We start from the raw sequence: 55,489 nt of genomic DNA on the forward strand, positions 1-55,489 counted from the left end.
GCGCGTCGGCGAGCTTGTCGTTGAAGTCCTTGGAGCCGGCGGTGTTACCGGTCACCGGGGCGTCCACGCCGTCCAGCTTGCCCAGCGTGTTCGGGATGATCTTGTCGCGCAGCGTGGACAGGGCCTTGTCGCTGGTCGAGTCGTTGCCACTGCCGGCGAGCGGGACCGAGACCTTGAAGACGTTGGTGGTGCCCTGGCGCTCGACCTCGATCGGCTCGTGCATGCGACCACTGGCGACCGCCTCGCGGCGCAGGTCGTCGAACGCGGCGGCGAGCTTGGGGTCGTCCGGGTTCTGCGCCTTGACCACGATCTGGGCGGGCGCCGGACCACCGGGGAACGCCTTCTCGATGTGCTGGTAGGTCTGCACGATCGACAGCGAGGTCGGCAGTTCCTTGTCGATCGGCAGCTCGGAGGTCTTCATGGCGAACATCGGGATGGTCAGCGCGACGAGCAGGCCGCCGGCGAGCACCGTGGTGGCCCTGGGTCGGTTGAGCACGACGCCCAGGATCTTGCCCCAGATCTTGCTGCCCTCGGTGGGACGGCGCATCTTGGCCAGCCCGGGGATCTTGCCCAGGTCGACCCGGTCACCCAGCATCGACAGGATCGCGGGCAGCACGGTGAGCGAACCGAGCACCGCGGTGAGCACGACCAGGATGGTCGCGGAGGCCATCGACTTGAACTCGCTGATCCCGGACAGGAGCAGGCCGGCCATCGCGACCATGACGGTGATGCCGGAGATCAGCACGGACCGGCCGGAGGTGGCGGCGGCGATCCGCAGCGCGGTCTCCGGGTCGCGTCCCTTGGCCCGCTCCTCACGCTCACGGCGCAGGTAGAACATGCAGTAGTCGACGCCGACGGCCAGGCCGATCAGCAGCATCACCGACTGCGCGTTGTCGCCGACGGGCATCAGGTGGCTGCTCAGCGCGAGCAGGCCGCCGGCCGCGACGAACGCGGTCAGCGCGAGGGCCACCGGCAGGAGGGCGGCGACGACGGCGCCGAACGCGACGAGCAGGATGCCGAGCGCGAGCGGGACGGCGGTCCATTCGGCCCGGGTGAAGTCCTTGGCGATGGTGTCCTCGAACCACTTGTCGCCGCTGGCGTCACCGAACTGCTCGATCGCCACGTCGGGGTGCGCCTTGCGGGCCTCGGCCACCGCGTCCAGCACGGGCTGGATGTTGTCGACGGCCTTGTCCTCCTCACCCGCCATGTCGAACTGGATGAGCGCCGAGTGCTTGTCCGCGGACAGGCCCCCCTCGGTCTCGTACGGCGAGCGCATGTGCTCCGTCGCCGGACCCTTGTTGCCCTTGATCTGCACGGCGTTGACGCGGTTGATCACGTCGTCGACGGCGGCCCGGAACCTCGCGTCCAGGGCGGGCAGCGTGTCGCTGCGCACCAGCACCATCTCGCCGGCGGGTTCCTTGATCCCCGCCTCGTCGATGATCTGCGCGGCCCGCCTGGACTCCCCCACGCCCTGGTCGACCTTGGTGATCTCCTGCGACCCCGCCATGTTGCCGATGACGACGGCGAGGACCACGAACAGCAGCCACCCGAATACCGCCGTCTTGCGATGCTGTGCGCTCCAGCCACCGATCGAGGCGGCGAAATTACGCCTGGATGCCATGGGTCCCCGCTCCTGTGTTCTCCGTCGGCCGAGGGTTTCCTCGACACGGAAAAAGGTATTGGCGGGCAACCGGGGGTCACATCCTGCGGACAGGTGTCTTGATCGGGGGGCAGGCACCCCTGCGTAGTAGGGCTGGCCCTACCCCTGAGAACGAGCCTCGTGGTGACCAGTCGGGGCATATCGGGATGCGTGTAAGGGGAAGCTTCCGTGATCAAGTCGCTGACCTGCGCAAACGCCGATGTCGCCAGTCGGGGGATGGAGACATCGGACGAGGGCCGACACGTGTGCACAACGCCCGGGGAGAGGTGGGGAGTTCCCCACCGCCCGGACCGGCTCCACGCCGACGGGCGTTCACCCGCCGGGGCACGACCCCGCCCCGCCGGTCGGTCCGACGGGGCGGGTCTGCGAAACTCGATGCCATGGCTGCTACATCTGGCGAATCCTCCAAGGAGCGGTACGAGCGGGCCATGGCCGCTCGCAAGGCCCGCGAGGAGCGCACCCACGCGGAGGAAGTCGCGCGGTCGAACGCACGCAACGAGATCCTCGCCCGCAAGGCCGCCGAGGCCGCCGCGTCCGGCGCGGACGACGAGATCCGCCAGACGGTGCTGGCGCCGCCGGACCCGAACAAGTCCTCCGCCAAGCAGCTCGGCGGCATCCTGGGCATCATGCTGCTGATCACCGTGCTGATCGGCATCGCCGCGACGATCGCCGCCGCGACCGGCTGAGCGGTTCTCCGCCCGCCCACCCGGGCCGCTCCCGGACGGGGTCGCGGTCCCACGGGCGACGACGCGCCCGTCCCGATCCCGCGGCCCCTACGACACAGCCCGACCGCCGCGACCTGTCGGGTCGGGCGATCGGGCTGCGGAGTGGGTCCGACTACGCGCCGATGGCGTGCAGTCCGCCGTCGACGTGGATGACCTCGCCCGTGGTCTTGGGGAACCAGTCGGACAGCAGCGCGCACACGCCCCGGGCGGCCGGGTCCGCGTCGCGCAGGTCCCAACCCAGCGGGGCCTTCTCGTTCCAGACACCCTCGAACTTCTCGAAGCCGGGGATGCTGTTCGCGGCCATCGTCTTGACCGGGCCCGAGGAGATCAGGTTGACCCGGATGTTCTTCTCGCCCAGGTACTTGGCCAGGTAGCGCGAGGTCGACTCGAGCGCGCCCTTGGCGACACCCATCCAGTCGTAGCCCGGCCACGCCACCTGCGCGTCGAAGTCGAGGCCGACGACCGAGCCGCCGGTGCCCTTGTTCGCCTCGATCAGCGGCAGGCAGGCCATCGTCAGCGACTTCAGCGAGTACGCCGAGACCTGCACGGCCGTGGCCACGTCGGCCCACTCGGTGTTGAGGAAGTTGCCGCCGAGCGCGTCCTTGGGTCCGAACGCGATCGAGTGCACGACGCCGTCGAGCGAGGGCACGTGCGCGCGCACGTTGTCCGCGAGCGCCGCGAGGTGTTCGGGGTTCTGCACGTCGAGCTCGATCACCGGGGCCGGCTTGGGCAGCCGGTTCGCGATCCGGTTGACCAGCGAGAGCCGGCCGAATCCGGTCAGTACGACCTCGGCGCCCTCCTCCTGGGCCCGCTTGGCGACGTGGAAGCCGATCGAGGCGTCGGTGATGACGCCGGTGACGAGAATGCGCTTGCCCGCAAGCAGGTCGCCCATGAGTTCAGTGCCCCATTCCAAGTCCGCCGTCCACAGGGATGACGGCTCCGGTGATGTACGACGCGGCGTCCGAGGTCAGGAACTTGACCACGCCGGCGACCTCGTCCACGTCCGCGTACCGCGCGAGCGGGATCTCCTTGAGGATCTGCGCCTTGCGCTCCTCGCCGAGCACCTCGGTCATCGCGGTGTCGACGAAGCCGGGCGCCACCACGTTCGTGGTGATGTTGCGCGACCCCAGCTCGCGCGCGATCGAGCGGGCGAACCCGACCAGACCGGCCTTGGATGCCGCGTAGTTGGCCTGGCCCGCCGAACCGAGCAGCCCGACCACCGACGAGATCAGCACGATGCGACCCTTGCGGGCCCGCAGCATGCCCTTGCTCGCCCGCTTGACCACCCGGAACGTGCCGGTCAGGTTGGTGTCGACGACGCTGGTGAAGTCCTCTTCGCTCATCCGCAGCAGCAGCGTGTCGCGGGTGATGCCCGCGTTGGCGATCAACACCTCGACCGGGCCGTGCGCGGCCTCGATCTCCTTGAACGCCTGCTCGACCTGCTCGCCGTCGGTGATGTCGCACCGCACTCCGAGCAGGCCCTCCGGGGGCTCGCCGGAGCGATACGTGATCGCGACCTTGTCGCCGTCGGCGGCGAAGGCCCGGGCGATGGCCAGGCCGATGCCCCGGTTTCCTCCCGTGACCAGTACGGACCGGCTCAACGGATCACTCCTTTGTCCTCGGATGTCCTGTGGACGCGCGCGCGCAGGCCGTCGGCTTGCGTCACGATGACGCTATCGGGCTACCCCGGGGTAAGGGGAATCCGGTCCGGGACAGCGTCCGCGGACCGATCGTTGTGGGAACCCGACAAGAGCCGACGGGAACCGGAATCATCGGCTCCACCGACCGAATCCGGCCGGCCCGCGCGCGACAGGTTTCGTTCCGGTTGTCCGGGCGCAAGACCCGTCCGACCACCGGACCGGTCCGACCGGCAGACCGGAATGCCGGCGACATCGTGTCTGGTTGACTGAACGACGCGAGCCGACAGGCCGAACGTATGGAGGAATGGGTGCCCAACGAGATCGATCCGACGTTCCTCGCCTATCCCCTTCGGGAGCTGGCCGCCGCGGCCCTGTCCCGAGCCGGGGAACTGGGCGCCGAACACGCGGACTTCCGCTTCGAGCGAGTACGAGACGCGTCCTTCCGGTTGCGCGACGGGAAAACCGACTCGGCCGCGGACACCACCGACGTGGGCTTCGCGGTCCGGGTCGTGCACGACGGGGCGTGGGGCTTCGCCGCGGGTGTCGACCTGACCCCGGAAGCGGTGACGTACGTCGCCGAACAGGCCGTCGCGGTGGCCCGGGTGTCCCGCTCGGTGAGCGAGGCGGCCGGTGCGGGAGAGCGCGTCGCGCTGGCCGACGAGCCGGTGCACGCCGACGAGACCTGGATCTCGAAGTACAAGATCAACCCGTTCGACGTACCCGAGGCCGAGCGCATCGGACTGCTCGCGCGGTGGAGTCGGGAACTGCTCGCCGCCGACGGCGTGGACCACGTGGACGCCACGTGCATGGTGGTGCAGGAGAACAAGTTCTACGCCGACTCGGCCGGCACCACCACCACGCAGCAGCGGATCCGGATACACCCCCAGCTCACCGTGATCGCGGTGGACCGCGACTCCGGCGCGTACGAGACCATGCGCACCGTCGCGCCGCCGGTCGGCCGCGGCTGGGAGTACGTCAAGGGCGAGGGTTGGGACTGGGACGAGGAGCTGGCGTCGCTGCCGGGCCTGCTCGCCGAGCGGCTCAAGGCGCCGAGCGTCGAGGCCGGCGAATACGACCTGGTGATCGACCCGAGCAACCTGTGGCTGACCATCCACGAGTCGATCGGGCACGCCACCGAGCTGGACCGCGCGCTTGGCTACGAGGCCGCCTACGCGGGCACCTCGTTCGCCACGTTCGACCGACTCGGCAAGCTCGAGTACGGCTCGCCGGTCATGCACGTCACCGGCGACCGCACCGTGCCGCACGGCCTGGCCACCATCGGCTTCGACGACGAGGGCGTCGCGACGCAGAGCTGGGACCTGGTCACCGACGGCGTGCTCACCGGCTATCAGCTCGATCGGCGGATGGCGCTGATGCAGGGCCTGGGCCGGTCCAACGGGTGCGCGTTCGCGGACTCCCCCGGCCATGTCCCGGTGCAGCGGATGGCCAACGTCTCGCTCCAGCCGGGCGAGGACAACCTGTCCACCGCCGAACTGATCGGCCGGGTGCACCGGGGCCTGTACATCGTCGGCGACAAGTCGTGGTCGATCGACATGCAGCGCTACAACTTCCAGTTCACCGGCCAGCGCGCCTACCTGATCGAGGACGGCCGGATCGTCGGCCAGGTCAAGGACTTCGCCTACCAGGCGACCACGACCGACTTCTGGGGCTCGATGGAGGCCGTCGGCGGTCCGGGCACCTACGTCCTCGGCGGCGCCTTCAACTGCGGCAAGGCGCAGCCGGGGCAGGTCGCGGCGGTCAGCCACGGTTGCCCCTCCGCGCTGTTCCGCGGCGTGAAGGTCCTCAACACGGTTCAGGAGGCGGGTCGATGAGCAGCGGGCAGACCGTGGTGACGCGGCCGAACGAGACGGTCGAGCGCGCGCTGGCGCTGTCCAAGGCGGACGGCTGCGTGGTGATCGCCGAGGAGACCTCGGCGGCCAACCTGCGCTGGGCGGGCAACGCGCTGACCACCAACGGCGAGACGCGCGGCCGGCGGATCACCGTGGTGGCCACCGTCGCGGGGACCGAGGGCACCGCGTCCGGGATCGTCTCGCGCGGCGGCGTGACGATGGATCGGCTGGAGGGCCTGGTCCGGGCCGCGGAGGCGGCGGCGCGCGACGCCGGACCGGCCGAGGACGCGCGACCGCTGCTCGGGGCCGGCGGCGGCCCGGACGGCGGCTTCGACCAGGCGCCCGCGCAGACCTCGATCGGGGTGTTCGCGGACTTCGCGCCGGAGTTGGGCGCCGCGTTCGGGCGGGCCCGGGAGGGCGACCGGCTGCTGTACGGGTTCGCGTCGCATCAGTTGACCTCGACCTATGTGGGCACCTCGGCCGGACTGCGACTGCGGCACGACCAGCCCACCGGGCACGTCGAGTTGAACGCGAAGTCGGCCGACCTGAGCCGGTCGGCGTGGGCGGGCGTGCCCACCCGCGACTTCCGCGACGTGGACCTCGCCGCGATGGACGCGGACCTGGGCACACGACTGTCCTGGGCGACCCGCACGCTCGACCTCCCGGCGGGCCGCTACGAGACGCTGCTGCCGCCCACGGCGGTCGCGGACCTGATGGTCTACATGTACTGGCAGGGCGGCGCCCGGGACGCGCACGAGGGCCGTACGGTCTTCAGCAAGCCGGGCGGCGGCACCCGGATCGGCGATCGGCTCAGCGAGCTGCCGCTGACGCTGTACAGCGACCCGACCTACCCGGGCCTGGAGAGCGCGCCGTTCACCATCGCGCACGCCTCCGGCGACGCGTCGTCGGTGTTCGACAACGGGCTCGCGCTGGAGCGGACGAACTGGGTCACCGACGGCGTGCTCACGTCGTTGCTGACGAATCGGCACACCGCCGAGCTGACCGGGCTGCCGGTCGCGCCGGAGATCGACAACCTGATCCTGGACGGGCCGGCCGACGGCCCGAGCATCACGGACATGGTCGCCTCGACCGAGCGCGGGCTGCTGCTGACCTGCCTGTGGTACATCCGCGAGGTGGATCCGCAGACGCTGCTGCTGACCGGGCTGACCCGGGACGGGGTGTACCTGGTCGAGGGCGGCGAGGTGGTCGGCGCGGTGAACAACTACCGCTTCAACGAGTCGCCGGTGGACGTGCTCGGGCGTGCGGTCGAGGTGGGGCGCACGGAGCGCACCTACCCGCGCGAGTGGGGCGACTGGTTCACCCGCGCGGCGATGCCGCCCTTGCGGGTCCGCGATTTCAACATGTCGTCGCCGAGCCAGGCGCGATGACCCGAGGGTCGGAGCGGGCGGTCCGCGACCCGCGCGTCCTCGGGCGCCGGACCGGCTGAATCTCCGGCTGCCGCGGTATCGGCCGCGGTCCGCGGGACGCCGGGTGGGCTCGATCGAGCCCACCCGGCGTTCGGCGTCCCCGGAGAAAACCGCTGTCCCCGTGCGGGACTCCGTGCTTTCGTTGGGGTTCATCATGAACATCGTCAAGATTTCGAAGTATCTGTCCCGACACCTGCGGCATCAGCCGGAGCGGCTCGGGATCACCCTGGACGAGGCCGGCTGGGTCGACGTGGACGTGCTCCTGGCGGCGTGCGCCGCGCACGGGGTGGCGCTGTCCCGGGCGGGGCTGGAGCAGGTCGTCGCGGAGAACGACAAGCGGCGCTTCGCCTTCTCCGCGGACGGCACCCGGATCCGGGCCAGCCAGGGACACACCGTCGTGGTGGACCTGGGTCTGGTCGAGGCCGTGCCGCCCGCCGTGCTCTACCACGGCACGAGTCCCAAGAGCGTGGCCTCGATCCTGGTCGAGGGCCTGCGGCCGATGGATCGGCACGACGTGCACCTGTCCGCCGACACCGAGACGGCCCGCCGGGTGGGCGCGCGGCGCGGGCGGCCGGTGCTGTTCGTGGTGCGGGCCGAGCCCATGGTCGCCGCCGGGCATGTGTTCCGCCGCTCGGACAACGGCGTGTGGCTGGTCGCGGCGGTGCCGCCGGAGTTTCTGGAGCCGCTCGGCTGAGCCGGTTCCGGCCTCCGCCACTCGGGTCAGTTTGCGGCAAAGGTCCCGGCCCCGGTCTCGGTGTGACCGGCTCGCGGGCGTACCGTGAAGAGGCGGACGAGTGTGTGGACACGTGGTCGGAGACGGTGGGGTCGTGAAGAACGCCAAGGGCTCGGTGTACCGGATCAGTGGTGCGCGCAAGGGGCTGACCGAGGACGTGGCCGGGCGCCAACGCCGGTACGTCATCTCGATGTCGATCCGCACCGTGTGCTTCGTCGCGGCGGTGTTCACGCCGTCGCCGTGGCGGTGGATATTGGTCGCGGGCGCGCTGTTCCTGCCCTACATCGCGGTGGTGTTGGCCAACGCCGGGCGCGAGCCCACCTCGAACACACCCGTGCGGGCGCAGTTCGTGCCGCCGCTCCCGCCCAAGGCGCTGGAGCCGCCGCCGGGCGCGGTGCTCACCAGCGCCGAACGACAGACCGTGCACACCCACGCGGAAGACTCGTGGACGATGCCCGCCGGACCTGCTCCGACCAACGGCGCGGAGCCCACCGACCGTTCCTCGCACACGAATTCGGATACACACGGTGACACCGGGGGTGCCGACCGGGGCCGTGCGGGCGACCCGGCGGGCGCCCCCTCTCACAGCGTCAAAAATTAGCGGTAAGCGCTACGCGGGTTGGTGCTTCAACCGCATGCAGGACGTGCCATACTTCGAAACGTGCTCCGTATCCCCCGTCGGAGCGACCGACGCGATGCCGGGCGGCTCCCCCCGTGGCTGCCCGGCATCGCCCGTGTCCGGGTCGTTTGACTGTCAGGCAAGTCGACACTCGCGCGGTTACCGCACCAGCCCGTTGCTTACTGAGAGCAGCGCTCCGGTTGGTGTCTGACGCCAAGTCAGCTTCCCGTCCGACGCATCGCGTCCGGGCTGCCGACCTCGTCTGAGACACTGGTGGGCATGTTCCCCACCCCCGCCGATCCCGTCCGGCCGATCTGTTCGGCGAAGGGCTGTCGTGCCGACGCCCGGTGGGTCCTGGCCTGGAACAACCCCAAGCTGCACACCCCGGAACGGCGCAAGACGTGGCTCGCGTGCGACGAGCACCGCGAGCACCTGTCGCAGTTCCTGGCGATTCGCGGATTCCTCAAGGACACCGTGGCGTTCGCCGACTGGCACGACCCGGAGGCCGCCGCCGGTCCGGCCGCCGAGGGCTCCTGAGCGACCTGCCGGGCGATCCGCGCCGTACATACCTTCCTCGTGGCCAACTGCCTTGCCCACGAGGAAGGTTGATCGAGCCCGCGACTCCCGCACGCATGCCGGGTCGGCCGCGGACAACGACGCGTGGTCGCCGACGAGGGTCGGCAGCGGACGACGCTCGGTCGCCGACGAGGGGCCGGTCGCCGAGAGCGGATCAGCCGCCGATGGCCGACATCGGTCGGTCCGGCTGGAGGAACTCGGGGTCGTCGATGCCCGCGCCGGCCTTCTTGCCCCACATCGCGGCCCGCCAGCGGTCCGCGATCTCCGCGTCGTCCGCGCCGCCGCGCAGGGCGGCCCGCAGGTCGGACTCCTCGCGGGCGAACAGGCAGTTCCGGATCTGCCCGTCGGCGGTCAGCCGGGTCCGGTCGCACGCGCCGCAGAACGGGCGGGTGACCGAACCGATCACGCCGACCGTGCCCGGACCGCCGTCCACGAGCCAGCGCTCGGCCGGATTGCTGCCCCGGGCGTCCTCGGAGTCGAGTCGGAACGCGCCGCGCAGCGAGGTCAGGATCTCGCCCGCGGTGATCATCTCGGCGCGCTTCCAGTCGTGCTGCGCGTCCAGCGGCATCTGCTCGATGAAACGCAGCTCGTAGCCGCGTTCGAGGCACCACGCCAGCAGCGCGGCGGCCTCGTCGTCGTTCACCCCGCGCATCAGCACGGTGTTGACCTTGACCGGCCCCAGGCCCGTGTCGACCGCCGCGGCGAGTCCCGCGAGCACGTCGGCGTGCCGGTCGCGCCGGGTCATCGCCTTGAACCGGACCGGGTCGAGGGTGTCCAGCGAGACGTTGACCCGGTCCAGGCCGACCTCCTTCAGCGTCCCTGCCAATCGGGCCAGACCGATCCCGTTCGTGGTGACGGAGAGGGTGGGGCGCGGCTCCAGGGCCGCGGCGTCCCGGACGATCTCGACCAGTTCGCGGCGCAGCAGCGGCTCGCCTCCGGTGAATCGCACCTCGCGCACGCCGAGCACGGTCACCGCGATCCGGACCAGGCGGGAGATCTCCGCACCGGTCAGCAGTTCGGGCTTGGCCAGCCAGTCCAAGCCCTCCTCGGGCATGCAGTACGTGCAGCGCAGATTGCAGCGGTCGGTCAGCGACACCCGCAGGTCGGTCGCCACCCGGCCGAAACCGTCGACGAGTCCGCCGGTGCGGTGGTGCGTGCTCACCTTCGACCCCCTTTCCTGGTTCCGGCAAGTTTCCCAGGTTACGCGGGTCGCTCCGAACGCCGGGGTCCCCCGGGGTGCGAGAGGAGCCGCCGAACGGTTGCAGTGGCGTATCCCACACCGGCATCGACAACCGTGAGTCGAATACCGGACGTGATCCACGAGAGGATCCAGGCTCACTACGAGGAGGCTTCACCGGTGAGACACGCAGCGGGCAGCGGTGCACAGCCCGACGAAGGGGGTACACCCGACGGAGCGCACTTCCTGGACACCTCGTGGCAACAGCACACCGCGGGCGCGGCAGGTAGATCCGGCACATCCGGCGCATCGGGCCCACCGGGCCCACCGGGCGCGTTCGACGCGGCGACCACGCCGGTCCCGGCCGACTGGTACCAGCGTGATCAGCAGTCCGTGCCCACGTCCGCGCCGGAGGCCCCGGCCGCGCCGGCCCGGCCCACGCGCACGGACGAGCCCGAGCCGCCGCGGCGCGGCCGACGCAAGCTGGTCGTCTGGTCTCTCGCGGGCGCACTGGTGCTCGCCGGAGCCGGGGCCGGAGCAGTGCTGTTCCTCGGGAGTGGAGACGACAACGACAAGAAGGACCGGGCGGGTGCGGTGGGCGCGGAGCTGACGCCCGGCCCCACCACCGCTGCGTCCACACCACCGGGGGCCACGACCGCGCCGCCGACCGGCGCCCCGTCCTCGTCCCGGCCGCCGTCGTCGAGCAAGCCGCCCAGTTCGTCCTCGTCGGCGTCCTCGACCGCGAAGGCGCCGGCCAACGACGTGGACGCGCCCAAGGACCCGAGCGCGCTCAAGCCGGCCGCCTACGCCGCGTGGAAGAGGATCGACGCCGCGATGGCGGCCGAGGGCATCAAACTGAACCTGAACTCCGGCAAGCGCGGCTGGGCGCACCAGCAGCGGCTGCTCGACGACAAGATCGCCGAGGTCGGCTCGCGCCAGGAGGCGCTGCGCTGGGTGTTGCCGCCGGAGAAGTCGATGCACGTCCAGGGCGTCGCGGTGGACATCTATCCGGCCAACGCCCAGGCCTGGCTCCAGGCCAAGGGCGGCAAGTACGGCTGGTGCCGGATGTACGACAACGAGGAATGGCACTTCGAGTACAACGCCTCGTACACGTCCGGCTGCCCCAAGCGCCTCCCGAGCGCACTGGACTCCTAGCCGGGGAGGCTCGATCGGGGCCGGGTACGCGGGGCCATGGGAGTGACCCCGCGACACCCCGTCCCGGCCCGGTCGTTGTACGCCGTGTCCGCCGACGTCTCGGCGGGCGCGGCGTCGGGGCGTGGGATCTCGGGGCCGTCGTAGCGGAGAGGCTCTCCTGTGCGAGGTTCGGCCCTGATCGCCCCCAGCCCCGATCCCAACCACCGCCGCCCGTTCGGCATGGTGCCGCTGCCGTACCCGGTGCCGCGGGCGGCCCGCCCGGCACCCGCGATTCCGCCGCCGGCGCCATGGTCTTCGCCGGCCCCGCCACAGCCCTGGTACCGCGCCGACTGGCGCTAGGTGCCGCGCCCGGCCACGTTTGCCCTGTCGCGGCGCCCGGCACGGCACGGCATGCGTCCACCCCGGGTATCCACCCGTGCCGGCGCGGCCTACGGCCGACCGGTCACGGCTTGTACGGCAGCGATGGCACGTCGAAGCAGTTCGTGGTCATGTCCGGCACCTGGCCGACCCAGCCGCCCGGCGCGGCATCCTGCCAGCGGGCCACGTCGAAGCAGGTCCGGGTGGGCGCGGCGACGCGGTCGACCGGTTCGGCCTTGAAGTCGACCGGGATCAGCAGCCCGTGCGCGTCGTAGCCCTCGGGACGGTTGACGAAGGCCTCCACGCAGGCCCGGGTGACGTTCGCGCCGCACGAGGCGATCGCGTCGGTGAGCCACATCGCCGAGGCCCAGCCCTCCAGTTCCCACTGGGAGAGCTTGTCCTCACGGTCGGGGAAGTACTTCTTCATCGCGGCCCGGAATTCGGCCACCGCGGGCCGCGCGGTGTCCGTGTAGCCGCGGCTGTTGCTCGTCGCGTAGATGCTGTCGCGGCAGGTCGGGGACGCCTTGAAGTCCTCGCCGACGCGCGCGTTCCAGTTCTGCACGTTGGTCACCTTGGCGGTGACCCGCAGGCCGGCGCCGTCCATCGCCTTGCACAGTTCCGCGTTGCCGCGCGTGTCCACGGCGTCGAAGACGATGTCCACGCCCTTGCTGCGCATGTCCACCACGGCGGCGGCGAAGTTCGGCAGCGCGAAGTCGACCTGCTTGTCCAGCACGGTGTAGCCCTCGGCGCGCAGGCCGTCGGCGACGGTCTGCGCGTAACGCGCGGAGTCGGCCTGGTTGTACGACACCACGGCGGCGGTGCGCGCGCCGAGCTTCTCCTTGAAGTAGCGGTACACCTCGGTGCTCGCGTACAACTCGCCGTTCCAGCCCACCTTGCCCGCGCGCGGGGCCCGCGAGCCATAGATCGAGTACAGGTGCGGGTAGGTCTCGTACGCGGTCCCGATCGGCTGACCGCCGACGTCCGGGACGCCCTTGTCGCTGACGTACCCGGCGGCGGTGTAGCTGTAGATGCTGTTGCCCGCGAAGGCGAACACCTTGTCGTCCTCGACGAGTTTGCGGGCGCAGCGCTGGTTGGCCACGCCGTACCCGTTGTCGTCGCACGCGGACACCTCGATCCTGCGCCCGTTGACGCCACCGCGGTCGTTCAGCGCCCGGAACCAGGCCTGCGCGCCGTACATCGGCCCGGAGAAGGTCTCGTTGCCCAGGACGCCCTGGACGGTGTCGATCATGCCGACGGTGATCTCGGTGGGGGTCACGCCCACGTCGGACGCGGTGTTGGCGTTCGCCGCGAGCGCGCCGGTGCCCGCCGCGGCGGGCGTGCGGTCGTGGAAGTCGCGCTCGGGCAACCGGGAGCCGCACCCGGTCAGTACGCACAACAACCCGGCCAGCAACAGGGCCACCGAGGCGCACGGCACGCCCCGTCGGTGGGATCGACGATGCATGGGTGCTCCTCGGTGGCCCGGGTGCGGCGGACGTCCGCCCGTTCGGGGTGTGGATCAGGCCTTCGGGCAGCCCTCGACGACGGTGCCCGGCTTGAGCGCGCCGACCAGCGTGCAGACGGTGCTCAGGCTGACCTTCCAGGTGCCGTCCTGCTTGACCGCCTGGCCGTTCTGACCGGGCAGCGCCGGGGTGCCGGCGAGCAGGATGTCGAACGTCACGGCCGCCTTGTCACCGCTGATCTTCACCGCGGTGGTCTTGGACGTGACCTGCTTGGCCATCGGGTCGTTCGCGAGCGTCTCCACGAGCGTGCCCATCTTGTCCGCGTTCTCCAGGACCGCCTTGCGGTCGGCGAGCGGCGCGGTGTTGTCGAACAACTTGTCCCAGTTGTCGGCGACCTTCTTCTCCTCGCCGGTCAGCGTGGTGCCACCGGCGGCCGGCGGAGCGCTGGTGGCACCGCCGGGCGCGGACGCGCCCGTGCTCGGGGTGGTCGCGGCCGGCGTCGTCTGCTGGGCGGCCGGCGCCGTGGCCGACGGCGACGACTTCGACTCGTCGTCCTTGTCGTCGTCGCCGCCACATCCGGACAGCGCCAGCACCGCCGCCACCGGCAGGGCCAGCCATGCGCGGCGCGCCCCCTTGCGACGACCGACGCCGGTGCCCGTCTTCGCCCGCTCGTTGATCATGTCCACGCTCACGTGCATTCACCACCCGTTCCGCCGGTCGCCCGGCGTCCTGTTGCTGTTGATGTAGCCAGGTAGTACCTGGGTTACCGGCAAGTCATGTTGCCACGTGCGACTCGGTATCCAATCGTGTTCCGGCCCGTATGACCAGATCCCGGAGAACTACGCTGAGGCACGGATGCGCGATCGGGCGGACTCGACGGGTGGACCCTATGGCAGGTTCGACGGACTCGGCAGGTTCCACGGGAAAGGCGAACTCCCCTATCGAACGACAGCGCACGACCGACGCCGCGGCGACCCTGGCCGGATTGCGTCGGTTGTCGCGCACGCACGGCGGTTGGCTGGTCGGACTGTGCGGCGCGCTGTTGTGCGCGCTGGGGTGGTACGGCGTGTCGGGCGAACGGTATGAAGCGCGCCAATTGCCCTATCTGGCCTCGGCCACCATCCCGGGCGCGGCCCTGATCGTCGCCGGCGCGGTGCTCGTGGTGGGCACCCGGCGCGGCGCGGCGGGCGAGTCCGGCGACGTCGACGCGGAACTGCGGCTGATGGTGGGGCAGTTGTATCGCCTTCTGGTCGAGCCGGTGCCGGCCGACCCGGCGGCGGAGACACCCGTCGAGGGGCTGTGGGTCACGGTGCCCGGCGGGGCGCGCTACCACCGTCCCGGATGCTCGCTGGTGCGGGGCAAGGACGGCGTGCGTCCCGTGGACGAGACGACCGCGCGGGACAAGGACCTGCGGCCGTGCCGGTTGTGTGACCCGGGGCCCGGGTCGGGCGGGGCCGCCGGCGCCGGCCAGGCCGGATCCGGGCCCGCCGGCGCCGAGGCCGACCGGGGCTCGGGTGCGAGCGGTGCCCCGGCCGTCGGTGACCCGGGTCCGGCCGGGCCGCACGTGCCCCCGGCCGGCGGCTGAGCGTCGTGCTCACACTGGAACTGGCGCTGGCCGGACTGGGCGTGGGCGCGATCGCCGCGCTCGCGGCGGTCGGGATGATCACCTCGTACCGGGCGACCGGCGTGTTCAACCTGTCCTTCGGCGCGCTCGCGATGATCGTGGCCTACCTGGTCTGGCAGCAGGTCCGGGTGTGGGGCTGGCCGCTGTGGGCGGCGGTGCTGCTCGACGTGGGCGTGGTGGCGCCCGCGCTCGGCCTGGTCCTGGAGCGTTTCGTCTTTCGCGGGCTGCACCGCGAGGGAGCCGGCCCGGCCCGGATGCTGGTCGCCTCGCTGGGCGTGTTCGTCCTCCTGGTCGGCGTCGCGACGCTGACCTGGGGCACCCAGGCCCGCCTGGACCCGCCGTCGATCGTGCCGACCGGCTCGGTCGGGCTGCCCGGCGACACCTCCGTGCCCACCGGCACGCTGGTCGAACTGGGCGTGGTGATCGCCGTCGCCGCACTGGTCGCCGGCGTCACCCGGTACACCCGGTTCGGGGTGCGGCTGCGCGCGGTGGTGGATCGGCGCTCGCTGGCCGAACTGGCGGGCGTGCCGGCCGACGGGGTGGCCGCGGCCGGCTGGGCCTTCGGATCGATGCTGGCGGGCTTGACCGGCGTGCTGCTGGCGCCGCACCTGCGGCTGGATCCGTACGGACTGACCCTGCTCGTGCTGGAGACGATCGGCGTCGCGGTGGTGGCCCGGCTGGCCAGTCTGCCGGTGGCGATCCTGGCGGCACTGGCGATCGGGGTGGGGCAGAGCGAACTGTCCCGGCTGGAACTGGACTCGTGGGGCCTGGTCCAGGCGCTCCAGGCGAACCTGTTCGTGGTGGTCATGCTGGTCGCGCTCCTGGTGCTGCCCCGGATGGTCGAGGTGGGCGGCCCGGACACCGTGCGGGCGGCCGCGACCCGGATAGGGACCGGGCACGGGGAGAGCGCGCCGGCGGGCTGGTGGGTGCCGTTCGTCGCGGTCGCGGCGGCGCCGCTCGCGCTGGGCGCGGAACATCTGCGGATCGCCCAGCAGGTGCCGGCGATGGCGATCGTGTTCGTGTCGCTGGTGATGCTCACCGGGTACGCGGGCCAGATCTCGCTCGGCCAGGCCGGCTTCGCGGGTCTGGGCGCGCTCTTCGCCGGGCAACTGATGGGCCGGGAGGTCCCGGGCCTGGTCGCGCTGTTCCTGGCCGCGCTGCTGGTGGTGCCGGTCGGCCTGGTGACCGGGTGGCCGGCGATTCGACGGCGCGGGTTGACGCTCGCGCTGACCACGTTCGCGGTGGCCGCGGTGGTCAGCCGGTTCGTCTTCGCGCAGCCGCGCTTCACCACCGGCACCGCGCTCGACCACCCGTGGCCGTTCGAGGGCGAACGCGCTTTCTACGCACTGGAATTGGCCTGTCTCGGGCTGGTCCTGCTGGTGATCCGCCGGCTGCATGTGAGCCGGCTCGGGCGGATGCTGGTCGCCGTCCGCGACCACGAGGACGGCGCGGCGGCGTCCGGGGTGGACGTCTCCTCCGCGAAGGTCTTCGTCTTCGCGGTCGGCGCCGGCGTCGCGGCACTCGGCGGCGCGCTGCTCGGCATGGGCGGCCGGGCCTTCGACGCGGCGGCCTTCGACCCGGTCCTGGGCCTGGTCTGGTTCGCCGCGGTGGTGGTCTTCGGCGTGGACAGCGCGGCGGGCGCGGTTCTGGCCGCGGGCCTGGTGGTCGCCCTGGACGCGGCCACCACGGCGGGGATGTCCACGATCGTGATCGGCGCACTGGCCGTGCTGCTGTCCCGGATGCCCGGCGGCGTCTCGGCCACCCTCCTGCGCCTGGCGGCGGGCCGCCCACCCGCCCCCGTGACACCGACCCCGGTCCGCCTCACCCCACTGGGCCGGACGCTGCGCGCGCGGGTGCGCCCGTGAACGCGCGCGGGGAGTCGTCGACGACGGCGGACCCGGAGGGCGGGGAGCCGATGTGCGCGTTGCGGGCCGAAGGGGTGGTGCGCCGGTTCGGTGGGCTGCGGGCCGTGGACGGGGTGGATCTGCGGGTGCCGGCGGGGGTGGTGACGGCGGTGATCGGGCCCAACGGGGCCGGCAAGAGCACCCTGTTCGACTGCCTCGCCGGCGGCCGGGTCGATGCCGGGCGGGTGTACGTGGGCGGGCGCGACGTCACCCGGCTGCCGGCCCATCGCCGGGCCCGGCTCGGGGTGGCCCGTACCTTCCAGGTGGTGTCGGTGTTCCCGAGCCTGACGGTGCTGGACAACCTGCGGGTGGCGGCGGAGAACCGGTCCGGGGCCTCCGCCCTGGCGCGCCTGCTGGGCCTGCCCGACCCGGCCCGGGGGCGTACCGGGAGCGCCGTCGAGAGCGCGCTGCGCCGGCTCGCGCTGACCGAGCACGCGCACACCCCGGCGGGCGAACTCCCGGCCGGGATCCTGCGCATGGTCGAACTGGCCCGCGCGCTCGCGTCCTCGCCCTCGGTGCTGCTCCTGGACGAGCCGGCCAGCGGGCTGGACGACGCGCAGACCGACCGGCTGCGCCACGAACTGCGCGCGCTGGCCGCCGACGGCCTGGCGATCCTGCTGGTCGAACACGACATGGACCTGGTCTTCGGCGTGGCCGACACCGTGCATGTGATGGCGGCGGGTCGGATCGTGGCCTCGGGCACGCCCGCCGAGATCCGCCGCGACGAACACGCCCGGGAGGTGTACCTCTGATGTCGATCGCCCTGTCGGTCACCGGACTTCGCGTTCGGTACGGCCCGATCGAGGCGCTGCACGGCGTCGACCTGGACTTCCCCTCGGGCGCCGTGACGGCCCTGGTCGGCCGCAACGGCTCCGGCCGCAGCACGCTGCTGAACACGCTGGCCGGCCTGGTCCGCCCGAGCGCCGGTCGGGTGGTGTGGAACGGTGCGGACATCACCGCGTGGCCCGCCGACCGACGCGCCCGGGAGGGCCTGACCCTGATCCCCGAACGCGGCGGCGTGTTCGCGGGCCTGACCGTGGCCGACAACCTGAGGCTGTTCGCCGACGGCGCCGACGTCGAGCCCGCGCTGACCGCGTTCCCGATCCTCGCCGAGCGCATGTCCCAGCGGGCCGGCACGCTCTCCGGCGGCGAACAGCAGATGCTCGCGGTGAGCCGAGCCCTGCTCACGCCCGCCCGACTGCTCCTCCTCGACGAACTCAGCCAGGGCCTGGCCCCGCGGATCGCCGCCCGCCTCTACGAGGTCGTGACCACCCTGGCCACTGCCGACCGCACGGTGATCCTGGTCGAACAACACACCGGCGAGGCGCTGGAACGCGCCGAGGTCGTCTACGCCCTCAGCCGAGGCACCGTCACCTTCCGCGGCGACCCCACCGAATACCGCACCCACCCGGCCACGGCCCACCGCAGCTAGTGCCGCGCCCGGGTCGTACGGCGGTGAAAACCCGGGACGCGGCCACCGTCGTACGGCTGCCCATCACCGGCGGCACGGTTGCCGCGAACGACCGAACCGCCGTCACCGCGCCGAAGAGTCCCGAGACCGTGGCCCGCGACGCGCTCCGGCAGCGACCGGAACAGGCCACGCCGGGCGGTCGAGCCACGCCCACTGGCGTTCGCGGGTGACCGTCAGGCCGTACCGGTCGCGGCGGGGGCGGCCGTGCTCCCGATGGAACGCGTACGCCGCCTCGACGCCGTCCCACAGCGAACGTGGCCCGGCCTGGACCACCCGTCCCCGATCGACGCAGGCCCACGACCCGTCCCGCCCCCACATCCGGCGCTCCGTGACACTCCCGGTGGCGTCTCGTTCCACGCCGTACGCGGTGTCGGGCAGCGCGAGGGAGTACAGGAACGCGAACTCGGAATCGTCCGGAACATCCGGCGCGAGGAAGGCCGCCCTGGTGGTCGTCTCGGACGCGTCGGGCGTCCCCGGGTAGGTGACCTCCCCGTTGGTCCCCGCGTCGCGGGCCTTCATGAAGCACGATCCGCCGGGCAGGAACACACCCTCGGCGGTGCCGTCCTCGCCGACGACCAAGCGTACGTTCCCCGAGCCCACCGGACACACGATCACGCCGCCCGGCCGCACCTGCTCGACCCACGCGCAAGGGACGTCGTCGAACCCGCAGGTGGCGATCAGCCTGTCGTACGGGGCACCCTCCGGGTACCCGGCCCGGCCGTCCGCCGCGACGACCAAAGGAACGTACCCACAGGACGCGAGCCGGTCCCGGGCACGGTCGGCGAGTTCGGGTTCCACCTCCATGGTGATCACGTTCCCGGAACCGAGGCGTTCGGCGAGGAGCGCGGCCTTGTAGCCGGTACCGGTGGCGACCTCCAGGACGCGATGCCCGTCGGCGACGTCCAAGGCCTCCAACATGTCGAGCATCAGGCGCGGCTGACTGGACGACGACGTGGGGACGCCGCCGAGGAGCCGGGTGGTCAGAGCGCGGTCGATGTCGTAGACGTCCGCCGGGTAACGGGTGTCGGCAGCGGTGAACTCCCGCCACCCATCGGGTTCCTGGCAGTAGTAGCGAGGGACGAACATATGCCTTGGAACGGTCGCCACGGCCGCTCGCCAATGCGGCGAGCAGCCCGCGTCGGCGGCTTTCTCAGCCAGTGCGGCCCGCAAGGCACGGGTCTCGCCGGTGTCGGTCGCAACCACGGTCATACGTGAACTCCTCGCAGTAGTGTGGCGTGCGCCTCGGCGATGGGAAGTCCGGTCGCGGCACTGATGAACTGCCATTGACCGGAAGGGTTGCACTCGAAGAACACCCATTCGCCGTTGGGCGTCACCGCGAAGTCGAACGCACCGAAGTTCAGCCTGTATGCGCTCATGAAACGCCGGACGGCCCCGGCGACGGGATCGGGAATCGTGACGGGCTCGTACTCCAAGGCGTCGTAGTCACTGCGCCAGTCGATCAGGGCGGCGGTGGTCCGAGCGTGAATGGCGACGGGGAACATGCGTTCGCCGACGACGGTCAGCCGGACCTCGAACGCCTTGGGGATCCACTCCTGGAGCATGTGGGCGGTCAGTTCGAGTGACTCGTCCAACTCGGCCGCGTCCACGCGTCGCGTGGGCAGGATGGACGGCATGCCGTCGGACGGCGCCAATGGCCCGGCCGTGACGGGCTTGGTGATCAGCGGTCCGCCCACCGTGGCGGCCCAACAGCGGGCACGTGCGAGGTCGTTGGTGATGATCGTGCGGGGTACACGCAGGCCGGATACTGCCGCGATGTCGAGTTGTCCCGGCTTGTGCGCACAGGCGCGGTACACATCCGGATGGTGCATCCACACCACCGGCAGGGACGAGAGCACCTGGACCATGCCGACCAGGGCCTGTGCTCTCGCCCACTCGCGATGTTCCTCGGCGATTCGGTCGGACACGGCGGGCAGGCCAGGCCGCCTGTAGTAGACGGCCCGGATCTCCTCCAGTCGGGCCGTGCGGGCTCCCGAGACCAACTCTCCACGCCAACCGAGTCGCCGGCCGTCGTACTCTGCGGCCAACGTGACGTGTTGAGGGAAGCGGGCCAGGTCGAACCGCAGCACCGGGACCCGGCGATCGTTCAGCGCTTGCACCACCAGATCGGCGGTCGGGTCGAGTTCCTCTGCGACGACCAGGACGTACCCGCACGGCGTGTTGCAGAGCGAGGGCATCGCCGAGGCACGCAAGGGGGCCGGGGTGTTCGTGCGCGAATTCCGGCCGATCCGTCGGCGGAGCATCCAGCGGTTGTCACGAGAGCGCTGGGGATCCGGGCTGTCCATCTGGGCGGCGGAGATCGACAACCGCGAACTGGTGGTCGATCACATCGCTGTGGCCGAGGCGCCGGTTCCGGAGTCGGTCGCGCCGCTGCTGGGTCTGGAGCCCGACGCGCCCGTCTGTGTGCGTCGCCGCAGGTTCGTGCTCGACGGGAAACCAGTGTTGTCGTCCACGTCCTACCTGCCCGCCGAGCTGGTTACCGGATCGCGGATCACACAGCAGGACACCGGGCCCGGCGGCACCTACGCGCGGTTGGCCGAACTCGGTGCGGCGCCGGTGCACTTCCAGGAGCAGGTGCGCGCCAGGATGCCCACCAAGGACGAGGCGGAACATCTCGCACTCGCTGCCGGCGTGCCGGTGGTGCTGGTCTGCCGTACGGCCTTTGCCGCCGATCGGCGGGCCGTGGAGGTCAACAGCATGGTCTTGGACGCCGGCTCGTACATCCTGGAGTACGACTTCGACGCCTGACGCGCGGCGTTCGCGGACCTCGCCCCGACCGGCCCGCCCTCGGGGTGTGAACCTCTCCTTCTCGGATTTCGCCGAGGCGGCCGACACCGAGGGCGTCTTCCGGTCCTTCGGACCCTGATCCCCGTAGCCCTCGACCCGACTCGGCGGCGCCCGGCCGGTCAGCGGGGCATCAGCGCGCCGCGCAGCACCACCGCTCGGGGGTCGGCCAGGGTGGCGATGTCGGCGCGCGGGTCGGCCGCGTAGACGACCACGTCGGCGGAGGCGCCCTCGGTGATCGCGTCCCGGCCCAGCCACGTGCGCGCGGACCAGCACGCGGCGGAGAGCGCGTCGACGGCGGGGATGCCGGCCTCGACCAGCTCGGCCACCTCGTCGGCGACCAGGCCGTGCGGCAGCGAGCCGCCCGCGTCGGTGCCGACGAAGATCGGGATGCCCGCGTCGTACGCCGCCCGGACCGTGGCATAGCGATTCGCGTGCAGCGCCCGCATGTGCGCGGCGTAGGTCGGGAACTTGCCGGCCGCCTGGTCGGCGATGCCCGGGAAGGTGCCGATGTTGACCAGCGTCGGCACGATCGCCACGCCGCGCTCGGCGAACATCGGGATCAGTTCCTCGGTCAGGCCGGTGGCGTGCTCGACGCAGTCGATGCCCGCCTCGACCAGGTCCGGGAGCGAGTTCTCGGCGAAGCAGTGCGCGGTGACCCGGGCGCCCTCGGCGTGCGCGGCGGCGATCGCCTCCTTGAGCGCGTCCAGTGGCCACAGCGGGGCCAGGTCGCCGGTTTCCCGGTCGATCCAGTCGCCGACCAGCTTGACCCAGCCGTCGCCGCGCCGGGCCTCCCGGATGACGAACGCGGTCAGGTCGCCGGGCTCGATCTCGTGCGCGTAGTTGCGGATGTAGCGCCTGGGCCGGGCCAGGTGGCGGCCCGCGCGGATCAGTCGGGGCAGGTCCTCGCGGCCGTCGATCCAGCGCGTGTCGGCGGCCGAGCCGGCGTCGCGCAGCAGCAGCGCGCCCGCGTCCCGGTCGGTGCGCGCCTGGCGTTCGGAGGTGGCCGCGTCGACGGCGCCGTGCTCGTCGATCCCGACGTGGCAGTGCGCGTCGACCAGGCCGGGCAGTACCCAGCCCTCCAGCGTCGCGTCGACGGCAAGCGACGTCGGCCGGTCGAACGTGATCCGCCCGCCCACCACCCACATCTCGTCACGAACTTCGTCCGGGCCGACCAGAACGCGACCCTTCACGTGCAACACGGTCATGCCGAGACCCTACGACCGCCCCACCGAAAACCGCCCCACCCCGCCCCGAACCCGCCGCCCCACACTTCCGGTCCCCCGCGCACCACACAGCGCCACGGCCACACTCACAGCCGCCCCGGCACCCCATGTCGCGGCACCGCCGCGCGCGAACCGACGCCGAGCACCGCCCCACCCCACCCCACCCCGAACACCCAGCGCCCCGCCACCCACACACCCGTTCCCACCCGCGCACCGCCCGACCGCGCTCAGCGCCGGCCCGGCCCCACGTGATACCGCCATCACCTCCGCGACGCGCGAGTCGACGCCGAGCACCAACCCACCCGCTCCGGACCACCCCACATCAGGCCCACCCGCGCGCACCGTGCCGTCGCGCTCAGCGCCGGCCGAGCACCCCGCGTTGCATCGCCGCCGCCACCGCCGCGGTGCGGGAGTCGACGTCGAGCTTCGCGTAGATGTGCACCAGGTGCGATTTGACGGTGGCCTGGCTCAGGAACAGCGCCTTGCTGATCGCGAGGTTGGACAGGCCGTCCGCGACCAGCGCCAGCACCTCGATCTCGCGACCGGTCAGCGTCGGCAGCGGATCGCGAAGCCGACTCAGCAGCCGGCCCGCGATCCGCGGCGCGAGCGCGGATTCGCCCGCCGCGGCGGTACGCACCGCGGCGGCCAGTTCCTCGGGCGGGGCGTCCTTGAGCAGATAGCCCAGCGCGCCCGACTCGACCGCCGCCAGGATGTCCGCGTCGGTGTCGTACGTGGTCAGCACCAGCACGTGCGGCGCGTCGGGCAGCGCCGTGATCGCCGCCGTGGCCGCGTTCCCGTGCATCCCGCCCGGGGCGAACCGCAGATCCATCAGCACCACGTCCGGCGCGAGCACGCGGGCCAGTTCGACCGCGCGTTCGGCGGTGTCCGCCTCGCCCACCACCGCGAAGTCCGGCTCCGCCGCCAGCACCGCGCGCAGCCCGGCGCGCACGATCGGATGGTCGTCGGCCAGCAACAACCGGATCATCGCGCCGACCCACCCGGTGCCGGCACCGGGAACGTCACCGCGATCGCCGCACCCTGCGCCGGCCCGGACTCCACCGTCAGCACGCCACCGAGCTCGGCGGCCCGCGTCCGCATCGCGGCCAGCCCGAACCCGGTCCCGGCGGACCCGCCGGCGACCGAGTCCGCGCCGCCCCGCCCGCCCCGCGCGGCCGGATCGAAGCCGCGCCCGTCGTCGACCACGTCCAGCGTCACCGAGGCGTCCATGTGGCTGAGCGTCACCTCGGCCCGGGACGCCGACGCGTGCCGCACCGTGTTGCCCAGCGCCGACTGGGCGATCCGCAACAGCGCCACCTCGACGGCGGTCGGCAACCCGACCGCGTCACCGGTGCTGTGGAAGCGCACGTCCAACTCCGCCTCGGCGGCGGTCCGCGCGCACAACCGCTCCAACGCCGCCGGCAGCGAGGACCCGTCCAGCTCCGGCGGCGCCAGCGCCCGGACGAACCGGCGCGCCTGGGCCAGGCTGTCGGTCGCGGTGACCCGGGCCAGCCGTACGTGGCGCTCCGCGTCGAGCGCGTCGCTCGGCAGTGCCCGCTCCGCCGCGCGCAAGAGCAGTTGGATGCTGCTGAAGCCCTGCGCGAGGGTGTCGTGGATCTCCCGGGCCAACCGCTCGCGCTCGGCGAGCACCCCCGCGTGCCGCTCGGCCGCGGCCAGCGACGCGCGGGCCGCGACCACGTCCTCCACCAGCCGGCGCCGCTCCTCGCTCTCCCGGTGCAGCGCCTGATAGCCCAGTACGGTCGCCACCGCCACCGCCGCGCCCAGCACCGGGCCGAGCACCATGCCCGTCGTCACCGCGCCGCGATGCGCCGCGTAGCCCACGATCGCGACCACCGTGAGCCCGGCCACCACCGGCAGCGCGACGCGCACCGGCAGCAGGTGCGGGACCAGGAAGAACAGCGGGAACGCGAACCAGATCCCCTCCGCCGTGAGCGCGTACAACCCGACCCAGGCCAGGGTCAGACACCCCAGCCACAGCGCCGAGGCCCGCACCGAGGACTCCACCGAGGGCAGCAGGTTGCCGACCACGTACACCCCGACGGTGATCGCCACCGCGGCCACGATCAGCGCGGCCCGCGTGGCCGGTATGTCGGTACCCACCAGCGCGCGCAGCGCGGCGAGGGCCAGGAGCAGCGCCACGAGCCCGTGCATGCAGGCACGGAGCGCGCGGGGGACCCGAGTCGGGCCGGGCGGCGTGGGGGTGGGGGTGGGGCACATGTCGGTTCAAGGGTAGACGGGGTGGATTCGGGCGGCATCGATCGAAAGGTTGAGTCGGGAACGGCCAGGTCGATCGATGATGCCGCGGGTGGTCGAGGAGCAGAGTCGGGTTGTCCTCGGACGCCGGACCGGCCGCTTTCGCCGACCCGGAGGACGCGGCGGCGCGGGTCTCGCGTGCCGCACATCTTCCAGCCAGGAGGCCTCGACCAGCCGTGTTCGTCGCAGTGCGGGACCTCGTGTTCGCCCGAGGGCGGTTCGCCCTGATGATCGTCACCGTGGCGCTGCTCACCGCGCTGGTCGGCCTGGTGTCCGGTCTGACCGTCGGGCTCGGGCGGGCCAACACCTCGGCGATCGACGCGCTGCCCGCCGATCGGCTCGCGTTCGCCGCGCCCGCGTCCGGACAGGGGGTCTCGTTCGCGGACTCGACCGTGGACGAAAGCCAGTGGCGGCGCTGGGCCGAGCAACCGGGGGTGCGCTCGGCCGCGCCGCTGGGCATCGCGACGACCCGGCTCGGCGCCGGCGAGCGCACGGTCGCCGCCGCCGCGTTCGGGGTCGAGCCCGGCGGGCCGCTCGCACCCCGGGCGCTCGCCCCGGGCACCGTGGTGTTGTCCCGGGCGCTGGCCGAGGATCTGCGGGTCGCGGTCGGCGCCCGGCTGAGCGTCGGGGCCGGTACGTCGCTGACCGTGGCGGCGGTGGTGTCGGGATCCTCGTACAGCCACACCCCGGTCGCCTGGACCACGCTGGCCGACTGGCAACCGCTGCGCCCGGGGCCGGCGCGCGGCGGACCGCACGCGACGGTGATCGCGCTCGACCTGGCCGGCGCGCACACCGGTGCGGGCGACCGGGCGATCGGCACCCGCAGCACCTCGGTCGGCGCCGCCCGGAGCGCGATCGGGTCGTACACCGCCGAGAACGGGTCGCTGCGCCTGATGCGCGGCTTCCTGTTCGCGATCTCGGCGCTGGTGGTGGGCGCGTTCTTCACGGTGTGGACGATTCAGCGGGCCGGCGACATCGCGGTGCTCAAGGCGCTCGGCGCGCCCACCGGCTATCTGCTCCGAGACGCGCTCGGCCAGGCGTTCCTGGTGTTGCTGGTGGGGACCGCCGTGGGCACCGGGATCGTCACGCTGTTCGGCGCGGTGACGCCGGCGGGGGTGCCGTTCGTGGTGGACGCGTCGACCACGGCGTTCCCGGCGGCGGTGCTGATCCTGCTCGGCATGGTCGGCGCCGGGCTGGCCGTGCGCCGGGTGACCTCGATCGACCCGCACACCGCGCTGAGCGGCACCCGATGACCGTCGGCCCGACCCGAGCCACCGGCGGCCGGTCCGCGCCGCGCGCCACCCCCGGCGACCCCGAAAGGCACCCGATGCACCCGTCGCACCCGTCGCCCGGTCTCGAACTCGCCGACGTCACCCTCACCTATCCCGACGGCGACACCCGACTCACCGCCCTGGATCGGGTCGACCTGCTCGTGCCGCCCGGCACGCTGACCACCCTGGTCGGCCCGTCCGGGTCCGGCAAGTCCAGTCTGCTCGCCGTCGCCGCGACGCTGACCGCACCGGACCGCGGGCGGGTCTCGATCGCCGGCCGGGACGTCGCGGCACTGTCCGCCGCCGAACGTGCCCGACTTCGCCGGACCACCATCGGCATCGTGTTCCAACAGCCCAACCTGCTCGCGTCGTTGACCTGCGTCGAGCAGCTCCAGGTGATGGCGCATCTGGCCGGGCGCAGCGCCCGCCGGGTCCGCTCCCGGGCGCTGGACCTGCTCGACCGGGTCGGCCTCGCGGACCGCGCGGGGCATCGCCCGCACCGCCTGTCCGGCGGCCAGCGGCAACGCGTCAACATCGCAAGGGCGTTGATGAACGAGCCGAGCGTGCTCCTGGTGGACGAGCCCACCGGCGCGCTCGATCACGAACGCGGCGCCGCGATCGTCGCGCTGCTCGCCGAACTGACCCGCGCGAGCGGCACGGCCACCGTCCTGGTCACCCACGACCACAGCCATCTCCCGCACGCGGACCACACGATGGAGCTGATCGACGGCCGCCTGGGCACCCTCGCCGCGAGCCGTTGACGCGGCGGACGACCCGCCCGGACCACCGAAACGGCGGACGGCCGACGCCCGGACCGGCGAAGCGGCGGCCGACCGCCTCGGCCGGCCGCACCGAAACCCCCGCCGAAATCGCCTACCCGCCCTCCCCCGGCCGCCACGCGCTCGACCCCGACCGCTCCCGATCGGCGTCCGGGTGCCACGCACTCGACCCACCGGGGCCGGCAGCCGGCACGCCGGGCGACCCCGCACCGCCCGAACCACTCGGAATCACCGGCCAGTTCGGGTCGACCACCTCGCCGCCGTCCGGGTTGCGGCGGTCGAAGTACTGCTGCAGCGAGGCCGCCTGCTCGGCGTACCAGCGGACCTGCTTCTCGTGCAGCGTGCGCAGCGAGTCGGCGGCCAACTCCGGGAAGCGCGCGCCCAGATCCCGGGCAAGCAGCAGGCACGCGAGCGCGTCGCCGTCGGCGGTGTGCGCGTCGGTGAGCACCACCTCGTAGAACGCGCTGGTCGCGGCCAGCGTGCGCTTGCCCTTGCGGTACCGGTCCAACTGCTTGTCGATCACCAGCGGGTCGATGATCGGTGCGGTGTACGGGAGTTGCGGCAGGTTGTGGCGACGCAGCTCGGTTTGCAGGATGGTCAGGTCGAACGGCGCGTTGTAGATCGCGATCGGCGTGCCGGCCTCGAGGTACGCGGTCATCGCCGCACCGATCTCGGCCAGGCAGAGCGCGGGTGCCCGCCCCTGGGCCCGGGCCCGCTCGGTGTCGATCCCGTGGATCGCGGTCGCCTCGGCGGGGATCTCCCGCTCGCCCGGGTCGAGCAGCCAGGACCGTCGGGTGCCGGTCGCGTCGACCAGGGCGGCGGTGACCACGAAGTCCGTGCGCGGGTCGACGCCGGAGGTCTCCACGTCGAACGCCGCCATCGGACCGCGATGCCAGCCGTCGTGATTGCCTCTCGGTGGCGCGGCCGGCTTGGGCTCACCGCAGGTCGCGCAGTACGTCACCCATTTGCCGTCCTTGCGGACCAACAGGCCGTCGCCCGCCTTGACATAGGTCGTGCACGTGGCACAGGTCGCACCGAACTTGTTCGTAGCCATGGGGTGCTCTTTTCCGATCGCGGATCAGATTCACGTCGTCACTGCGCGAAACGCTAGTGCCCGGGTACGACGCGATCCGCGCGCCGGGTGGCGACCCGGCGCAGCAGGGGGCGTTCGACGGTGGTCCACGCGGTGCTCGTGAGCAGGTACAGGCCGGCCGCGAGCGGTACGAGGGCCGCGGTGAGTACGGTGCCGAAGGGCATCCATCGGATCAGCGCGGGCGCGTCCGGGACGGCGCGCGCGGCGCGGTATTGCGCGTAGGCCACGCCCGCGAGCAGCGCCGACAGGCCCACCAGCACCAGCGTGTGCGGCCCGCCGAGCCCGGTCACCGGATGCAGGCCGAGCGGTGCGCCGGCCAACGTGTGGCCCAACAGGGCAGGGTCGCCGCTGAACAGACGGTACGTCAGGAACAGGAACGGCAGACCGGCCAGGGCCGGGAGCATGCCGGCGAACATCGAGGTGCCGGACTCCCGGTGCAGCGCGGTGAGTTCGCGGGCCAGGCGCTGCGGGTCGCGCGCGTGCCGGTCGCGGAGCCGGCGGACCTGCGGGGCGAGCCGGGCGCGGGCCACCTCGGCGCGGGCCTGGGCGTAGCCCAGGGGCAGCAGGGCGAGTCGCACGCACGCGGTGAACACGACCACGGCGCCGGCCACCGAGCCGGTGCCGAGCAGCGGGGCGAGGGCGTCGGCGAGAGTGAGCAGGACGTCGTGCGCGACGCCGAGAACGGGGATGCCGAACATGGGAAGGGCCTTCCGTGACGCGGGAATTCGGGCTGCGTCAGGCGGCCGTGCCGAACCCGTGGAACAAGGTCGTCGGGGTCAGCAGCGGGCCGCCGGGCCCACTCCCGGTGCTCTGGGCCGCGATCGGCCCGGCCCGTCGGGATCCCGCGAGGGCAGGAAGGCCAGCCGATCGGCCTGCCTGCGCAACACCGCGCCGCGAACGTGCGCGCGCTCGGCGGACGGCGCGCACGCGGCGGCGGTACAGCAGGCCAGCGCGAGCACCGCGGTCACCGCGACGGCGACCAGACCGGGCAACGCCCCGTCCACGAACAGCCCGAAGCCGACCAGCGCGAGCAGCGTCGCGAACAGCGACGTCGACGCGGTGGCGGGGCCCGAGCGGTACATGCGCCCCACCCTAAACCGACACCACACCGCTCCGCACCGTGCCGGCTCCGACTGCGACTCCGCGCGCCGCCCTTGCCGGGATCCACGCTCACCCGGCCCCGGCTCCACGATCCGCCCGGGCCAGACACCGCTCCGCACCACACCGCTCCGCGCACACCGCACCATGTCGGCTCCGACTCCGCGCCCGACCTTGCCGGATCCACGCTCGCCCCGCCCCGCCCCGCCTCCACGATCCGCCCGGGCCCGACTCCGCACCCTCGCGACCCGGCTCCACGCCGCACCCGGACGCGACGCACCGGCCTCGCGCCCGCCCGGATCCGAGCCCGCCCGAGCCGGGGATCCGAACCCGCACCGGCCGAGAGGTGAGCACGCACGCACGTTCGTGCCAGGATGACCCCGTGCGCGTGCTGCTAGGGGACGGCTTCGGGGTGACGTCACGTCAGATCGCGATGGCGATCGGGCGGTCGGGGCACGACGTGGCGGTGCTCGCGCCGCCCGGTCGGCCGGCTCACGCACGCCCTCGCTCGGTCACGGTGGTGCACGAGGTGCCCGCGTTCGGCGCGGATCCGTGGGCGTGGCTGGCCCGGACCGAGGCGGTGTTGCGGGCCGAGCCGCACGACGTGCTGCTGGCCACGAACGAGCATGTCGCGGTGCTCGCGCGCGAGCCGGAGCGGATCACCGCGCACGGTGTGGCCCTGGCCGTACCGCCGTTCTCGGCGCTGCGCCGGGTCGCGGACCGGGCCTCGGCGGCGAGCACCCTCACCGAGATCGGGATGCCGCAGCCGGCCGGGACGGTGGTGGTGCGCTCCGCCGAGGAGTTGCGCCAGGTCGCCGATCCGCCGTTGTACGTGAAGACCCTCGCGGGTTCGCACCGGGTCGAGCGGCGCGAGCAACTGCTGCGGCTGGCCGACACGTTGGATCAGGGCGGCGCGTTCGTGGACGGCGCCGGCGTGCTGGTGCAGGAGCCGGCCGACGGCCCGGTCCTGTCCGCCCAGGCGGTGTTCGAGCACGGCCGACTGGTCGCGGTGCACGCGTACGAACACCTGCACGGCAGCGCGGTCAGGCGCAGCGTGGTGGTGCCGGAGGTGCGCGAGCAGGTCGCGATGCTCGGCGGCCACCTCGGCTGGCACGGCGGCCTGTCGCTGGACGCGGTGCGCACCGCGCACGGCGGCCCGGCCTGGTTGGACGTGCGCCCCTACCTCGCCGAACCGGGCAACGCGGGCGCCGCCGGCACCGATCTGGTCGCGGCGCTGATCGCGGTCTCCCGGGGCGAGGCGCCGGCCTCGATGCCGTGGGGCAGGCCGGACGTACGCACCCGGCAGGCACACGGCGGGCTGCTGACCGCCGCCCGGGCCGGGCGCCGCCGGGCCGGCCGCGAACTGCTGCGGATCGTGGTGCGGGCGAGTCCGTACCGGGACGCCGTCGAGGAGACCCTGAGCCTGCGTCGGGAGCCGCGTCGGATCGCCGGATCGTTGTGGCTGACCACGACCGTGCTCACCGTGCCGGCCCGCGTCCTGGCCCGGATCGACGCGCAGGAGGCCGGGGGCACGCTGTCCCCCGCGGCGTGGCGCCGCGTCCTGGCCGGCGCCCCACCGCGGGTGCCCTGACCACCTCGCCGAAGCGGCGTTTCCTCCACCGCGCGTGCCCTGATCGCCCGCGCCCGAGCGGCGACCGCACCACCGCGCGTGCCCTGACGTCCCTCACCCGAGCAGCGACTCCACCAGCGCCCGCACCGACAGCACGAACAGCCGGTCACCGTCGGTGACGTGGCTCAGGCTCGCCGCCAGTTCCGGATCCTCCAGCGCCAACTCGCCGCGCCATCGGTCCACGGCCGGTGGTTCGGCCGCACTGTTCTCCAGGGCCCGCTCCAGCATCACGAAGCCGGCGATCTGGTACTGCACCGCCTGCACCGCCTCGCCCGCCCGTGCGCCGCGCAGGCCGGCCGCCGTCATCTCGTGCACCAGTGCCTTGCGGGCGGGCAGCATCATCAGCGACTCCAGGCCGCGCTCGCGGACCAGGCCGACCAGGTGCGGGCGCTCCAGGATCAATCGCCGACACGATCGCGCGATCGACACCACCCGCTCGACCGGCGTGCTCCCGTCCACCGAGATCGCGCCCATGTCCGCGATCACCCGATCCACCAGTTGGTCCACCAGCACGTCGCGGTTGCCCACGTGCCAGTAGATCGAGGTGACGGCGACGCCCAACTCGGCGGCCAGTTTGCGCATGCTGAGGTTCTCGATACCGGATTCCATGACGAGACGCATGGCGGTGTCGAGCACGGTGTCTCGCGTGATCCTGTCCATCACGTCCCATTCTCGCGCCCGAGCGGGGTCGGCCGATACACGGGCAACCACGCCACAGGTCTTTACCTCGCCGACCTACCGGTGTAACAGTGTTACAGAACAACCGGCACCACCGCGCACGGGATCGGGCAACCGGCCCGCGCGCAGCCCTCGCACGAGCGGAAGAGGTGAGGTACGTGGCACGCATTCGGTACGGCGCCCGGCCGGCGGAAACGCTGAAGAAATCCTCGCGGGAGCGATCCAGCCTCCCGGAGATCTGGTCCACCGGCGTGATGGCGATCTGGGAGACCGACCCCGAGGTGATCGCGGCGATCCTGCCGCCGCCGCTGGTCCCCGCGGACCGGCCGCTGGTGCGGGTGAACATCTCCGCCTGCGACATCAACGGCCACCCGCTCGGCGCGGGCGCGGTCGCGGTGCGCTGCAAGCACGGCGACGTCGAGGGCGACTACACGCTGACCATGCCGATGACCACCGAGCGGGCGGTGATCGGCGGTCGCGAGGTGTTCGGCGAGCCGAAGAAGCTGGCCGATGTCAAGGTCGAGCGAAACGGCGACGAGGTCGTGGCCACCGTGAACCGGATGGGCGTCACCTATGTCGAGGTGCGCGGCACCGTGGTCGAGGAGCTGGCCACCCCCGAGCCCCGACAGACGCTGAGCTTCTACTACAAGTTCCTGCCCGCCGTGGACGGCGACGGCTTCGACGCCGACCCGATGCTGGTGCACGTCACCCGCAACGAGCGCACCCGCAGCGCGCACCGCCTGGACGGCGAGGTGATCCTGCGCGACTCGGACTTCGACCCGGTCGCCGACCTGCCGGTGCGCAAGCTGATCTCGATCACGCTCAGCGAGCGCACCTCCGACCAGCAGGGCTTCGTCGCCGAGCACGTCAAGGCCGACCTGGTGCTGCCGTACATCCACCAGCGCTACGACGACGTGCAGCAGATCACCGACGATCCGCCGCCCGCGAAGTAGCACCCCGGCAGGCAAGGCAGCGACGACAGCAAGGGATCGACAGACATGCTGCAGGAATTCGACGGCAGAGTCGCCGTCGTCACCGGTGCCGCGAGCGGCATCGGGCTCGCGATGGCCGAGCGGTTCAGCGCGGAGGGCATGAAGGTCGTGCTCGGCGACATCGAGCAGGGCGCGCTGGACAAGGCGGTCGCGCGGATCACCGACGCGGGCGGCGAGGCGCTCGGGCACGTCGTGGACGTGTCGGTGCGCGAGTCGGTGTTCGAGCTGGCCGACGCCGCGTTCGAGCACTTCGGCGCCGTGCACGTGCTGTGCAACAACGCCGGGATCGGCTCGGGCTCCGAGGGCAAGATGTGGGAGCACGACCCCAAGGACTGGGACTGGTGCTTCGCCGTCAACGTGTTCGGCGTCTTCAACGGCATCCAGGCGTTCGTACCGAGGATGCTCGCGCAGAACACCCCCGGCCACATCGTGAACACCTCCTCCGGCGACGGCGGCATCGCGCCGCTGCCGAACGCGTCGGTGTACGCGACCACCAAGGCCGCGGTGGTGACCATGACCGAGGCACTGTACGCCCAGCTCGGCCAGGTGCACGCGCAGCTCGGCGCGTCCGTGCTGTTCCCCGGGCCCAAGATGTTGCGCACCGGCCTGTGGGAGTCCTACCGCAACCGGCCCGAGCGGTTCGCCAAGTCGGTGCCGCGCAAGACGCCCTACAACACGCTCGACGCGTGGGAGAAGGCGATGCGCGACGCGGGGCAGGAGATCGAGTTCACCCCGGTCGAGTCGGTCGCGGCCGACGTGCTCGACGGCATCCGGGAGAACCGGTTCTGGATCCTGCCCGCCAGTGAGCACAGCGACGGACAGATCACCGCGCGGTCGCAGAGCATGCTCGCCCGCAGCAATCCCTCGTACCTCGAGACCTTTGTCCTGGACAAGTGAGTGACGATGACCCAGAGCAGCGAACACCCCGAGCGGAACGAACTCACCACCCCCTACACGATCATCTCCTCGGACACCCACGCCGGGCTGCCGACCGAGCTGTATCGCGACTACCTGGCCACCCGGCATCACGCCGCGTTCGATCGGTTCATGTCCGAGCGCGAGGCGCAGCTCAAGGCGATCACCGACCTGGGCGTGCGCAACGAGGACTTCGCGGCGAACTGGTTCGAGACCAACGAGGAGGTGCTGCGCAGCGGTTGGGAGGTGGACCGGCGCGACCTGGAGTTGGACAAGGACGGCGTGGTCGGCGAGGTGATCTTCCCGGACGCGGACGCCGTCGAGTCGCGCACGTGTGTACCCTTCGGCGCGGGCCTGGGCCTGTCCGGGGACATGGATCCGGAACTGGGCCTGGCCGGCGCGCAGGCGCACAACCGCTGGCTGGCCGAGTTGTGCAAGACCAGTCCGGAACGGCGGCGCGGGGTCGCGCTGATCCCGATCACCGCGGCGATCGAGGACGTGCTCGCGGAGATCCGCCGGATCAAGGCGGACGGGCTGGGCGCGGTGATGATCCCCGCGATGTGGATGAACCAGACGCCGTACCACGATCGCAAATACGACCCGGTGTGGGCGCTGTGCCAGGACCTGGAACTCCCGGTGGTCACCCACTCGGGTCCGGCAGACCGCGAGTCGTACGGGAACCACCTGGGCATCTACGTCACCGAGGTCACCTGGTGGCCGTCCCGGCCGTTGTGGTTCCTGCTGTGGTCCGGCGTGTTCGAGCGGTTCCCGCGGCTGAAGTTCGGGGTGACCGAGGCGGGCTGCTGGTGGGTGGGCAACCTGCTGTGGTTCACCGACCGGCTGCTGCTGGGCTCGCGCGGCGCGGCCAAGTTGGCCGGGTTCGAGGAGATCAAGCTGCTCCCGAGCGAGTACTTCGACCGCAACTGCTTCATCGGCGCGTCCAACACCAAGCGGCGCGAGATCGGCATGCGCTACGAGATCGGTGTCGGCAACATCTGTTGGGGTAACGATTTCCCGCACCCCGAGGGCACCTGGCCGGAGACCCTCGACATCCTGCGCAAGACGTTCTCCGACGTCCCGATCGCCGAGACGCGCGTAATGCTCGGCGAGGCGGTCGCCGACGTGTACGGCTTCGACCTGGCCGCTCTCGAGCCGCACGCCGAGCGGGTCGGGGTCACCCCCGCCACGCTCGGTCAGGTGAACGAGGACGGTTCGGCGAAGGACCTGACGACCAAGTGGGCAGCGGCCGCCGAGATCGGCCGGCACTGGCTCACCGGACACGACACGGGCGCCGCGATCAACCCCAACGCGGAAGCCCTGGAGGTCTGATCCCCCATGACTGACAGCACCACCCCGCTCCCCGTCCCGAGCGGCCCCCCGTCCGGCGACCACCCCGAGCGGTACACCGTGATCTCGGCCGACTGCCACGGCGGCGGCGAGATCCACGGCTATCGCGACTACCTACCGACCCGCCTGCACGCCGAGTTCGATGCCTGGGTGGCGAACTACGAGATCCCGTATCCCGACCTCAAGGGGGACCTCGGCCCGCGCAACTGGGACTCCGACCGACGCCTGCGCGATCTGGAGGCGGACGGGGTGGTGGCCGAGGTCATCTTCCCCAACACCGTGCCGCCGTTCTTCCCCAAGCCCTCGCTGACCGACCAGCCGCCGGCCGCGAACGCGGGCGACCTGGCGCTGCGGTGGGAGGGGCTCAAGGCGCACAACCGCTGGATGGTCGACTTCTGCGCGGCCACGCCCGGGCGCCGGGCGGGCATCGTGCAGATCATGCTGCACGACATCCCGGCGGCGGTGGAGGAGATCCGCTGGGCCAAGGACGCCGGGCTCACCGGCGGCGTGCTGCTGCCCGGCACCCCGCCCGGTTCCGGTCTGGTGCCGATGTTCGACTACGCGCACTACGAGCCGCTGTGGCGGGTGTGCGAGGAGTTGGGCATGCCGGTCAACCACCACACCGGCTCGGCCGCGCCGCCGGCCGGGGACACCGACGTGGACAAGGTGGTGTTCCTGACCGAGGTGTCCTGGTGGGCGCACCGCGCGTTCACCCACCTGGTGGTCTCCGGCGCGATGGATCGCCACCCGGAGCTCCAGTTCGTGTTCACCGAACAGGGCACCGCCTGGATCCCGGAGGAGACCCGGCGGCTGGACTACTACTGGCACCGGATGAGCACCGCAGTCGGCTCCCAGGAGTACGAGTGGGGCAGCGCGCTGGTCGGCCGGATGGAGCTCAAGCCGAGCGAGTACTGGGCCCGGCAGTGCCACGTCGGGGCCAGCTTCCAGCGCCCGGCCGAGGCCAAGCTGCGCTATCAGGTGGGCGTGGACCGGATCATGTGGGGCAGCGACTACCCGCACAAGGAGGCCAGCCATCCGTTCAGCCGCGAGGCGCTCCAGTTGACCTACAACGGCATCGACCCGGTCGAGGTCGCCGCCATGGTCGGCGGCAACGCGGCGAAGCTGTACGGCTTCGACCTGGACGCGCTGGCCCCGATCGCGGCGAAGGTGGGCCCCCGGGTCGACCAGGTGTGGGCACCGCTGGCGCCCGAGGACATCCCGGTCGGCGCGGACAAGTGCCCGGCGTTCGTGGGCGCGGTCGGCATCAAGCCGTAGCCCGTGTCGAGCCCCGGCCGCGTGCGACCGTGGCCGCGCCCACCGCGTACGGACCTCGGCGTCGAGGGGCCGGAACCCATCGTTCCGGTCCCGCCGACGCCGAGGCCGTCGCGGCGGGCGCGCGGGTGTGACGCCTGGCACAGGGCTTCCAACCGCCGGGCCGGCGATTTCTCCGGTGAATCGTGGCGACACGCTTTAGAGTCCGATCCATGACTCGACCGGACTGGGCTCCAGAGCACATCGACATCACCCGCGCCAGCGTGGCCCGCGTCTACGACTACGCGCTCGGCGGCGCGCACAACTTCGCGGTCGACCGCGAGGCGGCCGAACTGGTCACCCAGGCGATGCCCGAGCTGCGCGACGTGCTGCGCGGGAACCGGGTGTTCCTCACCCGCGCCGTACACCACCTGCTGGACCTGGGCATCCGGCAGTTCCTGGACCTGGGCTCGGGCATCCCGACGGTGGGCAACGTGCACGAGATCGCACACAAGGCCGACCCGGACGCGCGCGTGGTGTACGTGGACAACGACCCGGTCGCGGTCGCGCACAGCCAGGCCCTGCTCGCCGACAACCCGAACGCGACCGTGGTGGGGGCCGACCTGACCGATCCGGCCAAGGTGATCGACTCCCCCGAGGTGCGCAAGCTGATCGACTTCTCCCAGCCGGTCGGCGTACTGATCGTGTCGGTGCTGCACTTCCTCCCGGACGAGGCGGACCCCATCGGCGTGGTGCGTCAGTACATGGACGCGACCGTGCCCGGCAGCCACCTCGCGCTCTCGCACGCGCACCGCAGCGAGGAGCGCCCCGCCGGGATGGACCGCGCGCTCAGCGAGTACTCCTCCAACGTGCAAAAGATGCACGCCCGTTCGCACGACGAGATCCTGGCCGTCTTCGGCGGCCTGGAGCTGCTGCCCGCGCGGCTGGTCCCGGTGGACGTGTGGAGCGCGGGCGGCGCGCTCGGCGAGCCCGCGGTGAAGCTGCCTCAGTTGGCGGGCGTCGCGGTCAAGGCCTGAGCGGCCGGCACCGGGTTGTAGAACTCGCGCTGGCCGACCACCAGACCGTCCCGGAAGGCCAGCACCGCGATGTAGGTGTTGGCGTAGGCGCGGTCGGTGGGCCTGGCCCGCCCCTCGCCGGTGAACTCGACGATCACGGTGTCCGGGTCCACGCAGTCGTGGACCCGGGTCACCGTCAGGCGCAGTTCGAAGACGCCGAGCGCGATCGCCAGATAGGCGTCCACCGCGTCCCTGCCCTCGATCCGCACCGGCGGCGCGGCGTACGGGAACTCCAGGACGACGTCGGGGTGGTAGCAGGCCACCTGCGCGCCGCGGTCGCCCGCGCCCACCGCCGCCAACAGCCGCTCGGCGATCCGGACGTGATGTGCGCGCCGCGCCCGGGCCTGTTCGGGAACACCTGAGTCCATGGCCGCAGCCTGGCCCAAAACGGTTGTCGAGGGAAGATCACGCGGTGGCCGGTTGTCCCTCCCACGCCCGCACCGCGCGGGTCTCCGGCAGCGCGGAGAAGCACGCCACGCTCAGCGCGGCGGCGGCCGCGAGATAGGCCGCGACGCTCCACGGGGTGCCGTCGCCCCGGGCCAGTTCGGTGGCCACGATCGGGGTCAGCGCACCGCCGAGCACGCCGCCCAGGTTGTACGCGGTGGACGCGCCGGTGCACCGCACGCGCGGCTCGAACAACTCGGACAGATAGGCCCCGACCACCGAGAACATCGCGATGAAGGCGACCAGGGTGCCCAGGCACGCGAGCGTCATCCACACCGGCTCGCCGGTGGCCAGCAGCCCCAGCATCGGGAACGCCCACAGGCCCATCGCCGCGCAGCCCGCCACGCACAGCGGCTTGCGCCCGTACCGGTCGCCGAGCAGCGCGAACAACGGGGTGGCCAGGGCCTTGCCGACCACCGCGATCATGATGCACGCCAGCATCGTGGTGCGCCCGACCCCCAGCCTGCTGGTGGCGTAGTGCAGGGACCACGTGGTGGTCAGGTAGAAGCCCACGTAGCCGCAGGTCAGAGCGCCGGCGATGAGCAGGATCAGCCGCCACTGGTCACGCACCACCTCGCGGAACGGGCTCGCCGAGAGTTCGTTCGCGACGGCCAGTTCGCGAAACGCGGGGGTCTCCTCGATCGAGGCGCGCAACATCAGTCCGACTCCCGCGAGCACGCCCGCGAACAGGAACGGCACCCGCCAGCCCCAGGAGTGGAACTGGGCGTCGGTCAGCGCCCCGGACAGGGTCAGCATGATGCCGTTGGCGAGCAGGAACCCGATCGCCGGCCCGGCCTGCGGGAAGCTGCCCCACAACGCGCGACGGCCCGGCGGCGCGTGTTCGGCCGCCAGCAGCACCGCGCCGCCCCATTCGCCGCCGACCCCGAGCCCCTGACAAAAACGCAGCAGCACCAGCAGGATCGGCGCGGCCAGGCCGATCCGGTCGTAGGTGGGCAGCAGTCCAACGAGCACGGTGGCGACGCCGGTCAGCAGCAGCGAGACGACCAGGACCGGCCGGCGCCCGCGTCGGTCGCCCAACCGGCCGAAGAGCACCGAGCCCAGCGGCCGCGAGACGAACCCGACCGCGTAGGTGGCGAACGCCGCGAGAGTGCCCGCGATCGGCGAGAACCCGGGAAAGAACAGCGGGCCCAGCACCAGGGCCGCGGCCGTGCCGTAGACGAAGAAATCGTAGAACTCGATCGACGTGCCGGCGAAGGACGCCGCTGCGATCCGGACCATGGAGACATTTCGTGTCACACCCGGCCCAACGATCGGGTCGAGGTGTGGTCACCCGTGCGGGCGTCACCCGTCCGGGGCGGTCTGTCGCGCCTTCCCGTGCGTCTCGGGTCGGCCGGGAGTACGCGCCTCCCCCAGATCGGCCAGCCACGGCGCACCCGCGTCGTCGCCCACATGGCCCAGCGCCCAGGCCGGGTTCCGGCACATCGCGGTCTGCACGATCTGGGTACCCGGCAACGTCACCGGCCAGCACAGCAGATGACCCGCCAGCCACCAGAACTTGCCCAGCACCGCGACCGAGAGGTCGTCCTCACCGGGCGGCCGGTCCCGGTACTCGTGCCGGTACCAGGTGCGCACCACCTGCGACCAGGTCTGCTCGCCGATCACCGTGCCGTCCCGATCGCGCAGCGGCCCGTTGCGAAACGACACGTCGCGCGCGATCCGGTGGGTCACCCGCAGGCCCAGCGCGCGCCGCACCGGAGTGAGCACGATGGTCACCCCGCCGCACACCGACCAGGTCACCATCGACGGCCACAAGCCGAACACCAGGAACAACACCGCGCCCGCCGCGCCCAGCGGCAGGCCGACCGCGCGCGCCGCGACCGGCTCCGCGTACACCTTCAGCGGTGTGATCGGCACCCGGAAGACGGTGTCGGGCGTGGTGGCGTAGCGCGACTCGTCGAAGTCGAGCGCGCGCGCCCGGCGATACGTCCGGGTCTGGAACCACGGCAGGGTCAGGGACAACACCGCGCCTGCGACACCCAACACAAACCAGGGCAGGGACACCTCGGGCAGTTCCATCGCCACGTCACCCCTTAGCGCGTCGATGTCTCAACGGTCGCCCATCGCGGCCCCCGACGGAAGAGCACAGCCGCCACAAGTGGCAGAAAATGTGCGCCTTCGCCCACCTCGACACCCGCCGCGGCCGTCACACCCGGATCCTCCGGATCATCCGCTCCAGCGCGGGGACGCCGCCATCGTCTTCAACTGCTCGATGGAGAGCAACGGTTCGGGCAGCGGAGCCGAGTCCGCGCCTCGGCCCTCGCGCACCTCCAGAGAGAGCGCGAGACCGCCCGGGCGGATGACCAGGAGCGAACGCGACTCGACCCGGCCGTCGTTCGCGAGCACCTGATGGGTCACTCCGGGCGTTCCGTCCGCCAGCGTCACGTTCACACAGAAGTCCTCCTTCGTGCCGACCGGGCAAGGCGTCACAGCGGGGTCCCGGGTCGAGCGCAGCCGCACGGTCAGGTCCGACATCGCCCCGTGGAGTCCGCCCAGGACGAAGTTGCCCACGGTCGTCTTCGCCGCGCTCTGGATCCGGATCTCCTTGGGCAGCAGGGCCGACACCGGCTCGAACGCCGCGGGAGCCGGGTCGGACGAGTCGACCCCCACCACGGTCCACACCGGGCTGTGCGCGATGGCGGTCAGTTCCTCGGGCCCCAGGGCCTGGTGCATTCCCTTCGGTTTGTCCACCAGCTCGCCGGCCCGGACCTGGACGCCGTCCGGCCGCGTGTACACCACGGTGTAGGACTGCCGTTCGGCCCCCGGCGTCCAGAACCCGGAAATCTCGAGCACGCCCCCGTCCGGCTCCACCGTGCGCACACACCGGAGTCTCGAACTGTCTTCCGGCGGGCAATGCGGGCTCTGCGACAGGTCCTCGACCGAACCGAACAGCGGACGGGAGAGTTCCACCTCCAGCCCCGTGGAGCCGTTGGCTCCGGTGTAGGTGCCGGTGATCCGGGGTCGGCCCGGCCCCGGGCCCTCGTGGTCCGGTTCGAAGCGGCCGGTACGACCACCGTCCGGCAGCGCCGCGCGCACGTACGGGACCAATTCCCTGCCGACGGGAAGTCTCGCCATCCCCTCCAGCCGCCTCGCGGCGGGGCCCGAATCGGCGCTCGACCCGGCGAACACCCCGTCGAGCAAGCCCAGTCCGCCGCTTCCGCCGAGCACCAGTACGGCGGCCACCGCCGCGCCCACCGCCACCCGCGCCCGGCGCTGCCGCCTGCCGCGCCGGATCCCGCGCTCGATCAGATCGGGGCTGGGCCCGCGAAACTCGGCGACGGCCGAACGCATCGCGCCCGGCAGATCCCGCTCGAACCTGTCGTCGGCGCCCACGCTGATCAGATCCCTTCCGTCGATGCGAGGCGATTCGGGCAACGGCGCCGCCCGGCCCCCGGGCGATCGCGGCGGCCGGCCCCCGCCGCCGGTCAACATGCCATGCCCAGGTCGACCAGTTCCGCGCCGAGCATCGCGCGCAGCCGGTCCAACGCCCGCTTGGACCGCACCCGGACCGCCCCGGGCTTGATCCGCAGGACGTCCGCGGTCTCCTCGACCGACCGGTCCTCCCAATAGCGCAGCACCAGCACCACGCGATCGGCGGGCGAGAGTCGGGCCAGGCCCTGAAGCAGGGTCAGGCGCAGTTCGATGTCCTCACCGGGGGCCGGTGGCGGCTCCGGCAGCGCGTCGCTGGGGCGTTCCGAGGAACGCCTGAGCCGACGCACGGACAAGAAGGTGCGCACCAGGGTGGTGTGCGCGTACGCGACCGGCGACTCCATCTCCCGGACGCGCCGCCAGCCCCGGTAGAGCTTGCCCAGCGTCTCCTGGACCAGATCCTCGGCCGTGTGCCAGTCGCCGGTGAGCAGACAGGCCGTGCGCAGCAGTTGGCCGCTGCGGGCCCGCGCGAACTCGTCGAAGCTCGCGCCCCCGTTCCCGCTCATGGTGCCTCCGCGCCTCGGTGTCGTGCGAATAACGCGTCGACCCGCGAAGCGCGTTACACCCCCGCGTCACCGACGCCGGTAGCCGGTCGCGCCGTGGATGCGGCCCAGGTGTTGGCGCAGTGTGGACACCCGGGGATGTTGTGGGCCCAGCCGGTGCTCCTGTTCGGCCAGCAGCGGCACCAGCACGCTCTCGGACCGATACGGGTCGCCGAGCGCGGCGAGCAGCAGCCCGATCCGCTCGCGCAGGTCGAAGCCCTGGTAGACGTCGGCCTCCGGGATCCGCCGGTGCAGGTCGAGCAATCGCCGGTACTCGCCGAGCGCGGCGGGCAGTTCGCCCAGTTCCTCCAGGCACGCGGCGACCTGCCGGCCGTATTCCATCGCCTCCGCGTCGGTCGGCCCGCCGGACGCCGCGAACACGCCCGCGATGTACTGCAACTCGGGCAGCGCGCGCCGGAACTGACGGTCCGCCAGCAATGTGTCGGCGAGCGCCTGACGCAACCCCAGGACGAGCGGGTCACGTTCGCCGTGCCGGGCGATGGCCACCGGCAGGGCGGCGCCGAGCACGTCCACGGCCTGGGTCAACGCACCCTCGCCGAGCAGCCGGTTGGCCTCGTCGAGCGCGCTGCGCACGTCCAACGTGGGCGGCGCGGCGGAGGGCACCGCGGCCCAGTCCGGATCGGTGCGCGGCACGTGTGCCGAGGGGCCCGCGCTCATCGCCCACGGCGGCGTGGGCGGGGCCGGCACCGACGCCCGCACCGGGCCGGGCACCCCCGGCAGCGGCTGCGGCGCGGCCGGGAAACGCAGCGGGCGGGTCGGGTCCATCGGCGCGGTCGGCGCGAGCGCGTCGCCGCGGCTCGCGGGCAGCAGCGGAACGAGCCGCCGGTAGACCTCCTGCGCGTTCGCGGGCCGCTGGTCGGGCTGCTTGCCCAGCAGGTCCAGCACGAGCCGTTCCAGCGCGGCGGGGATGTCCGGGCGGTGCGCGCCCAACGGCTCGGGCGTCGTGCTGAGGTGCCCGAGCATCACCGAGGCCATCGTCGGCCCGGCGAACGGCGCCCGCCCGGCCAGCATCTCGTACAACAGGCAACCGAGCGCGTACAGGTCGGTGCGCGGCTCGACGATGCCGTTCATCTGCTCGGGCGCCATGTACGCGGGCGAGCCGGGCATCGCGCCGGTCGTGGTGAGCTTGGTCGACTCCGGGTCGAGCACCGCGGCCACGCCCAGGTCGAGCACCTTGACCGTGCCGTCGCGCCGGACCATCACGTTGCGCGGCTTGAGGTCGCGGTGCACCACCGGCACCGCGTGCACGGCGGCCAGCACCGAGCAGATCTGCGCGGCCACCGCGACCGCCCACTCCCACGGCACCGGCCGGTTCTCCGCGATCAGGTCGGCCAGGTCGCAACCGTCCAGGAGTTGCATCACCAGATACAGGTCGCCCTCGTCGGTGCCGCCGTCGAACACGGTGACCAGGCCCGGGTGATCGATGCCCGCGGTGACCCGGCACTCGCGCAGGAAGCGCCGTTCCATCGCGCCGCGGCCGCCGCCCCCCTCGACCAGGTCGGTGCGCAGCAACTTGACCGCGACCCGGCGCTGGAGGGTCTGGTCGTACGCCTTCCAGACCTGGCCCATGCCGCCGCGGCCGATCGCCGCGGACAGTTCGTAGCGGCCCGCGATCACCCGTCCGGGAGCGCTCATCGGGGTCCTCCGGGATTGCCGCCGTCCTGCTCGCGCAGCCGCTCGCTGAGCCCTTGCAGCCGGGCCCGGGCGCGCGCGGCGGGATCGTCGACCGGCACCGGCCCGGCGACGGGCGGCGGGGCGACCGGTCCGCGCGGGGCACCGGGCCCGACCGGCGGGCCGGGCACCAGGTAGCCCGGCGGGGCCGGGGGGTAGGCCATCGGGTGCGGTCCTACGGGCGCCTGCGGCCACGGCGCGTACCCGGCCGGCCCGTAAGCGCGCATCGCCCGGGCCCAGCGGGCGGATCCCACGCACCACCAGACCGGCACCGCGACCATCAGCACCAGCAGCATGACGGTGCCCACGTCGTCCAGGACGGTCTGCGGTTCGGGCGCGCCCAGCGCCTCGCGCGCGGCCTGCTCGTCGCTCGACTCGCTGCCCACGACCAGGAACACGAAGGCGAGGACCACGCTCACCGAGGTGACCGCCAGGACCACCCAGTCCCAGGGCTTGCGGGTGCGAACTCCCGCCACGAGCGGGGGGATCCACGCCAGCAGCCCGATCGAGAGGAAGGCGACCGCGGCGAGGCCGACGAGCCCGAACCAGTGTCCGGCGGTACCGCGTCTACCGGGCACCGGATCACGCGACGGACCTTGCATGCTGTGTGACTCCCGAGGCTGTGGGACTCCCGAGGCCGGACGACTCCCCAGCGGGGCGAGCCGATGCCGCGTCCGCACCCGGTCTGCCGGGAGTCGCGGGCGATGGGCCGGGAGACGGCGTGCCGGAAGCCTATCGGCGGGACCGACCGGCCGGCTGCCGACCTGGACAAGCGCCCACCCACCGACCGTTCGCCGACCGGTTCGGGTCCGGGGCCGGGCGCGCCGCGGCGCCGCGAACGCCGACACCGCGCACCCGGCGGGACACACCGGGCGCGGCGAGGGGTACCGTGCTCGGGTGTACCGCTTCCTGCTGACCCCGCGCTGGATCGCGATGGCGCTGCTCGTCCTCGTGCTGGTCCCGATCATGGTCGAGCTCGGTTTCTGGCAGTTCCACCGGCACGAGAACAAGGTCGCGCACAACGACCTGATCAGTGCCAACAGCAAGCGCGAGCCGGTGCCCGCGCAGGAGATCCTCGCGGTGGGCCGGAAGCTGCCCGGCGACCTCCAGTGGCGTCGGGTCACGGTGACCGGCACCTACGACACCGAGCACGAGATGCTCGCGCGCAACCGGTCGCAGAACAACGTGCCCGGCTTCTACGTGGTCACCCCGCTGATCACCGCCGACGGCCGGGCGCTGCTGGTGGACCGGGGCTGGGTGAAGAACCCGCCCACCGCCGCCGAGCGCCCCGAGGTGCCGCCGGCGCCGGCGGGGCAGGTCACGGTGACCGGTCGGCTGCGCCCGGACGAGACCCGCAAGGACTCCGGCATCCGCGACCTCGAGGTGCCCCAGGGCCAGGTGATGCGGATCTCCTCGTTCGAACCGGCCGCGAAGTTGCCGCACCCGATCCTCGGCGGCTACGTCGAACTCACCGAACAGACCCCGATGCCCGCGAAGGCACCGGCGCTGATCCCCGAGCCGGACGACGAGGACCTGGGCCCGCACCTGGCCTACGCGGTGCAGTGGTGGATCTTCGCGTTCGCGCTGCTGGCGATGCTCGTCAAGCTGGTCCGCAGCGAGGCCAAGGAATTGGAGGCCGAGTTGGCCGCGCTGGACGAGGCCGCCCCGGCGCCCGCGCCCGAGGAAGCGGCCAAGGTCTGAGGGTCCCGGCCGGGCCGGCCGGGACCGCGCTCACAACCCCGCGACCAGCTCCGGCAGCACCTCGCCGATCGGCTCGCGGATCACCGCGTCGGCGACCCGGTCGTAGGGTGTCTCCCCGGCGTTGACGATCACCAGCTTGGCCCCCGCCTCCTGCGCCACCCGGCACAACGACGCGGCGGGCTCGACCTGGAGCGAGGTGCCGATGGCCAGGAACACGTCGCCGATCTGCGCGGCGATCGCGGCCCGCTCCAGCACGCCGTGGTCGAGCCCCTGCCCGAACATGATCGTCGCGGTCTTCTGGATCCCGCCGCAGTGTAGGCAGCGCGGGTCGTCCTCACCCATCGCCACCCGCTCCAGCGCCGCGTCGAGCGTGGTGCGCGTGTCGCAGTCGGTGCACAACACGTAGAACATCGTGCCGTGCAGCTCGATGATCTTCTCCGCGCCGGTTCCCGCCCGCAGGTGCAGCCCGTCCACGTTCTGGGTGATCAACGCGTTGAGCCGACCGGCCCGCTCCAGCGCGACCAGCGCGGTGTGTCCCGCGTTCGGCCCGGCCAGCCGCGCGGGGTTGTCCCGGCGCAGCAACCACGAGCGGCGGCGGATGTCCTCGTCGCCCATGTAGTAGCCGTAGGTGACCAGCTTCTCCGCGTCCGGGTCCTTGGTCCACACGCCCTGCGGGCCCCGGTAGTCGGGGATCCCGGAGTCGGTGGAGATGCCTGCCCCGGTGAGCACGGTGACCCCGTCCTCGGCCGCCCGGATCCACTCCCGCACCACGTCGATCTGCTCGGTCATGCCACCGAGGGTAGCGACCGGCCGAGCTGACGACCTGTCAATTACCGCGCGTCGGGGCCGGCACGAGGCAGGATGGTGGCATGGATCTTGGACTGCGCGATCGCGTGTATCTGGTCACCGGCGGCACCCGCGGCCTCGGCTTCGCCACCGCCCGCGCGCTGGTGGACGACGGCGCCCGGGTGGTGGTCACCGGGCGGGACGAAAAACGCGCGACGGAGGCCGTCGCCGCGCTCGGCGGGCCCGAACAGGCGTTGGGGATCGCCGCCGACAACGGCGACAGCGGCACCGCCGAGCGGCTGGTCGCGGCGGCGCTGGCCCGCTTCGAGCGGCTGGACGGCGCGTTGGTGAGCGTCGGTGGCCCGCCTCCGGGCGCGATCACCGCGATCGAGGACGACCAGTGGCGGGACGCGTTCGAGTCGGTGTTCCTGGGCGCGGTCCGGATGGCCCGGGCGACCGCCTCGGCGCTGGGCACCGGCGGCGGATCGATCGGCTTCGTGCTGTCCTCGTCGGTGCGCCAACCGATCCCCGGCCTCGGCGTCTCCAACGGCCTGCGGCCGGGCCTGGCGATGGTGGCCAAAACCCTGGCCGACGAGCTGGGCCCGCGCGGCATCCGGGTGTTCGGACTGCTCCCCGGCCGGATCGACACCGACCGGGTGCGCGAACTGGACGATCTCAGCGGCGACGCGGAGGCGACCAGGGCCGCGCACACCGGGAGCATCCCGCTGGCCCGCTACGGCACCCCGGAGGAGTTCGGCCGGGTGGCCGCCTTCACGCTGTCCCCGGCCGCGTCCTACCTGAGCGGCCTGATGATCCCGGTCGACGGCGGCCTGGCCCGCTCGTTGTGACACCGGCGCGGCTCGGGGCCCGACACCGGTGTGGCCCGAAACCCCACGCGAGTGGAGCCGGGGCCTGACCCGGGTGGCACTCGGAGTCCGACAAGAGTGGCGTCCGGGACATCACCCGGGCCCGACACACGGATGGGGCCCGGGACACGTCCCGGGCCCCATCGCCGTCCATCCCCGCGCCGCTCACTCCAGGTGCCGCTTGGGCAATCCCCGGCTGGTCCGCAGGGTCATCATCGTGGGCAGCGTGTCCAGGCCCACCGCCTCGCGCGCGTTGGGCAACACCCGATCGCGCACCGCGCTCAGCACCGTGCGCGGCTCGGCGCCGGGTTCGGCCCGGACCATGACCCGCAGCGTCGGACCGTGCCGGCGGCGGATCAGATGCGCCGAGACGTGCTCGATGCCGTCCACGTACGACAGGTCGTCCTCGATCGCGTCGGCGAGCGCGTGGCCGGTCACCGTCAGCGTGTCCGCCTCGTCGCCGACCATGCCGAAGCCGGTGCCCAGACCGGACGGGCCGTCGCCGGCCCCGTCCGTGGTGTCCTGCACCCGCAGCGAACGCACCGCCCGCCGGCCGAACTGCGCGAGCAGCCACCACAACGCGAGCACCAGGATCAGCCCCGGCGCGCCGAAGGCGACCCACCACCACCAGCCGTGGTCGGTGAGCCGCTCGGCCTGACTCGTGGTGACGAACGGCTTGTCCGCGGTGCGCAGCAGGTCGGGATACCAACCCCGGCCCCGGGCGGCGACGGCGAGCCCACCGCCGATCAGGCCCAGACCGACGAGGAACAACAGGATCCGGTTGCAGACCGTACGCATGCTCGCCTCACCTCCCGCTCACGGGCTGAAGGCGCAGATCCACCCGGGGCACCCGGGCCAACGTGAGCGCGTTCGCGCGTTGCTCCAGTCGTTCCATCAACTCGTCGTGCAGGTCGTCCGGGTCGCGGAAGTGGTAGTCCACCCGCAACACCGCCTTGCGCCGACCCATCCGCACCCGCGCGTCCAGGACGCCCGAGGACGCCAGCGCGGTGTGCCGCAGGAACGAGGCGGCGGTGCGCCGGGTCATGTACACGGTCATCGCGTCGCCCGGCGAGCGCAGTCGCAGCAGGCTGCGTCGCCCCGGGGTGACCGCGAGCACGATCAGCCACAGGCCCAGCACCGCGGCGATCAGCCCGGCGGCGATGGTCGCGTTGTCGCGCCACACGTGCGTCTGGGCGCGCTCCAGGAGTTCGCGCGACCAGCGCGGGGCCCGGTCGATCCGGGCCGTGATGCCGATGTACAGCGCGGTGCCCGCGACGCCGCCCACGAGCAGCGCGACCAGCCCGGCCGGGAAGCCGCGCGTCGACCAGGCCCGGCGCACCTTCGCACCATCGCCCCAGTCGTCGATCGCACCCGCCGACGTCTCGGCCGGCGAGGCACCGGAAGGCGCCTCCGGCGAGGCCTCCAGGCTCACTCCACTCTCCTCTTGCCGTGCCCCCCACGGGTCAACCGGCCGACCGTGACGTCCACCCGCACCACCGGCATCCCGGTCAGGTACTCCACGTCGGCGCGCACCCGCCGGCGAATCGTCCGGGCGATCTCGACCACGGGCCCGGGGTAGGGCACGTCCACGTCGAGGGTCACCGTCGCGTGGTCGTGGTGCATGGTGGCGCCCGCGCGCGGCGCGCGCAGCACGGTGTCCGGCGCGGCCTCGACGGTGGCCTCGCGTGCCGCGCGGGCGGCGATCTTCTCCACCACGCGCCCACCGATCTGCAGTACTCCGCGGTGCGCGGCCGGCGCCAGGCCCTCCGCCGGTACCGCGCGCATCAGCGCCGCCGGTTGCGCGAGCTGAACAGCTCGCCGAGGTCCAGGTCGCCGTCCAGGAAACGACCGACCAGGAAGCCGACCACCCCGAGCGCGGCGACCAGGAGAAAGGCCCCGAACCCGCCGAGCGCGGCGGCCAGGCCGAGGGCCATGCCGACCAACAGGCCGACCATGGGTGTAGTCATTGGCGAACGACTCCTCACTGAACCGACCATCGGTTGTTGTCGACCCTGTCGGGTCGGGTACCGAGGAACCGTGCGGATCCTTCGCGGATTCCACCGGTCCTCGCCCCGCCCGCTACTCGACGCGCGGGTTGTTGCGCCGTCGATGCCGCTCCGCCAACTGGCGCCAGAGCCGGCCCGGCAGTCGGCCGCGGCGGTAGACCGTGGTCTCCGCCGCGGCCCCCGAGCGAACCGGCGCCGGTGGCCCGGCCGCGTCGATCAGCGCTCTGAACCGCTCCAGCCCGGCGACGAATTCCTCCGGGTCACCGCCACGATCGGGATGACTCGCGCGGATGAATTCCCGGTATTCGCGCAGCAGTTGGCGCCGCGCGTCGTCGCCGGGCCCGACCGTCACTGAAGCTGGCGCTCCTTGGAGTCGTCTCCGTCGTACTCGATGTGGATGTCGTCCACCGCGATGTTGACCTCGACCACCTCGAGCGCGGTCATGCGCTCGACGGAGTCGATCACATTCTCTCGGACGGCTTGCGCCAATTCGGCGATGGGCACGCCGTAATCCACGACGATGTTGAGATCCACCGCACACTGCCGCTCGCCCACCTCGACGCTGACACCCTGCGCCACGTTGGGCTTGCCCCCCGGAATGCGCTGACGCACCGCGCCGAACGCCCGGGCCGCGCCCCCGCCGAGCGCGTACACGCCCGGGATCTCGCGGGCGGCGATGCCCGCGATCTTGGCGACCACACCGTCCGCGATGGACGTGCGGCCCTTGTCCGTGGCCAGCTTGACGACCTCGGTCGAACGAGCCCCGCTCGCCGGCGAGCGCTCCTCGTCCTTCTCGAGCGCCTGCGTGCCGGTCTTGCCCTGGGTCGTTGTGTCCGCCATCGGCGCACTTCCTTCCTCGACTGCCCGAACCATGCGACCGGAACCCCACTCGGTCCCGCCTGACATCGGTGCCCCTTGCCGGGTCCACCACACCTGTACGACACACACACCGGGCGAACGTCACGCGTCGATCGGCGAATGTTTCGCCGAATCCGACGCTATCGGGCCGGACGCATACCGGCGCGGACCCGCACCCGCGCCCCGCCGTCGGGGTGGCGGTTCTCGTGTTGCGACCCCGGGCGCAGTACCGTCGCCGGGTTGGGACGAGGAGGGAAGCCGATGGCCGACGAGGCCGAGCTCGACGAGGGCACCCTGGTGGTGCGGGCTCAAGAGGGCGACGCCGAGGCATTCGAGGTGCTGATGCGTCGGCACGGTCGATCCCTGTACACGCTCGCGCTGCGCATCCTGGGACGACCCACGGACGCGGAGGACGCGGTCCAGGAGGCGTTCATCAGCGCGTGGCGCCGACTGCCCGGGTTCCGCGCCGAGTCGTCGTTCCTGACCTGGATGTATCGCATCGTCACCAACCGCGCGTTGAACATCGCCCGGACCAGACGGCCCACCGTCGGCCTGGACCAGGTACCCGACCGGGCGATACAGCAGATGGCGGACAATCCGGAGCGACGGGCGGAGGGGTCGGCGGCACTCAAGGCGCTTCAGGAGGCGATGACCACGCTCACCGAGGAGCAGCGGGCCTGCTGGGTTCTGCGCGAGTTGCACGGGCAGAGCTACGACGAGATCGCGGCGGCCGTGGGGATCGGGGCGAACGCGGTCCGGGGCAGGATCTTCCGAGCACGACAGACCCTGGCGGAGGCGATGCGGCCGTGGACGTGACGAACGAGGCGGGCGACGCGCCCGACGCGCTGCGGCTGCCGTCCGCGGCGGAACTGCTCGCGACGACCCGGCACGCCCCGGCGGGGGCGACCGACTCGGCCGACGCCGACCCGGATCGGGAGCTGTTGCCGTGCGGGCGCGAGCCCGAGGGGGTGCTCGAACACGTCGCCGAGGGCGGGCTGGACGAGCACGAGCGCTCGTGTCCGGAATGCCAGGCGGTGCTGCGCGACCACTCGGTGCTCGATCAGGTCACCCGCGAGTGGGCCGAGTTGCCGGTCCCGGTGCCGGACGACCTGGGCGCGCGGGTGATGCGGCTGGTCCGGGCCGAGTTGCACACCGGTCGGCTGCTGCCGCTGGGCGAGCCGGACGAGCAGTTGACGCTCACCGAGACCGCCGCGGCGCGTACGCTGCGCACGGCGGTGGACGCCGAGCCCGGCGTACAGGCCCGCAGTTGCCGGATCCGGCCGTACGAGAACCGGGCGGGCGCGGCGGTGCCGGGTCCGGTCACCGTGCGGCTGTCGGTCGGCGTGCCGTACGGCGAGCCGATCCACGCGCTGGCCGAACGACTGCGCGAGCGGGTGCGCCGGGCCGCGAGCGAACGACTGGGGTTGGAAGTGGCGAAGGTGGACGTGGACGTGGTCGGCCTGGAACCGGCCGCCGGGAATCGGGAGGCGAGCCGATGAGGCAGCCCGCGACGCGCACCTCGCGCGAGATGTCCGTCCTGGCCCGGACCACCGCGGGCGGCGCGGCGCTGACCGTGCCGGGCGTGGTGGACCTGCAACCGGGACTGCTCGACGCGGTCGCCCAGGTCTCCGGCGGCCTGATCCCGGGCCGGGTCCCGGGGGTGACCACGCGCGTGCTCGACGGAGTGCTGCACGTGGACGTGCAGTTCCGCGCGGCGGCGGACCGCCGGGTCCTGGACGTGGCGCGCGAGGTGCGCGCGGCGGTCACCGAAGCGGTGCGGCAGCGGACCGGGCACAAGCACGTGGTGGTACACATCCTGGTCACCGACGCGGGATCCTGAGCACGGTAGCCCTGAACCCGGTCCTCTCGAGCCCCGTCGTCGTGAGCCCGGTCCTCCCGAGCGTCGTCACCGCGGGCCCCGTCGTCCCGAGCCCCGTTCGCGCCCCGCGCGTCCGACGCGCGGTCAGACCCGCGCGAGGCTGTACGAGGGCCGCTCGTTCAGGGCCGCCGCGTCGTGCCCGGGCAGGTGGCCGTAGGCGCCGATGATGCCGCCGATCTCCTCGGTGGCGGTCAGCGGCCCGCTCGCGTCGGCGGCCCGCGGCACCCGGCCGTGGCCGATCAGTTGCAGCCACTTGTTCAGCGGCAGCCGGGCCCGCTCGTACATCTCCAGGGCCTCGGTCGGATCCTGGTACGAGGCCAGCGAGCGGGCCAGCACACGCGCGTCGACGATCGACTCGGACGCGCCGCCGAGCACGTAGGGGTACATCGGGTGGGCCGCGTCACCGAGCAGCGTGACCCGGCCGAACGACCACTGGTCCAGCGGCGGTCGGGTCACCAGCGGATAACCGGAGGCCTCGGTCGGCGTCTTGACCATCGCGCCGACGTCGGCGCCGGCGATGCTCCAGCCGCGGAACACCCGGGTGAGCCGGCGCAGGTCCGCCGGCCCGTTCCACCCGGTGTCGCCGAGTTCGCCGGCCGACTGCCGATCGGGCAGTTCGGCGAGCCAGTTGGTGAGCGTGGTCCCGTCCCGCGGATCGATCGGCTTGATCGGGTGCGCCATGAAGCGCGCCTCGCCGTGCGCGGTCATGATCATCGTGTGCCCGTCGGCGAACGGCGCGCAGCGGGTGGTGCCGCGCATCAGGATGCGCGGCTGGGCCACCGGCGAGCCCTCGTCCGGCAACAGCGTCGCGCGCGTCGCCGAGTTGATCCCGTCCGCGCCGATCAGCACGTCGGCCCGCTCCCGCCAGGGCCGCCCTTCGCCGTCGACGAAGTAGCCGGTGACCCCGTCGTCGTCCTGGTCGAACCCGGTCAGCCGGGACCCGGTGCGCACCGCCGGGCGGCCGAGCCGCTGGTAGACCGCGCGCAGCAGGGCCACCTGCAACTCGCCACGATGCACGGACAGATGCGGCCACAGGAAGCCCGCCCGCTGCCCGCGCGGTTCGAGCACCACACGCTTGGCCGCCCGGTCGGGATAGGCCACCCCGGACAGCGGCACGCCCAGGTTGGCGATCGGATGGTAGAGGTCGAGTTCGGCGAGTTCGCGCACCGCGTGGGGCAGGAGGCTGATACCGAGCCCGAGGGGCCGGATTCTCAGTGCCGCGTCGACCACCGTCACCTCGGTGATGCCCGCGTCGTACAGGCTCAGTGCCACAGCCAGTCCACCTATGCCGCCGCCGGCGACGAGAACACGCACGTAAAAGCCCCTCTTGCCAACCATTTGGAATATCACCACACTACCCGCCGCCTCGGGCTGTGGTCGGTCAACTCGCGAGGGCCCGGTCTTGTTCCTGGTCCCGGAACTGACGGTGGTACAGGTCCGCGTACAGTCCGTCCCGGACGAGCAACTCGGCGTGTGTGCCCCGCTCCACGATGCCGCCGCCGTCCACCACCAGGATCAGGTCGGCGTCGCGCACGGTGGACAGCCGGTGGGCGATCACCAGCGCGGTACGACCTTCCAGAGCCGAGGCCAACGCGTGCTGCACGGCCGCCTCGGACTCGGAGTCCAGGTGCGCGGTCGCCTCGTCGAGCACCACCACACGCGGTGACTTGAGCAACAGTCGGGCGATCGCCAGGCGTTGCTTCTCGCCGCCGGACAACCGGTGTCCGCGCTCGCCGACCACCGTGTCCAGTCGGTCCGGCAGCTCGGCCACCTGCTCGCCGATGTTCGCCGCGCGCAACGCGGCCCACAACTCGTCCTCGCTCGCGTCCGGCTTGGCGTAGAGCAGGTTGCCGCGGATCGTGTCGTGGAACATGTGCGAGTCCTGGGTGACCACGCCGACGGTGTCCCGCAACGACGCGAGCGTGACATCGCGCACATCGTGGCCGCCGATCCGCACCGAGCCCTCGGTGGCGTCGTAGAGCCGGCCGACCAGTGAGGTGATCGTGGTCTTGCCCGCGCCCGAGGGGCCCACCAGGGCCACCACCTGACCGGGCTCGGCCCGGAACGACACGTCGCGCAACACCGGCTCGGAGCGCCGCCGATCGAGCACCGCGACGCTCTCCAGCGAGGCCAGCGAGACCTCGTCCGCGCCGGGGTAGGCGAAGCCGACCGCGTCGAACTCGACCGTCGCCGCGTCCGCCGGCAGCGGCTTGGCGTCCGGCTTGTCGGCGATCATCGCGGGCAGGTCGAACACCTCGAAGACCCGCTCGAAGCTGACCAGCGCGGTCATCACGTCCACCCGCACGTTCGCCAGCGCGGTCAGCGGCCCGTACAGCCGGCCGAGCAACACGGTGAGCGCGACCAGCGTGCCCACGGTCAGTTGCCCGTCCACCGCCAGGTGCCCGCCGATCAGGTACACCAGCGCGGTCGCCAGCGAGGCGACCAGGGTCAGCGCGGTGGCGAACACCCGGTTCACCAGGGCGATTCGGATGCCGATGTCGCGCACCCGGGCGGCCCGCCCGGAGAACAGCGCGTCCTCCTCCTCGGGCCGGCCGAAGATCTTGGCCAGCATCGCGCCGGACACGTTGAACCGCTCGGTCATCACGGTCGACATCTCCGCGTCGAGCTGCATCTGCTCGCGCGTCATGGCCTGCAACCGACGACCGATCCATTTGGCCGGCAACAGGAACAGCGGCAGCAGGACCAGCGAGATCAGGGTGATCTGCCAGGCCAGGTAGAACATCGTGCCGGCCACCAGGACCAGGCTGACCAGGTTGGACACCACTCCGGCCAGGGTCGAGGTGAACGCGCGCTGCGCGGACAGCACATCGTTGTTCAGGCGCGAGATCAGCGCGCCGGTCTGGGTCCGGGTGAAGAACGCGATCGGCTGCCGCTGCACGTGCGCGAACACCTGGCTGCGCAGTTCGTAGATCGAGCCCTCGCCGATCCGCGCCGAGTACCACCGTTCGGCCAGGCCGAACCCGGCGGCGAGCAGCGCGATGCCCGCCACCACCATCGCGAGCACGGTCACCAGGTGACCGTTCCCCTCGAGCACCCCGTCGTCGACGATCCGCTGCGCGAGCAGCGGCGGCACGACGGTCAGCACCGCGCCGATCACGACCAGGATCAGATACACGGTGATCTGCCGTGCGAAAGGTCTCGCGAACTCGCCCACCCGCCGCACCGTGCCGGGCGCGAGCTTGCGCTCGACCACCGACGCGTCGCGGGTGTAGGAGCGCAGGTTCATTCCCATCGGGCCGCCGCCACTCATCACGCCTCGCTCCCGTACATATCGAATGATGAAACGAAATCCTGAGTCAACCTCAGCACTTCGTTGTACAGGAACACCGGCGCGGGCCCGCTTACTCCCCGGGAGTCCCGGGCCCGACACGGCTTCGCCGGCCGCCGGCGGCGGCCGGATGTGACGTGGGTCTCGCTACTCGCCGGTGCCCGCGAGGTCGCGCAGGCGGCGGGCCTGGGCGGCGCGTTCGGCGGCGCGCTGTTCGTCGTAGCTACGCCCCGCGGCACCCGCGAGCAGGGCCTTCGTCTCGATCACCGCATCGCGCGGCGCGGCCAGGAGCGCGGCCAGCAGGTCGCGCGCGGCGCCGTCGAGTTCCTCGCGCGGTACCGCGAGCGTGGCCATCCCCATCGACACGGCCTCCTGGGCACTCACCCAGCGGCCCGTGACGCAGATCTCCAGGGCACGGGCATAGCCCACGAGGTCGGTCAACGGCTTGGTCCCGGCCAGGTCCGGGACCAGACCGAGCGCGGTCTCGCGCATCGAGAACCGCGCGTCGTCGGCGCACACCCGCAGATCGCACGCCAACGCCAACTGGAACCCGGCGCCGACGGCGTGCCCCTGCACCGCGGCGACGGTGAGCAGGTCGGGGCGGCGCCACCACGTGAACGCCTCCTGGAACGAGGCGATGGTCGCGTCGAGTTCGTCGTCGCTCGCCCCGGCCAGCGAGACGAGATCCGACTCCCCCGAAATGCCCCCGCCGCCCGGGAACATCCGCCGATCCAGGCCCGCGGAGAAGGAGGCGCCCTCCGCGCGCAACAACACGGCTCGGACGTCACCGGGCAGGTCGCGACCGACGGCGGCGAGCGCGCGCCAGAGCGCGGGAGTCTGCGCGTTGCGCCGATCGGGATTGGTGAGGGTCACCACCGCGAACGAACCTTCGATCACGACCGAAAGATCCTGCCGTGCGGCGACGTCGGCACCGCCGACCTCACCGCCGTTGCCGTCCGTACCGCCATTGCCATTCGTACTGTCGAGCTGATTCGCCACCACGTCCACGGTCCCTCCCGTGTTCGGGTCGCTTCCGTCGAACGACCACGCGCCCGACGTTACCGGTCGGTCACATGGTCGTTCGACGGACGGTACGGTGATGCGGATCCTCCGGAGCTCGACCTCAGGCCGAGGACGACGCGGCGGTCTTGGCCTTGCCCCGCGTTGCCCCA

The 55,489-nt window shown here is 72.3% G+C and carries 57 protein-coding genes and 1 pseudogene (2 of these 58 only partly in view); 25 read left to right on the forward strand and 33 right to left on the reverse strand.

Going from position 1 to position 55,489, the window contains the following annotated elements:
• Positions 1-1,621 carry the 5' portion of an MMPL family transporter gene (locus OG948_RS09760; protein WP_406295502.1) on the reverse strand. It extends 731 nt beyond the left edge of the window, so the window shows 1,621 of its 2,352 coding nt (coding positions 1-1,621); the start codon lies at positions 1,619-1,621; the stop codon falls past the left edge of the window.
• 419 nt (positions 1,622-2,040) lie between these two features.
• Here OG948_RS09760 and OG948_RS09765 point away from each other — a divergent pair, with 419 nt between their 5' ends.
• The gene (locus OG948_RS09765; protein ID WP_395862731.1) at positions 2,041-2,346 is read left to right on the forward strand and encodes a hypothetical protein; all 306 of its coding nucleotides are present in this window, start codon (positions 2,041-2,043) and stop codon (positions 2,344-2,346) included.
• 151 nt (positions 2,347-2,497) lie between these two features.
• Here the strand turns inward: OG948_RS09765 and fabI are convergent, their stop codons facing one another.
• Positions 2,498-3,277: an enoyl-ACP reductase FabI gene (gene fabI, locus OG948_RS09770; protein ID WP_406300217.1), complete on the reverse strand. Its 780-nt coding sequence runs from the start codon at positions 3,275-3,277 to the stop codon at positions 2,498-2,500.
• A 4-nt stretch (positions 3,278-3,281) separates the two neighbouring features.
• On the reverse strand, positions 3,282-3,986 hold the full coding sequence (fabG, locus tag OG948_RS09775; protein WP_020556165.1) for a 3-oxoacyl-[acyl-carrier-protein] reductase: 705 nt from the start codon (positions 3,984-3,986) through the stop codon (positions 3,282-3,284).
• Positions 3,987-4,333: 347 nt separating this feature from the next.
• Between fabG and OG948_RS09780 the strand changes: the two genes are divergently transcribed.
• The 5 genes from OG948_RS09780 (at position 4,334) to OG948_RS09800 (ending at position 9,191) form a co-directional block, all read left to right on the forward strand.
• On the forward strand, positions 4,334-5,857 hold the full coding sequence (locus tag OG948_RS09780; RefSeq protein WP_406295503.1) for a TldD/PmbA family protein: 1,524 nt from the start codon (positions 4,334-4,336) through the stop codon (positions 5,855-5,857).
• The gene (locus tag OG948_RS09785; RefSeq protein ID WP_406295505.1) at positions 5,854-7,263 is read left to right on the forward strand and encodes a metallopeptidase TldD-related protein; all 1,410 of its coding nucleotides are present in this window, start codon (positions 5,854-5,856) and stop codon (positions 7,261-7,263) included. Before OG948_RS09780 ends, OG948_RS09785 begins: the two co-directional genes overlap by 4 nt.
• Before the next feature lie 193 nt (positions 7,264-7,456).
• Entirely contained in the window at positions 7,457-7,996 is a 540-nt protein-coding gene (locus OG948_RS09790; RefSeq protein WP_406295507.1) for an RNA 2'-phosphotransferase, read from the forward strand.
• Between the two features lie 133 nt (positions 7,997-8,129).
• The gene (locus tag OG948_RS09795) at positions 8,130-8,636 is read left to right on the forward strand and encodes a DUF3099 domain-containing protein (RefSeq protein WP_406295509.1); all 507 of its coding nucleotides are present in this window, start codon (positions 8,130-8,132) and stop codon (positions 8,634-8,636) included.
• A gap of 297 nt (positions 8,637-8,933) precedes the next feature.
• Positions 8,934-9,191 (forward strand): hypothetical protein, encoded by a 258-nt coding sequence (locus OG948_RS09800; protein ID WP_406295511.1) that lies wholly within the window; start codon positions 8,934-8,936, stop codon positions 9,189-9,191.
• A 193-nt stretch (positions 9,192-9,384) separates the two neighbouring features.
• On the opposite strand, the gene moaA is transcribed toward OG948_RS09800, so the two are convergent.
• On the reverse strand, positions 9,385-10,392 hold the full coding sequence (moaA, locus tag OG948_RS09805; RefSeq protein ID WP_406295513.1) for a GTP 3',8-cyclase MoaA: 1,008 nt from the start codon (positions 10,390-10,392) through the stop codon (positions 9,385-9,387).
• 195 nt (positions 10,393-10,587) lie between these two features.
• Between moaA and OG948_RS09810 the strand changes: the two genes are divergently transcribed.
• Positions 10,588-11,562: a D-alanyl-D-alanine carboxypeptidase family protein gene (locus tag OG948_RS09810; protein ID WP_406295515.1), complete on the forward strand. Its 975-nt coding sequence runs from the start codon at positions 10,588-10,590 to the stop codon at positions 11,560-11,562.
• A 442-nt stretch (positions 11,563-12,004) separates the two neighbouring features.
• Here the strand turns inward: OG948_RS09810 and OG948_RS09815 are convergent, their stop codons facing one another.
• Positions 12,005-13,381: an ABC transporter substrate-binding protein gene (locus tag OG948_RS09815; RefSeq protein WP_406295517.1), complete on the reverse strand. Its 1,377-nt coding sequence runs from the start codon at positions 13,379-13,381 to the stop codon at positions 12,005-12,007.
• A 54-nt stretch (positions 13,382-13,435) separates the two neighbouring features.
• Entirely contained in the window at positions 13,436-14,071 is a 636-nt protein-coding gene (locus OG948_RS09820; protein ID WP_406295519.1) for a hypothetical protein, read from the reverse strand.
• 197 nt (positions 14,072-14,268) lie between these two features.
• Here OG948_RS09820 and OG948_RS09825 point away from each other — a divergent pair, with 197 nt between their 5' ends.
• The 4 genes from OG948_RS09825 to OG948_RS09840 are packed head-to-tail and all read left to right on the forward strand — an operon-like array spanning position 14,269 to position 18,339.
• A complete protein-coding gene (locus tag OG948_RS09825; protein ID WP_406295521.1) occupies positions 14,269-14,964 on the forward strand; it encodes a hypothetical protein in 696 nt (231 codons plus the stop codon).
• Positions 14,965-14,969: 5 nt separating this feature from the next.
• Positions 14,970-16,868 (forward strand): ABC transporter permease subunit, encoded by a 1,899-nt coding sequence (locus OG948_RS09830; protein ID WP_406295523.1) that lies wholly within the window; start codon positions 14,970-14,972, stop codon positions 16,866-16,868.
• A complete protein-coding gene (locus OG948_RS09835; RefSeq protein WP_406295525.1) occupies positions 16,865-17,659 on the forward strand; it encodes an ABC transporter ATP-binding protein in 795 nt (264 codons plus the stop codon). Before OG948_RS09830 ends, OG948_RS09835 begins: the two co-directional genes overlap by 4 nt.
• Positions 17,659-18,339: an ABC transporter ATP-binding protein gene (locus OG948_RS09840; protein ID WP_406295526.1), complete on the forward strand. Its 681-nt coding sequence runs from the start codon at positions 17,659-17,661 to the stop codon at positions 18,337-18,339. The genes OG948_RS09835 and OG948_RS09840 overlap by 1 nt, the downstream gene beginning before the upstream one ends.
• 102 nt (positions 18,340-18,441) lie before the next feature.
• Here the strand turns inward: OG948_RS09840 and OG948_RS09845 are convergent, their stop codons facing one another.
• Together OG948_RS09845 and tgmB are read right to left on the reverse strand one after the other, a co-directional pair.
• Positions 18,442-19,587, reverse strand: a complete 1,146-nt coding sequence (locus OG948_RS09845) for a protein-L-isoaspartate(D-aspartate) O-methyltransferase (protein WP_406295528.1) — start codon at positions 19,585-19,587, stop codon at positions 18,442-18,444.
• A complete protein-coding gene (tgmB, locus tag OG948_RS09850) occupies positions 19,584-20,573 on the reverse strand; it encodes an ATP-grasp ribosomal peptide maturase (protein WP_406295530.1) in 990 nt (329 codons plus the stop codon). Before tgmB ends, OG948_RS09845 begins: the two co-directional genes overlap by 4 nt.
• Between tgmB and OG948_RS09855 the strand changes: the two are divergent.
• Positions 20,551-21,144: pseudogene (locus tag OG948_RS09855) on the forward strand (GntR family transcriptional regulator); the annotation flags it as partial. The gene tgmB and the pseudogene OG948_RS09855 overlap by 23 nt on opposite strands.
• 158 nt (positions 21,145-21,302) lie before the next feature.
• Here OG948_RS09855 and OG948_RS09860 read toward each other — a convergent pair.
• The 3 genes from OG948_RS09860 to OG948_RS09870 form a co-directional block, all read right to left on the reverse strand.
• A complete protein-coding gene (locus tag OG948_RS09860; RefSeq protein ID WP_406295532.1) occupies positions 21,303-22,388 on the reverse strand; it encodes an amidohydrolase family protein in 1,086 nt (361 codons plus the stop codon).
• Positions 22,389-22,761: 373 nt separating this feature from the next.
• Entirely contained in the window at positions 22,762-23,391 is a 630-nt protein-coding gene (locus OG948_RS09865; RefSeq protein WP_406295534.1) for a response regulator, read from the reverse strand.
• Positions 23,388-24,575 carry a sensor histidine kinase gene (locus tag OG948_RS09870; protein ID WP_406295537.1) on the reverse strand — a complete coding sequence of 396 codons (1,188 nt, stop codon included), beginning with the start codon at positions 24,573-24,575 and terminating at the stop codon, positions 23,388-23,390. The genes OG948_RS09865 and OG948_RS09870 overlap by 4 nt, the downstream gene beginning before the upstream one ends.
• 278 nt (positions 24,576-24,853) lie before the next feature.
• Between OG948_RS09870 and OG948_RS09875 the strand changes: the two genes are divergently transcribed.
• A complete protein-coding gene (locus tag OG948_RS09875) occupies positions 24,854-25,930 on the forward strand; it encodes an ABC transporter permease (protein WP_406295538.1) in 1,077 nt (358 codons plus the stop codon).
• Positions 25,931-26,004: 74 nt separating this feature from the next.
• Positions 26,005-26,709, forward strand: coding sequence for an ABC transporter ATP-binding protein (locus OG948_RS09880; protein WP_406300218.1), 705 nt, complete (start codon positions 26,005-26,007; stop codon positions 26,707-26,709).
• Between the two features lie 112 nt (positions 26,710-26,821).
• On the opposite strand, the gene OG948_RS09885 is transcribed toward OG948_RS09880, so the two are convergent.
• The 3 genes from OG948_RS09885 to OG948_RS09895 all read right to left on the reverse strand — a co-directional run bounded on the left by OG948_RS09885 (position 26,822) and on the right by OG948_RS09895 (position 28,902).
• Positions 26,822-27,781 (reverse strand): exonuclease domain-containing protein, encoded by a 960-nt coding sequence (locus OG948_RS09885; protein WP_406295540.1) that lies wholly within the window; start codon positions 27,779-27,781, stop codon positions 26,822-26,824.
• A 53-nt stretch (positions 27,782-27,834) separates the two neighbouring features.
• The gene (locus tag OG948_RS09890; protein WP_406295542.1) at positions 27,835-28,518 is read right to left on the reverse strand and encodes a YidC/Oxa1 family membrane protein insertase; all 684 of its coding nucleotides are present in this window, start codon (positions 28,516-28,518) and stop codon (positions 27,835-27,837) included.
• A 78-nt stretch (positions 28,519-28,596) separates the two neighbouring features.
• Positions 28,597-28,902 carry a DUF6412 domain-containing protein gene (locus OG948_RS09895; RefSeq protein WP_406295544.1) on the reverse strand — a complete coding sequence of 102 codons (306 nt, stop codon included), beginning with the start codon at positions 28,900-28,902 and terminating at the stop codon, positions 28,597-28,599.
• A gap of 398 nt (positions 28,903-29,300) precedes the next feature.
• Here OG948_RS09895 and OG948_RS09900 point away from each other — a divergent pair, with 398 nt between their 5' ends.
• Positions 29,301-30,509 carry a hypothetical protein gene (locus OG948_RS09900; RefSeq protein ID WP_406295546.1) on the forward strand — a complete coding sequence of 403 codons (1,209 nt, stop codon included), beginning with the start codon at positions 29,301-29,303 and terminating at the stop codon, positions 30,507-30,509.
• Between the two features lie 93 nt (positions 30,510-30,602).
• Here OG948_RS09900 and OG948_RS09905 read toward each other — a convergent pair whose 3' ends face one another.
• Positions 30,603-31,208: a TetR/AcrR family transcriptional regulator gene (locus OG948_RS09905; protein ID WP_406295547.1), complete on the reverse strand. Its 606-nt coding sequence runs from the start codon at positions 31,206-31,208 to the stop codon at positions 30,603-30,605.
• A 176-nt stretch (positions 31,209-31,384) separates the two neighbouring features.
• Between OG948_RS09905 and OG948_RS09910 the strand changes: the two genes are divergently transcribed.
• From OG948_RS09910 to OG948_RS09930, 5 genes are all read left to right on the forward strand, one after another.
• Entirely contained in the window at positions 31,385-32,179 is a 795-nt protein-coding gene (locus OG948_RS09910) for an acetoacetate decarboxylase family protein (RefSeq protein WP_406295548.1), read from the forward strand.
• Between the two features lie 45 nt (positions 32,180-32,224).
• On the forward strand, positions 32,225-33,115 hold the full coding sequence (locus OG948_RS09915; protein ID WP_406295550.1) for an SDR family NAD(P)-dependent oxidoreductase: 891 nt from the start codon (positions 32,225-32,227) through the stop codon (positions 33,113-33,115).
• A gap of 6 nt (positions 33,116-33,121) precedes the next feature.
• Positions 33,122-34,462 (forward strand): amidohydrolase family protein, encoded by a 1,341-nt coding sequence (locus OG948_RS09920; protein ID WP_406295551.1) that lies wholly within the window; start codon positions 33,122-33,124, stop codon positions 34,460-34,462.
• Positions 34,463-34,468: 6 nt separating this feature from the next.
• Positions 34,469-35,755 carry an amidohydrolase family protein gene (locus OG948_RS09925; RefSeq protein WP_395862679.1) on the forward strand — a complete coding sequence of 429 codons (1,287 nt, stop codon included), beginning with the start codon at positions 34,469-34,471 and terminating at the stop codon, positions 35,753-35,755.
• Between the two features lie 209 nt (positions 35,756-35,964).
• Complete coding sequence (locus OG948_RS09930) at positions 35,965-36,768, forward strand: SAM-dependent methyltransferase (protein ID WP_406295554.1); 804 nt, start codon at positions 35,965-35,967, stop codon at positions 36,766-36,768.
• Here the strand turns inward: OG948_RS09930 and OG948_RS09935 are convergent.
• The 7 genes from OG948_RS09935 to OG948_RS09965 all read right to left on the reverse strand — a co-directional run bounded on the left by OG948_RS09935 (position 36,738) and on the right by OG948_RS09965 (position 43,510).
• On the reverse strand, positions 36,738-37,175 hold the full coding sequence (locus OG948_RS09935; RefSeq protein ID WP_406295555.1) for a nuclear transport factor 2 family protein: 438 nt from the start codon (positions 37,173-37,175) through the stop codon (positions 36,738-36,740). The genes OG948_RS09930 and OG948_RS09935 overlap by 31 nt on opposite strands.
• Before the next feature lie 37 nt (positions 37,176-37,212).
• Positions 37,213-38,490, reverse strand: a complete 1,278-nt coding sequence (locus OG948_RS09940; protein ID WP_406295557.1) for an MFS transporter — start codon at positions 38,488-38,490, stop codon at positions 37,213-37,215.
• Between the two features lie 63 nt (positions 38,491-38,553).
• Positions 38,554-39,288, reverse strand: coding sequence for a hypothetical protein (locus OG948_RS09945; protein WP_406295558.1), 735 nt, complete (start codon positions 39,286-39,288; stop codon positions 38,554-38,556).
• A gap of 147 nt (positions 39,289-39,435) precedes the next feature.
• Positions 39,436-40,602, reverse strand: a complete 1,167-nt coding sequence (locus OG948_RS09950) for a hypothetical protein (RefSeq protein ID WP_406295560.1) — start codon at positions 40,600-40,602, stop codon at positions 39,436-39,438.
• 92 nt (positions 40,603-40,694) lie between these two features.
• The gene (locus OG948_RS09955) at positions 40,695-41,204 is read right to left on the reverse strand and encodes a SigE family RNA polymerase sigma factor (protein WP_406295562.1); all 510 of its coding nucleotides are present in this window, start codon (positions 41,202-41,204) and stop codon (positions 40,695-40,697) included.
• 66 nt (positions 41,205-41,270) lie between these two features.
• On the reverse strand, positions 41,271-42,896 hold the full coding sequence (locus tag OG948_RS09960; RefSeq protein WP_406295564.1) for a protein kinase domain-containing protein: 1,626 nt from the start codon (positions 42,894-42,896) through the stop codon (positions 41,271-41,273).
• A complete protein-coding gene (locus OG948_RS09965; protein ID WP_406295565.1) occupies positions 42,893-43,510 on the reverse strand; it encodes a hypothetical protein in 618 nt (205 codons plus the stop codon). Before OG948_RS09965 ends, OG948_RS09960 begins: the two co-directional genes overlap by 4 nt.
• Positions 43,511-43,829: 319 nt before the next feature.
• On the opposite strand from OG948_RS09965, the gene OG948_RS09970 reads away from it, so the two are divergent.
• Positions 43,830-44,633: an SURF1 family protein gene (locus tag OG948_RS09970; RefSeq protein ID WP_406295567.1), complete on the forward strand. Its 804-nt coding sequence runs from the start codon at positions 43,830-43,832 to the stop codon at positions 44,631-44,633.
• A gap of 30 nt (positions 44,634-44,663) precedes the next feature.
• Here OG948_RS09970 and OG948_RS09975 read toward each other — a convergent pair whose 3' ends face one another.
• Entirely contained in the window at positions 44,664-45,422 is a 759-nt protein-coding gene (locus tag OG948_RS09975; RefSeq protein ID WP_406295569.1) for an SIR2 family NAD-dependent protein deacylase, read from the reverse strand.
• An 80-nt stretch (positions 45,423-45,502) separates the two neighbouring features.
• On the opposite strand from OG948_RS09975, the gene OG948_RS09980 reads away from it, so the two are divergent.
• Positions 45,503-46,267 carry an SDR family oxidoreductase gene (locus OG948_RS09980; protein WP_406295570.1) on the forward strand — a complete coding sequence of 255 codons (765 nt, stop codon included), beginning with the start codon at positions 45,503-45,505 and terminating at the stop codon, positions 46,265-46,267.
• Positions 46,268-46,450: 183 nt separating this feature from the next.
• Here the strand turns inward: OG948_RS09980 and OG948_RS09985 are convergent, their stop codons facing one another.
• From OG948_RS09985 to OG948_RS10010, 6 genes are all read right to left on the reverse strand, one after another.
• Entirely contained in the window at positions 46,451-47,083 is a 633-nt protein-coding gene (locus OG948_RS09985; RefSeq protein ID WP_406295571.1) for a hypothetical protein, read from the reverse strand.
• Between the two features lie 7 nt (positions 47,084-47,090).
• Complete coding sequence (locus OG948_RS09990) at positions 47,091-47,717, reverse strand: DUF6286 domain-containing protein (protein ID WP_406295572.1); 627 nt, start codon at positions 47,715-47,717, stop codon at positions 47,091-47,093.
• A complete protein-coding gene (locus OG948_RS09995) occupies positions 47,714-48,070 on the reverse strand; it encodes an Asp23/Gls24 family envelope stress response protein (protein ID WP_406295573.1) in 357 nt (118 codons plus the stop codon). Before OG948_RS09995 ends, OG948_RS09990 begins: the two co-directional genes overlap by 4 nt.
• Positions 48,070-48,252: a hypothetical protein gene (locus OG948_RS10000; protein ID WP_078977717.1), complete on the reverse strand. Its 183-nt coding sequence runs from the start codon at positions 48,250-48,252 to the stop codon at positions 48,070-48,072. The genes OG948_RS09995 and OG948_RS10000 overlap by 1 nt, the downstream gene beginning before the upstream one ends.
• A gap of 112 nt (positions 48,253-48,364) precedes the next feature.
• Positions 48,365-48,643, reverse strand: coding sequence for a hypothetical protein (locus tag OG948_RS10005; RefSeq protein ID WP_360305301.1), 279 nt, complete (start codon positions 48,641-48,643; stop codon positions 48,365-48,367).
• Positions 48,640-49,131, reverse strand: a complete 492-nt coding sequence (locus tag OG948_RS10010) for an Asp23/Gls24 family envelope stress response protein (RefSeq protein WP_406295575.1) — start codon at positions 49,129-49,131, stop codon at positions 48,640-48,642. Before OG948_RS10010 ends, OG948_RS10005 begins: the two co-directional genes overlap by 4 nt.
• A gap of 279 nt (positions 49,132-49,410) precedes the next feature.
• Between OG948_RS10010 and OG948_RS10015 the strand changes: the two genes are divergently transcribed.
• From OG948_RS10015 to OG948_RS10025, 3 genes are read left to right on the forward strand one after another with little or no spacing between them, the layout of a single operon-like run.
• Positions 49,411-49,965, forward strand: a complete 555-nt coding sequence (locus OG948_RS10015; RefSeq protein ID WP_406295577.1) for an RNA polymerase sigma factor — start codon at positions 49,411-49,413, stop codon at positions 49,963-49,965.
• Positions 49,956-50,648, forward strand: a complete 693-nt coding sequence (locus tag OG948_RS10020; RefSeq protein WP_406295578.1) for an Asp23/Gls24 family envelope stress response protein — start codon at positions 49,956-49,958, stop codon at positions 50,646-50,648. The genes OG948_RS10015 and OG948_RS10020 overlap by 10 nt, the downstream gene beginning before the upstream one ends.
• Positions 50,645-50,989: an Asp23/Gls24 family envelope stress response protein gene (locus OG948_RS10025; RefSeq protein WP_406295580.1), complete on the forward strand. Its 345-nt coding sequence runs from the start codon at positions 50,645-50,647 to the stop codon at positions 50,987-50,989. Before OG948_RS10020 ends, OG948_RS10025 begins: the two co-directional genes overlap by 4 nt.
• Positions 50,990-51,112: 123 nt before the next feature.
• On the opposite strand, the gene OG948_RS10030 is transcribed toward OG948_RS10025, so the two are convergent.
• The 4 genes from OG948_RS10030 to OG948_RS10045 all read right to left on the reverse strand — a co-directional run.
• Positions 51,113-52,342, reverse strand: coding sequence for an FAD-dependent monooxygenase (locus OG948_RS10030; RefSeq protein ID WP_395862642.1), 1,230 nt, complete (start codon positions 52,340-52,342; stop codon positions 51,113-51,115).
• Positions 52,343-52,409: 67 nt separating this feature from the next.
• A complete protein-coding gene (locus tag OG948_RS10035) occupies positions 52,410-54,299 on the reverse strand; it encodes an ABC transporter ATP-binding protein (RefSeq protein WP_406295582.1) in 1,890 nt (629 codons plus the stop codon).
• Positions 54,300-54,464: 165 nt separating this feature from the next.
• Positions 54,465-55,214 carry an enoyl-CoA hydratase/isomerase family protein gene (locus OG948_RS10040; RefSeq protein ID WP_406300219.1) on the reverse strand — a complete coding sequence of 250 codons (750 nt, stop codon included), beginning with the start codon at positions 55,212-55,214 and terminating at the stop codon, positions 54,465-54,467.
• A 226-nt stretch (positions 55,215-55,440) separates the two neighbouring features.
• A protein-coding gene (locus OG948_RS10045; protein WP_020553538.1) for a helix-turn-helix domain-containing protein crosses the window boundary here: on the reverse strand, positions 55,441-55,489 show its final stretch. It continues 185 nt past the right edge of the window; 49 of the gene's 234 nt are visible here — the last part of the coding sequence; its start codon lies beyond the right edge, outside the window — the gene reads right to left on this strand; the stop codon is at positions 55,441-55,443.

The sequence above is a fragment of the Embleya sp. NBC_00888 genome (genome assembly GCF_045207655.1).
In the GTDB taxonomy this organism is placed as follows: Bacteria; Actinomycetota; Actinomycetes; order Streptomycetales; family Streptomycetaceae; genus Embleya.

Excerpts from the sequence above, each read along its gene's own strand:
- OG948_RS09765 (WP_395862731.1), top strand. The coding sequence starts at position 2,041 with ATGGCTGCTACATCTGGCGAATCCTCCAAGGAGCGGTACGAGCGGGCC.
- fabI (WP_406300217.1), bottom strand. The coding sequence starts at position 3,277 with ATGGGCGACCTGCTTGCGGGCAAGCGCATTCTCGTCACCGGCGTCATC.
- OG948_RS09785 (WP_406295505.1), top strand. The coding sequence starts at position 5,854 with ATGAGCAGCGGGCAGACCGTGGTGACGCGGCCGAACGAGACGGTCGAG.
- OG948_RS09790 (WP_406295507.1), top strand. The coding sequence starts at position 7,457 with ATGAACATCGTCAAGATTTCGAAGTATCTGTCCCGACACCTGCGGCAT.
- OG948_RS09800 (WP_406295511.1), top strand. The coding sequence starts at position 8,934 with ATGTTCCCCACCCCCGCCGATCCCGTCCGGCCGATCTGTTCGGCGAAG.
- OG948_RS09815 (WP_406295517.1), bottom strand. The coding sequence starts at position 13,381 with ATGCATCGTCGATCCCACCGACGGGGCGTGCCGTGCGCCTCGGTGGCC.
- OG948_RS09825 (WP_406295521.1), top strand. The coding sequence starts at position 14,269 with ATGGCAGGTTCGACGGACTCGGCAGGTTCCACGGGAAAGGCGAACTCC.
- OG948_RS09840 (WP_406295526.1), top strand. The coding sequence starts at position 17,659 with ATGTCGATCGCCCTGTCGGTCACCGGACTTCGCGTTCGGTACGGCCCG.
- OG948_RS09845 (WP_406295528.1), bottom strand. The coding sequence starts at position 19,587 with ATGACCGTGGTTGCGACCGACACCGGCGAGACCCGTGCCTTGCGGGCC.
- tgmB (WP_406295530.1), bottom strand. The coding sequence starts at position 20,573 with ATGCCCTCGCTCTGCAACACGCCGTGCGGGTACGTCCTGGTCGTCGCA.
- OG948_RS09860 (WP_406295532.1), bottom strand. The coding sequence starts at position 22,388 with ATGACCGTGTTGCACGTGAAGGGTCGCGTTCTGGTCGGCCCGGACGAA.
- OG948_RS09865 (WP_406295534.1), bottom strand. The coding sequence starts at position 23,391 with ATGATCCGGTTGTTGCTGGCCGACGACCATCCGATCGTGCGCGCCGGG.
- OG948_RS09870 (WP_406295537.1), bottom strand. The coding sequence starts at position 24,575 with ATGCACGGGCTCGTGGCGCTGCTCCTGGCCCTCGCCGCGCTGCGCGCG.
- OG948_RS09880 (WP_406300218.1), top strand. The coding sequence starts at position 26,005 with ATGCACCCGTCGCACCCGTCGCCCGGTCTCGAACTCGCCGACGTCACC.
- OG948_RS09885 (WP_406295540.1), bottom strand. The coding sequence starts at position 27,781 with ATGGCTACGAACAAGTTCGGTGCGACCTGTGCCACGTGCACGACCTAT.
- OG948_RS09890 (WP_406295542.1), bottom strand. The coding sequence starts at position 28,518 with ATGTTCGGCATCCCCGTTCTCGGCGTCGCGCACGACGTCCTGCTCACT.
- OG948_RS09895 (WP_406295544.1), bottom strand. The coding sequence starts at position 28,902 with ATGTACCGCTCGGGCCCCGCCACCGCGTCGACGTCGCTGTTCGCGACG.
- OG948_RS09905 (WP_406295547.1), bottom strand. The coding sequence starts at position 31,208 with ATGGACAGGATCACGCGAGACACCGTGCTCGACACCGCCATGCGTCTC.
- OG948_RS09915 (WP_406295550.1), top strand. The coding sequence starts at position 32,225 with ATGCTGCAGGAATTCGACGGCAGAGTCGCCGTCGTCACCGGTGCCGCG.
- OG948_RS09920 (WP_406295551.1), top strand. The coding sequence starts at position 33,122 with ATGACCCAGAGCAGCGAACACCCCGAGCGGAACGAACTCACCACCCCC.
- OG948_RS09925 (WP_395862679.1), top strand. The coding sequence starts at position 34,469 with ATGACTGACAGCACCACCCCGCTCCCCGTCCCGAGCGGCCCCCCGTCC.
- OG948_RS09930 (WP_406295554.1), top strand. The coding sequence starts at position 35,965 with ATGACTCGACCGGACTGGGCTCCAGAGCACATCGACATCACCCGCGCC.
- OG948_RS09935 (WP_406295555.1), bottom strand. The coding sequence starts at position 37,175 with ATGGACTCAGGTGTTCCCGAACAGGCCCGGGCGCGGCGCGCACATCAC.
- OG948_RS09940 (WP_406295557.1), bottom strand. The coding sequence starts at position 38,490 with ATGGTCCGGATCGCAGCGGCGTCCTTCGCCGGCACGTCGATCGAGTTC.
- OG948_RS09945 (WP_406295558.1), bottom strand. The coding sequence starts at position 39,288 with ATGGAACTGCCCGAGGTGTCCCTGCCCTGGTTTGTGTTGGGTGTCGCA.
- OG948_RS09955 (WP_406295562.1), bottom strand. The coding sequence starts at position 41,204 with ATGAGCGGGAACGGGGGCGCGAGCTTCGACGAGTTCGCGCGGGCCCGC.
- OG948_RS09960 (WP_406295564.1), bottom strand. The coding sequence starts at position 42,896 with ATGAGCGCTCCCGGACGGGTGATCGCGGGCCGCTACGAACTGTCCGCG.
- OG948_RS09975 (WP_406295569.1), bottom strand. The coding sequence starts at position 45,422 with ATGACCGAGCAGATCGACGTGGTGCGGGAGTGGATCCGGGCGGCCGAG.
- OG948_RS09980 (WP_406295570.1), top strand. The coding sequence starts at position 45,503 with ATGGATCTTGGACTGCGCGATCGCGTGTATCTGGTCACCGGCGGCACC.
- OG948_RS09985 (WP_406295571.1), bottom strand. The coding sequence starts at position 47,083 with ATGCGTACGGTCTGCAACCGGATCCTGTTGTTCCTCGTCGGTCTGGGC.
- OG948_RS09995 (WP_406295573.1), bottom strand. The coding sequence starts at position 48,070 with ATGCGCGCGGTACCGGCGGAGGGCCTGGCGCCGGCCGCGCACCGCGGA.
- OG948_RS10000 (WP_078977717.1), bottom strand. The coding sequence starts at position 48,252 with ATGACTACACCCATGGTCGGCCTGTTGGTCGGCATGGCCCTCGGCCTG.
- OG948_RS10010 (WP_406295575.1), bottom strand. The coding sequence starts at position 49,131 with ATGGCGGACACAACGACCCAGGGCAAGACCGGCACGCAGGCGCTCGAG.
- OG948_RS10015 (WP_406295577.1), top strand. The coding sequence starts at position 49,411 with ATGGCCGACGAGGCCGAGCTCGACGAGGGCACCCTGGTGGTGCGGGCT.
- OG948_RS10025 (WP_406295580.1), top strand. The coding sequence starts at position 50,645 with ATGAGGCAGCCCGCGACGCGCACCTCGCGCGAGATGTCCGTCCTGGCC.
- OG948_RS10035 (WP_406295582.1), bottom strand. The coding sequence starts at position 54,299 with ATGAGTGGCGGCGGCCCGATGGGAATGAACCTGCGCTCCTACACCCGC.